The sequence below is a fragment of the Kitasatospora sp. NPDC059795 genome (assembly GCF_042732175.1).
Taxonomy (GTDB): domain Bacteria; phylum Actinomycetota; class Actinomycetes; order Streptomycetales; family Streptomycetaceae; genus Kitasatospora.
In genome coordinates this window covers 115344-165937 of record NZ_JBHWID010000017.1, presented here as the reverse complement: position 1 = coordinate 165937, position 50594 = coordinate 115344, and the positions used below count along the sequence as shown (strand labels likewise).

At 74.3% G+C, this 50594-nt stretch carries 46 protein-coding genes and 1 pseudogene (1 of these 47 only partly in view); 25 read left to right on the top strand and 22 right to left on the bottom strand.

Features of this window, described 5'->3' with window-relative positions; translation table 11 throughout:
• Nucleotides 1-107: pseudogene (locus ACFV4P_RS29660) on the top strand (electron transfer flavoprotein subunit alpha/FixB family protein); the annotation flags it as partial.
• An 82-nt stretch (nucleotides 108-189) separates the two neighbouring features.
• Here the strand turns inward: ACFV4P_RS29660 and ACFV4P_RS29655 are convergent.
• Nucleotides 190-1563, bottom strand: a complete 1374-nt coding sequence (locus ACFV4P_RS29655; protein ID WP_073815831.1) for a S8 family serine peptidase — start codon at nucleotides 1561-1563, stop codon at nucleotides 190-192.
• A 250-nt stretch (nucleotides 1564-1813) separates the two neighbouring features.
• Here ACFV4P_RS29655 and ACFV4P_RS29650 point away from each other — a divergent pair, with 250 nt between their 5' ends.
• The 4 genes from ACFV4P_RS29650 to ACFV4P_RS29635 all read left to right on the top strand — a co-directional run bounded on the left by ACFV4P_RS29650 (nucleotide 1814) and on the right by ACFV4P_RS29635 (nucleotide 5807).
• A complete protein-coding gene (locus tag ACFV4P_RS29650; RefSeq protein ID WP_380476329.1) occupies nucleotides 1814-3235 on the top strand; it encodes an acyl-CoA synthetase in 1422 nt (473 codons plus the stop codon).
• A 147-nt stretch (nucleotides 3236-3382) separates the two neighbouring features.
• A complete protein-coding gene (locus ACFV4P_RS29645; RefSeq protein WP_380476327.1) occupies nucleotides 3383-4432 on the top strand; it encodes an NUDIX domain-containing protein in 1050 nt (349 codons plus the stop codon).
• 242 nt (nucleotides 4433-4674) lie between these two features.
• The gene (locus tag ACFV4P_RS29640) at nucleotides 4675-5358 is read left to right on the top strand and encodes a DUF4184 family protein (RefSeq protein ID WP_380476325.1); all 684 of its coding nucleotides are present in this window, start codon (nucleotides 4675-4677) and stop codon (nucleotides 5356-5358) included.
• A gap of 35 nt (nucleotides 5359-5393) precedes the next feature.
• A complete protein-coding gene (locus tag ACFV4P_RS29635) occupies nucleotides 5394-5807 on the top strand; it encodes a hypothetical protein (protein WP_380476323.1) in 414 nt (137 codons plus the stop codon).
• A 60-nt stretch (nucleotides 5808-5867) separates the two neighbouring features.
• Here the strand turns inward: ACFV4P_RS29635 and ACFV4P_RS29630 are convergent, their stop codons facing one another.
• A complete protein-coding gene (locus ACFV4P_RS29630) occupies nucleotides 5868-6413 on the bottom strand; it encodes a carboxymuconolactone decarboxylase family protein (RefSeq protein ID WP_380476321.1) in 546 nt (181 codons plus the stop codon).
• 154 nt (nucleotides 6414-6567) lie between these two features.
• Here ACFV4P_RS29630 and ACFV4P_RS29625 point away from each other — a divergent pair, with 154 nt between their 5' ends.
• A complete protein-coding gene (locus tag ACFV4P_RS29625; protein WP_380476319.1) occupies nucleotides 6568-7893 on the top strand; it encodes a geranylgeranyl reductase family protein in 1326 nt (441 codons plus the stop codon).
• Nucleotides 7894-8064: 171 nt separating this feature from the next.
• Here the strand turns inward: ACFV4P_RS29625 and ACFV4P_RS29620 are convergent, their stop codons facing one another.
• Nucleotides 8065-10347: a glycosyl hydrolase family 18 protein gene (locus ACFV4P_RS29620; RefSeq protein ID WP_380476317.1), complete on the bottom strand. Its 2283-nt coding sequence runs from the start codon at nucleotides 10345-10347 to the stop codon at nucleotides 8065-8067.
• 172 nt (nucleotides 10348-10519) lie between these two features.
• Between ACFV4P_RS29620 and ACFV4P_RS29615 the strand changes: the two genes are divergently transcribed.
• Complete coding sequence (locus ACFV4P_RS29615; protein WP_380476315.1) at nucleotides 10520-11158, top strand: hypothetical protein; 639 nt, start codon at nucleotides 10520-10522, stop codon at nucleotides 11156-11158.
• A 7-nt stretch (nucleotides 11159-11165) separates the two neighbouring features.
• Here the strand turns inward: ACFV4P_RS29615 and ACFV4P_RS29610 are convergent, their stop codons facing one another.
• Nucleotides 11166-12152, bottom strand: coding sequence for an ArsR/SmtB family transcription factor (locus tag ACFV4P_RS29610; protein WP_380476313.1), 987 nt, complete (start codon nucleotides 12150-12152; stop codon nucleotides 11166-11168).
• Between the two features lie 83 nt (nucleotides 12153-12235).
• Here ACFV4P_RS29610 and ACFV4P_RS29605 point away from each other — a divergent pair, with 83 nt between their 5' ends.
• The gene (locus tag ACFV4P_RS29605; protein ID WP_380476311.1) at nucleotides 12236-13495 is read left to right on the top strand and encodes an MFS transporter; all 1260 of its coding nucleotides are present in this window, start codon (nucleotides 12236-12238) and stop codon (nucleotides 13493-13495) included.
• 154 nt (nucleotides 13496-13649) lie between these two features.
• On the opposite strand, the gene ACFV4P_RS29600 is transcribed toward ACFV4P_RS29605, so the two are convergent.
• Nucleotides 13650-14807: a glycoside hydrolase family 19 protein gene (locus ACFV4P_RS29600; RefSeq protein WP_380476309.1), complete on the bottom strand. Its 1158-nt coding sequence runs from the start codon at nucleotides 14805-14807 to the stop codon at nucleotides 13650-13652.
• Nucleotides 14808-15004: 197 nt separating this feature from the next.
• On the opposite strand from ACFV4P_RS29600, the gene ACFV4P_RS29595 reads away from it, so the two are divergent.
• Complete coding sequence (locus tag ACFV4P_RS29595; protein ID WP_380476307.1) at nucleotides 15005-15769, top strand: enoyl-CoA hydratase family protein; 765 nt, start codon at nucleotides 15005-15007, stop codon at nucleotides 15767-15769.
• An 86-nt stretch (nucleotides 15770-15855) separates the two neighbouring features.
• Complete coding sequence (locus tag ACFV4P_RS29590; RefSeq protein ID WP_380476306.1) at nucleotides 15856-16623, top strand: acyltransferase; 768 nt, start codon at nucleotides 15856-15858, stop codon at nucleotides 16621-16623.
• Nucleotides 16624-16972: 349 nt separating this feature from the next.
• Here the strand turns inward: ACFV4P_RS29590 and ACFV4P_RS29585 are convergent, their stop codons facing one another.
• Entirely contained in the window at nucleotides 16973-18190 is a 1218-nt protein-coding gene (locus ACFV4P_RS29585) for an MFS transporter (protein WP_380476304.1), read from the bottom strand.
• A gap of 56 nt (nucleotides 18191-18246) precedes the next feature.
• On the opposite strand from ACFV4P_RS29585, the gene ACFV4P_RS29580 reads away from it, so the two are divergent.
• Nucleotides 18247-19455, top strand: a complete 1209-nt coding sequence (locus ACFV4P_RS29580) for an ROK family protein (protein WP_380476302.1) — start codon at nucleotides 18247-18249, stop codon at nucleotides 19453-19455.
• Nucleotides 19456-19521: 66 nt separating this feature from the next.
• Here the strand turns inward: ACFV4P_RS29580 and ACFV4P_RS29575 are convergent, their stop codons facing one another.
• Nucleotides 19522-20250, bottom strand: a complete 729-nt coding sequence (locus tag ACFV4P_RS29575) for a polyprenol monophosphomannose synthase (RefSeq protein WP_380476300.1) — start codon at nucleotides 20248-20250, stop codon at nucleotides 19522-19524.
• 122 nt (nucleotides 20251-20372) lie between these two features.
• On the opposite strand from ACFV4P_RS29575, the gene ACFV4P_RS29570 reads away from it, so the two are divergent.
• Nucleotides 20373-21239 (top strand): PhzF family phenazine biosynthesis protein, encoded by an 867-nt coding sequence (locus ACFV4P_RS29570; RefSeq protein WP_380476298.1) that lies wholly within the window; start codon nucleotides 20373-20375, stop codon nucleotides 21237-21239.
• 78 nt (nucleotides 21240-21317) lie between these two features.
• Here the strand turns inward: ACFV4P_RS29570 and ACFV4P_RS29565 are convergent, their stop codons facing one another.
• Nucleotides 21318-22220, bottom strand: a complete 903-nt coding sequence (locus ACFV4P_RS29565; protein WP_380476296.1) for a UTP--glucose-1-phosphate uridylyltransferase — start codon at nucleotides 22218-22220, stop codon at nucleotides 21318-21320.
• A gap of 156 nt (nucleotides 22221-22376) precedes the next feature.
• On the opposite strand from ACFV4P_RS29565, the gene ACFV4P_RS29560 reads away from it, so the two are divergent.
• The 6 genes from ACFV4P_RS29560 (at nucleotide 22377) to ACFV4P_RS29535 (ending at nucleotide 29167) form a co-directional block, all read left to right on the top strand.
• Nucleotides 22377-23570, top strand: coding sequence for a sensor histidine kinase (locus ACFV4P_RS29560; protein WP_380476294.1), 1194 nt, complete (start codon nucleotides 22377-22379; stop codon nucleotides 23568-23570).
• Nucleotides 23567-24229 carry a response regulator transcription factor gene (locus ACFV4P_RS29555; RefSeq protein WP_073815866.1) on the top strand — a complete coding sequence of 221 codons (663 nt, stop codon included), beginning with the start codon at nucleotides 23567-23569 and terminating at the stop codon, nucleotides 24227-24229. Before ACFV4P_RS29560 ends, ACFV4P_RS29555 begins: the two co-directional genes overlap by 4 nt.
• Before the next feature lie 119 nt (nucleotides 24230-24348).
• Complete coding sequence (locus tag ACFV4P_RS29550; RefSeq protein WP_073815867.1) at nucleotides 24349-24624, top strand: SHOCT domain-containing protein; 276 nt, start codon at nucleotides 24349-24351, stop codon at nucleotides 24622-24624.
• Complete coding sequence (locus ACFV4P_RS29545; protein ID WP_380476292.1) at nucleotides 24621-25370, top strand: ABC transporter ATP-binding protein; 750 nt, start codon at nucleotides 24621-24623, stop codon at nucleotides 25368-25370. Before ACFV4P_RS29550 ends, ACFV4P_RS29545 begins: the two co-directional genes overlap by 4 nt.
• Complete coding sequence (locus ACFV4P_RS29540; protein ID WP_380476290.1) at nucleotides 25367-27934, top strand: FtsX-like permease family protein; 2568 nt, start codon at nucleotides 25367-25369, stop codon at nucleotides 27932-27934. The genes ACFV4P_RS29545 and ACFV4P_RS29540 overlap by 4 nt, the downstream gene beginning before the upstream one ends.
• A gap of 123 nt (nucleotides 27935-28057) precedes the next feature.
• Nucleotides 28058-29167 (top strand): PLP-dependent cysteine synthase family protein, encoded by a 1110-nt coding sequence (locus tag ACFV4P_RS29535; protein ID WP_380476288.1) that lies wholly within the window; start codon nucleotides 28058-28060, stop codon nucleotides 29165-29167.
• 16 nt (nucleotides 29168-29183) lie between these two features.
• Here the strand turns inward: ACFV4P_RS29535 and ACFV4P_RS29530 are convergent, their stop codons facing one another.
• Entirely contained in the window at nucleotides 29184-29678 is a 495-nt protein-coding gene (locus ACFV4P_RS29530) for a DUF4267 domain-containing protein (RefSeq protein ID WP_380476286.1), read from the bottom strand.
• Nucleotides 29679-29796: 118 nt separating this feature from the next.
• On the opposite strand from ACFV4P_RS29530, the gene ACFV4P_RS29525 reads away from it, so the two are divergent.
• The 4 genes from ACFV4P_RS29525 to ACFV4P_RS29510 all read left to right on the top strand — a co-directional run bounded on the left by ACFV4P_RS29525 (nucleotide 29797) and on the right by ACFV4P_RS29510 (nucleotide 33017).
• Nucleotides 29797-30369, top strand: a complete 573-nt coding sequence (locus ACFV4P_RS29525; RefSeq protein ID WP_380476284.1) for a TetR/AcrR family transcriptional regulator — start codon at nucleotides 29797-29799, stop codon at nucleotides 30367-30369.
• Between the two features lie 87 nt (nucleotides 30370-30456).
• On the top strand, nucleotides 30457-30807 hold the full coding sequence (locus ACFV4P_RS29520; protein WP_380476282.1) for a hypothetical protein: 351 nt from the start codon (nucleotides 30457-30459) through the stop codon (nucleotides 30805-30807).
• A gap of 109 nt (nucleotides 30808-30916) precedes the next feature.
• Nucleotides 30917-31186, top strand: coding sequence for a hypothetical protein (locus tag ACFV4P_RS29515; RefSeq protein ID WP_380476280.1), 270 nt, complete (start codon nucleotides 30917-30919; stop codon nucleotides 31184-31186).
• Entirely contained in the window at nucleotides 31179-33017 is a 1839-nt protein-coding gene (locus ACFV4P_RS29510) for a tetratricopeptide repeat protein (RefSeq protein ID WP_380476278.1), read from the top strand. Before ACFV4P_RS29515 ends, ACFV4P_RS29510 begins: the two co-directional genes overlap by 8 nt.
• Nucleotides 33018-33033: 16 nt before the next feature.
• Here ACFV4P_RS29510 and ACFV4P_RS29505 read toward each other — a convergent pair whose 3' ends face one another.
• On the bottom strand, nucleotides 33034-33336 hold the full coding sequence (locus ACFV4P_RS29505) for a hypothetical protein (protein WP_380476276.1): 303 nt from the start codon (nucleotides 33334-33336) through the stop codon (nucleotides 33034-33036).
• 166 nt (nucleotides 33337-33502) lie between these two features.
• Here ACFV4P_RS29505 and ACFV4P_RS29500 point away from each other — a divergent pair, with 166 nt between their 5' ends.
• Nucleotides 33503-34243: an SDR family NAD(P)-dependent oxidoreductase gene (locus tag ACFV4P_RS29500; protein ID WP_380476274.1), complete on the top strand. Its 741-nt coding sequence runs from the start codon at nucleotides 33503-33505 to the stop codon at nucleotides 34241-34243.
• Nucleotides 34244-34251: 8 nt separating this feature from the next.
• Entirely contained in the window at nucleotides 34252-34668 is a 417-nt protein-coding gene (locus ACFV4P_RS29495) for a MerR family transcriptional regulator (RefSeq protein ID WP_380476340.1), read from the top strand.
• Nucleotides 34669-34992: 324 nt separating this feature from the next.
• On the opposite strand, the gene ACFV4P_RS29490 is transcribed toward ACFV4P_RS29495, so the two are convergent.
• From ACFV4P_RS29490 to ACFV4P_RS29435, 12 genes are all read right to left on the bottom strand, one after another.
• Nucleotides 34993-37413, bottom strand: a complete 2421-nt coding sequence (locus ACFV4P_RS29490) for a right-handed parallel beta-helix repeat-containing protein (RefSeq protein WP_380476272.1) — start codon at nucleotides 37411-37413, stop codon at nucleotides 34993-34995.
• A 131-nt stretch (nucleotides 37414-37544) separates the two neighbouring features.
• The gene (locus ACFV4P_RS29485; RefSeq protein WP_380476270.1) at nucleotides 37545-38447 is read right to left on the bottom strand and encodes an MOSC domain-containing protein; all 903 of its coding nucleotides are present in this window, start codon (nucleotides 38445-38447) and stop codon (nucleotides 37545-37547) included.
• Nucleotides 38448-38611: 164 nt separating this feature from the next.
• Nucleotides 38612-39235 carry a DUF6643 family protein gene (locus ACFV4P_RS29480; RefSeq protein WP_380476268.1) on the bottom strand — a complete coding sequence of 208 codons (624 nt, stop codon included), beginning with the start codon at nucleotides 39233-39235 and terminating at the stop codon, nucleotides 38612-38614.
• Nucleotides 39236-39462: 227 nt separating this feature from the next.
• Entirely contained in the window at nucleotides 39463-40245 is a 783-nt protein-coding gene (locus ACFV4P_RS29475) for a hypothetical protein (RefSeq protein ID WP_380476266.1), read from the bottom strand.
• Nucleotides 40246-40465: 220 nt separating this feature from the next.
• Nucleotides 40466-40927 carry a large conductance mechanosensitive channel protein MscL gene (gene mscL / locus ACFV4P_RS29470; protein WP_380476264.1) on the bottom strand — a complete coding sequence of 154 codons (462 nt, stop codon included), beginning with the start codon at nucleotides 40925-40927 and terminating at the stop codon, nucleotides 40466-40468.
• Between the two features lie 86 nt (nucleotides 40928-41013).
• Nucleotides 41014-42216, bottom strand: coding sequence for a DegT/DnrJ/EryC1/StrS family aminotransferase (locus ACFV4P_RS29465; RefSeq protein ID WP_380476262.1), 1203 nt, complete (start codon nucleotides 42214-42216; stop codon nucleotides 41014-41016).
• Entirely contained in the window at nucleotides 42213-43721 is a 1509-nt protein-coding gene (locus tag ACFV4P_RS29460; RefSeq protein WP_380476260.1) for a hypothetical protein, read from the bottom strand. The genes ACFV4P_RS29465 and ACFV4P_RS29460 overlap by 4 nt, the downstream gene beginning before the upstream one ends.
• Nucleotides 43721-44755: a GNAT family N-acetyltransferase gene (locus ACFV4P_RS29455; protein ID WP_380476258.1), complete on the bottom strand. Its 1035-nt coding sequence runs from the start codon at nucleotides 44753-44755 to the stop codon at nucleotides 43721-43723. The genes ACFV4P_RS29460 and ACFV4P_RS29455 overlap by 1 nt, the downstream gene beginning before the upstream one ends.
• Before the next feature lie 22 nt (nucleotides 44756-44777).
• Nucleotides 44778-45869: a glycosyltransferase gene (locus ACFV4P_RS29450; RefSeq protein WP_380476256.1), complete on the bottom strand. Its 1092-nt coding sequence runs from the start codon at nucleotides 45867-45869 to the stop codon at nucleotides 44778-44780.
• Nucleotides 45866-47788 carry an AAA family ATPase gene (locus tag ACFV4P_RS29445; protein WP_380476254.1) on the bottom strand — a complete coding sequence of 641 codons (1923 nt, stop codon included), beginning with the start codon at nucleotides 47786-47788 and terminating at the stop codon, nucleotides 45866-45868. Before ACFV4P_RS29445 ends, ACFV4P_RS29450 begins: the two co-directional genes overlap by 4 nt.
• Before the next feature lie 273 nt (nucleotides 47789-48061).
• Nucleotides 48062-49195 carry a glycosyltransferase family 4 protein gene (locus ACFV4P_RS29440; RefSeq protein WP_380476252.1) on the bottom strand — a complete coding sequence of 378 codons (1134 nt, stop codon included), beginning with the start codon at nucleotides 49193-49195 and terminating at the stop codon, nucleotides 48062-48064.
• Nucleotides 49196-49296: 101 nt separating this feature from the next.
• Nucleotides 49297-49902: a TetR/AcrR family transcriptional regulator gene (locus ACFV4P_RS29435; RefSeq protein ID WP_380476250.1), complete on the bottom strand. Its 606-nt coding sequence runs from the start codon at nucleotides 49900-49902 to the stop codon at nucleotides 49297-49299.
• 110 nt (nucleotides 49903-50012) lie between these two features.
• Between ACFV4P_RS29435 and ACFV4P_RS29430 the strand changes: the two genes are divergently transcribed.
• Nucleotides 50013-50594: the 5' portion of an NAD(P)H-binding protein gene (locus ACFV4P_RS29430; protein WP_380476248.1), read on the top strand. The gene runs 300 nt beyond the window's last position; only the first 582 of its 882 coding nucleotides appear in the window; it begins with the start codon at nucleotides 50013-50015; its stop codon lies off the right edge, out of view.

The window sequence follows — 50594 nt, the reverse complement described above, 5'->3', positions numbered from 1 at the left end:
AGGACCCCGAGGCCCCGATCTTCGAACTCGTCGACTACGGCGTCGTCGGCGACCTGTTCACCGTCCTGCCCCAGCTCACCAACGAGGTCAAGGCCCGCAAGGGCTGACCCGCCTCGGGCCGAACAGCGGCGCGGCCCCCGGGAGTTGTCCCGGGGGCCGCGCCCTTTCCGTGCTCGGCGGCTGCGCGGGTCAGCGGCCGGCGATGGCGTGCACGAAGCGGTTGGCGTCGATGGTGCCGAGGCCGGACGCCAGGTCGTAGCCCTTGACGGCCTTGTAGCCGGTCACGGCGTCCCAGGAGTTGTCGCCCGCGGTGACGTCGACGATGCCGCTCAGCTGCGGGGGAAGCGCGGCCATCGCGTACATGCGCGGGTTGAGCTGGCCGAGGCGGTGCCCGGCGAGCTGGTCGGCGAGCGCCACGATGCCCGAGAAGATCGGGGTGGCCTCGCTGGTGCCGCCGGTCAGGTGCCAGCCGACCCGGGTCGGGTCGTAGGACTCGTACGTCCAGGCGGCGCCGTCCACGGCCGCGCTCATCGAGATGTCCGGGGTGCCGCGGTGGTTGCCGGTCACGTTGGCGACGCCCGTCTGGTACCAGGGGCGCTCGAAGACGCCGGACACGCCGCCGCCGGCCGCGCCGTAGTCGTCGTGCCAGACCTTGTCCGGGGCGGTGCGGTTGCCGTTGTTGTCCAGGGTCAGCTGGGTGCCGCCGACCGAGGTGACCAGCGGGTCCGCGGACGGGAAGGAGTTGACCCGGTACGGGTACAGGTCGGAGCCGTTCTCCATCGCGTCGGTGGCGCCGTTGTCGCCCGAGGCGGCGAGCACGGTGACGTCCTTGGCGGCGGCGAACTTGAACGCGTACCGCAGGCTCTCGATGGACTTGAAGTTGCCCTTGTCGAAGCCCGGGAAGGTGTTCTCGGTGGCGCCGAAGCTCTGCGAGATCACGTCCACGTCGCGGTGCTGCATGAGCGACTTCTCGGCGTCCATCATCTCCGGCAGGCCGGTGACGCCCTCGGTCTCCGCGACGCCCGTCTCGACCAGCACGATGTGCGCGTCGGGGGCGACGGCGTGCGCGTACTCCACGTCGAGGGTGGTCTCGCCCGCCCAGCCGGTGTGCTCCTCGTTGGTCGGGTCGAACGGCGGGACGTTGCCCCACTTGACGACCTCGACCTGGGTGTCCGGGATGCCCCACTGCTTGTCGAACATCTCCAGGTCGTGCTGGATGGTCGGCGAGCCGAACGAGTCGACGATCACGATGGTGCGGCCCTTGCCGGTGACGCCCTGCTGGTACAGCGGGTTCAGGTTGTAGGCCTGGCGGTACTGCAGCGGCGAGTAGCAGTGGATGCCGAGCTGGGACACGCAGTCGGACGTCGATATCGGCGCGACCCGGCCGATCGCGTCGATGTGCCCGGCCGAGGCGGGACGCAGGTGGAACGCGGCCGGCAGGTGCAGGTCGGCCGCCGTGCGGGCGGTCGCGGTGGCGCCGGTCAGGGCGGTGGCCCCGACGGCGAGCAGCGCGGCGGCGCGCAGCGCGTGGGAGCGGCGGGGACCCGCGGTGGCGGGGTGCATGCCCAAAGGGACTCCTCGAAAGACGGTTCCCGGCCGGACCGGCCGGGACGACCCCTATCCCACCGGCCCCGGCGGGGCCCGGCCATAGTCCGAATCGGGCGGTGGAAGTGGTTCCGGTAGGCCACGAGATTCGGTAAAGAAACTGGAGGGGTTCGGTAACGTCCCAGCTCAGCACGGTGGATGACGTTCCGCCAGGTGAGCGGCCCGGCGGGTGTACTCCGACGGCCCGCGCCTCGTAGAGTCGGGCGGCATGGGACTGCTGACAGCACTGGACGGCACGTACGGGGACCGCGCGGACGCGGTGGCGGTGGACGGGCGGGCACTGTCGCTCGAAGAACTGCTCGGCGCCGCCGGAGCGGTCGCCGAACGGGCCGCCGGCGCGCCCGCGCTGGCGGTGCTCGCCCGGCCCGAGGCGGAGACCGTCGCGGCCGTGGTCGGCGGACTGCTGGCCGGCGTCCCCGTGGTGCCGCTGCCGTCCGACTCCGGGCCGCTGGAACGCGCCCACATCCTGCGCGACAGCGGCGCCACCCTGCTGGCGGGCACCCGTCTGCCGCAGGACGTCGACGGGCCCGCGCCGCTGCCGGTCCGGCTCGCCGACCGGGCGAGCGCCCAGTGGCGGCCCGCCGCCGAGGACCCCGACCGGACGGCGTTCGTGCTCTACACCTCCGGCACCACCGGCGCCCCCAAGGGCGCGCTGATCCCGCACCGCGCCGTCGCCGCCGGACTCGACGGCCTTGCCGACGCCTGGCAGTGGAACGCCGACGACACCCTCGTCCACGGCCTGCCGCTGTTCCACGTCCACGGCCTGGTCCTCGGCGTGCTCGGCGCGCTGCGCACCGGCAGCCGGCTCGTCCACACCGGACGGCCCACCCCCGCCGGGTACGCCGCCGCCCGCGGCAGCCTGTACTTCGGGGTGCCCACCGTGTGGTCCCGGATCGCCGCCGACACCGACGCCGCCCGCGAGCTGGCCGCCGCCCGGCTGCTGGTGTCCGGCAGCGCCCCGCTGCCCGTCCCCGTCTTCGAACAGCTGCGCCGCCTCACCGGCCAGGCCCCCGCCGAGCGGTACGGCATGACCGAGACCCTGATCACCGTCGCCACCCGCGCCGACGGCGAACGGCGGCCCGGCGCGGTCGGCGTGCCGCTGCCCGGCGTCCGTACCCGGCTGGTCGGCGAGGACGGGCAGGCCGTGCCGCACGACGGGGAGAGCGTCGGCGAGTTGCAGGTGCAGGGGCCGACGCTGTTCGACGGGTACCTCGGGCGGGCGGACGCGACGGCCGCGTCGTGGACCGCCGACGGGTGGTTCCGGACCGGGGACGTGGCCGTGATCGAACCCGACGGGTTCCACCGGATCGTCGGGCGGGCGTCCGTGGACCTGATCAAGAGCGGCGGCTACCGGATCGGCGCCGGCGAGGTCGAGGCCGCCCTGCGCGACCACCCCGGCGTGCTGGACGCCGCCGTGGTCGGCGCGCCCGACCACGACCTCGGGCAGGTGGTGGTGGCCTATGTGGTCGCCGGGGAACGGGAGTTGACCGGGGAGCAGCTGATCGACTTCGTGGCGCGGCGGCTGTCCGTGCACAAGCGGCCGCGGCGGGTCGTGCTGGTGGAGGACCTTCCGCGCAACGCGATGGGCAAGGTGCTGAAGAAGCAGCTGCTGCTCGGACCCGAGGCGTAGGGCCGGACAGGCCCCGGGCGCCTCCCGGGGCCGGAAAGCGGTCCTTTCAGGAGGGCGGGGAGTGGGTACCAGAGGAGATGGCGCCGGGGCCCGGGTCCCGCGCTGCCCGGCGGACCGGCCGGGCCGGCACAGAGGGGCAGGGGTGCTGTGATCGTCTGGGTCAATGGGGCAGTCGGAGCGGGCAAGACGAGCGCCTGCCGGGAACTGGCCGGGCTGCTGCCCGGAAGCGTGCTGTTCGAGCCGGAGACCGTCGGGACGCTGCTGCGCGCCACCCTGCCGCCGGGCCGGGTCGGCCCCGACGACCTGCCGGAACTGCCCGCGTGGCGGTGCCTGGTCGCCGAGACCGCCGCAGCGCTGGCCGACGAGGCGGACGGGCCGGTGCTCGTCCCGATGACGCTGCTGCGGCAGGAGCACCGCGACGAGATCTTCGGCGCGCTGGCCGGGCGCGGGCTGCCCGTGCACCACGTCGTCCTGGACCCGGTCGAAACGATCCTGCGGGCCAGGATCGCCACCCGCTCGGGCGCCTCGATCGGCGGCGGCGCGGCGGCGCGGCAACGCAGCCGCGAGGCGCTGCCGGTCTACCTCGCCGCCCGGGGGTGGCTGGCCGGCGACGCGCGGATGATCGACAACGGGGTGCTGACGCCGCGGCAGACCGCGGAGCGGATCGCCGAGGTGGTGCGCAGCGGGGCCGCGCGCTGTCCGATCGTGCGCACCGAGGGCGGGGACGGGGACACCGTCGCCGCCGCGGTCCTGCTGTTCGACGACCGGGACCGGGTGCTGCTCGTCGACCCCGCGTACAAGCCGCACTGGGAGTTCCCCGGCGGCGTCGTCGAACGCGGCGAATCGCCGACCTCGGCGGCGGTGCGGGAAGCCGCCGAGGAACTCGGCCTGCGACTGCGCCCCGAGGAGCTGCGGCTGCTCGCCGTCGACTGGGAACCGGGCAAGAGCCGCGGCCGCGGCGGCCTCCGCCTCGTCTACGACGGCGGCCGGCTCGGGCCCTCCGAGGTGCTGCGCCTGCGGCTGCCCACCGGCGAACTCCGCGACTGGCACTTCGCGACCCTGCGGGAGGCCGCGGAGATGCTCCCGCCGGCCCGGCTGCGCCGCCTGGTCGCTGCGCTGGAGGCCCGCGCGGAAGGCGAGTTGAGGTACCTGGAGGGCGGGCGGCGGGCGGCGACGGGGGCTGCGCCGGCACGGTGAGGGGCCGCCGCGCTCCGGGGGCGGGGTCGGGTGCGTGCCGTGTCCGTGTGGGCTCGTTGCGGCGCGCGAGGCTCGTGCCGAGGGGGTGGCAGTCGGTCGGCGGGGACCGCTGCGGAGGCTGGTGCCGCGCTGCCCGGGCGGGCGGGCGGGCGAGGCGCGGCGAGGGCCGGGGTGGCGACATGAGTGCCTGCGGGTGACCGTGTCGGCCCAGGGCCGGGGTGGCGGAGTGGGAGGGTGGGGGGATGCCGTTCACGTTGAGTCATGTCGCCGGGGTGCTGGGCGGGCTGCGGGGGGCCCGGCGGCGGGGGGCGGTGGTGGCGGCGGGGCTGGTGGCGGGGGCGATGGCGCCGGATGTGCCGTTCTTCGTGGAGTCGGTGGCGCCCGGGGCGTACCGGTGGGGCGGGGTGACGCATCGGTGGTGGGCGGCCGGGACGGTCGACGTGGTGATCGGGGCCGGGCTGGTGGCGGGGTGGTACGGGGTGTGGCGGCGGCCGCTGGTGGCGGCGGTGCCCGGCGCGTGGGGCGAGGTGGTGCTGCCCGAGGGGCGGCCCGGGACGGGTGAACTCGCCCGGGCAGCCGGGGCGTTGGCGGTCGGGGCGGCGAGCCACCTGGTGTGGGACGCGTTCACCCATCAGGGCCGGGCCGGCGTGCGGGCGTTGCCCGTGCTGGAGCGGCGGGTGGCCGGCGTCCCGCTGTACACCGTTCTGCAGTACGGCACTTCGGCGTTGGGGCTGGCGCTGCTGGCGCGTCATGCCGGGCCGTGGCGGGCGGCCGATCGGCGCACCGCGTCGTTGCTCGCCGCCGCGACGGTGCTAGGTGCGGTCGAGCGGGTGCGGCGCGGGGAGCGGGGGGTCGTGGACGAGGCGTGCTTCGGGGCCGGCGCGGGGCTGGCGGTCGGGGCGGCGCTGCTCGGGGCGGGGCGATAGTCTCTGCCGCTGCACCGAGAGACGGGGGACGCGGGATGAAGACCGAAGTGATGGACCGCAAGCTGGCGTTGGTGTCGGCCGCGCGCCGGGCCGTGCTGCGACTGGACGAGAGCGAGCGGCCGCGACTGGTGGTCCTCGGCGTGGGCGCCACCACCAACTGGCTGCTGGCGGTGGGCGGGCTGATCGGGCTGATGTTCCAGGAGGCCTACTACCTGGCGGTGACGGACCGTTCGGTGTACGTGCTGCGAGGGCCACGGACCGAGATGGGACCGAACCGGCTGATGCACGTGGTGCCGCTCGCGGAGGGGGCCGGCCTGGTGGCGAAGGTGAAGCTCGGCCGGACGTGGAACTCGCTGCGGCTGCGCCTGCCGGGGCGGCGGCGGCCGGTGCGGGTGAAGGTGTCGGTCTTCTCGCGGGCCGAACTCGACCGTTTCCTCGCCAAGTTGTGAGCGTGGGGCCGCCGCCCGGCCGGGGTCGTCCGGGCGGCGGACGGGAGGGGTCGGGCCGGGCTATTCGCCGGGCTGGGGGAGGTAGCCGTGGTCGGAGAGGTGGGCGCCGATCTCGCGGTAGAGGGCGGGGTCTTCCGGGGTGATGGCGCCGAGGCCGTCGACGTAGCGGTTGTACATGCAGAACGCGGCCGCGACCAGCACGGTGTCGTGGATGGACGCGTCGTCCGCGCCGAGGGCGCGGGCCGCGGCGATGTCCTGCTCGGTGACGGACAGTCCGCTCTCGGCGACCTTGCCCGCGATCTGCAGCAGTGCACGCATCAGGTCGGAGACAGGGGCGGTGGACAGGTCGCGCTGGACGGCCTCGACCAGGGCGAAGTCGCCGTCCAGGCGGTGCGCGGCGGTGGCGCCGTGCGCGGCCGAGCAGTAGCGGGTGCAGTTGAGCGACGACACGTACGCGGCTATCAGTTCGCGTTCGCCGACGGACAACGGGGACTCGCCGCGCAGGAGTTGCTCGGCGAGCTCGCTCAGCGCCAGGCCGGAGGCGGGGTTGAAGGACAGCAGGCCCCGGATACCGGGGTAGGGGGTGGGGAGCGCGATATGCGGCATGGCCCTTACTGAACCTGTTCATGACGCCCTTGGCAAGGCCTTGACCTGCGGTTGTGCTGTCACAGCAGGTAGGCGGCGGCGGCCGGGACGCCCGCCCCACGGCCGGGGCGGGTCCTGGCCGGAGACCCGGGCGGGCAGATTAGGATGGGCGACCGTGACTGACACCGGTAGCACCCAGGAACAGGACCCCGTCGAGCCGGTCGCGGCCCCTGCCGCGGACACCGGTGACGAGGTGTCGGACGAGACGGTTGTGGCGCCCGCGAGTACGGACATCGATCCGGCGGCGGCCGCCGAGAAGGCGGCACTGCTGGACGGCGTGTGGGACGTGGTCGTGGTCGGCGCAGGACCGGCCGGCTCGTCGGCGGCGTACGCGGCCGCGACGCGCGGACGGCGGGTGCTGCTGCTCGACAAGGCCGAGCACCCCCGGTACAAGACCTGCGGCGGCGGCATCATCGGCCCGTCCCGCGACTCGCTGCCGGCCGACTTCAAGTTGCCCTTGCAGGACCGGATTTCGGCCGTCACCTTCGCGCTGAACGGCAAGTGGACGCGCACCCGGCGCTCGAAGCGGATGCTGTTCGGCGTGGTCAACCGCGACGAGTTCGACCTGCGTCTGGTGCAGGCCGCCGAGCAGGCCGGCGCGGTGCTGGTCACCGGCGTCACCGCGACCGGCGTCGAGCAGCAGGGCGGCGACAGCCGCACCGTGTTCGTGACGCTGGCGGGCGGCGGGCGCGTCGAGGCGCGGGCGGTGGTCGGCGCGGACGGCTCCGCGAGCCGGATCGGGCGTCATGTCGGCGTCAGCTTCGACCAGATCGACCTGGGCCTGGAGGCGGAGATCCCCGTCCCGGAGTCCGTCTCCCGCGAGTGGGCCGGGCGGATCCACCTGGACTGGGGGCCGCTGCCCGGCTCGTACGGGTGGGTGTTCCCGAAGACCGACTCCGGGACGCTGACGGTCGGCGTGATCTCCGCGCGCGGCGACGGCGAGCGGACCAAGCAGTACCTGGCGGACTACATCCGTCGCCTCGGGCTGTCCGGGTTCACGCCGCTGGTGGAGTCCGGGCACCTGACGCGGTGCCGCGCCGAGGACTCGCCGCTGTCGCGCGGGCGGGTGCTGGTGGCCGGTGACGCGGCCGGGCTGCTGGAGCCGTGGACCCGCGAGGGCATCTCGTACGCGCTGCGGTCCGGGCGGCTGGCCGGCGAGTGGGCCGTGCAGGTCGCGGAGGCGAACGGCGCGGCGGACGTGCGGCGGCAGGCGCTCAACTACTCCTTCGCCATCAAGGCGGGGCTGGGCGTGGAGATGCGGGCCGGGAAGATCATGCTGGCCTCGTTCGAGAAGCGGCCGCAGATGTTCCACGCGGCGGTCTCGCTGATCACGCCGGCGTGGCGGGCGTTCGCGCGGACCACGCAGGGGCACACGACGTTCGCGCAGCTCATGCGGGACCACCGGGCGGCGCGGAAGCTGGCGTCGATCGCGGGGCGGTAAGGGTTGCGGATCCGCCCGAGGAGGGGAGTTCCCTTCTCGGGCGGATCTTTGCGTCCAGGGCCTTCCGCTTCGCGCAGTTCCCCGCGCCCCTGACGGGGCGCTGTTGGGTGGGGCGTGAGGACCTGGCGGGGCAGGGGTGGGGACGTCGCTTCGCCCGTCCCTGGCGGGGGCTTACTTGAGGCCGGTGTCCAGGGCGTTCATCAGGGTGCCGGAGGGGGTGTCGCCGGACATTTCCCAGACCATGGCGCCGAGGAGGTTCTTGGACTTGAGCCAGGCGGTCTTCCGGTCGATGGACCAGGCGTCGTCGAAGGTCCACCACTGGCCGCCGTTGCCGGTGTAGCCGTAGGTGGAGACGGAGACCGGGTCGTGGTAGACGGTGAGGTTGGGGACGGACGTGATGAGGTTGTTGTAGCCGCGGGTGCCGGCCTCCTCGGCGAACTGGCCGGGGGCTGCGCCGCCGGCGGCCTGCCAGGCGCCGTGGACGCCGCCGTCGGTGACGTTCTGCCAGCCGCGCCCGTAGAAGGGGAAGCCGATGGTGAGCTTGCGGGGGTTGACGCCGGCGTCGAGGTAGGTGGTGACGGCGTTCTCGACGGAGAAGTGGAACGGGTAGGGGTCGGTGGGGTCGGTGTGGAGGTTGGCCTGCTGGCCGGTGCGGTTGGGCTCCCAGGAGTTGTCGGAGCCGGAGCCGTGGAAGTCGTAGCCCTGGACGTTGGCGATGTCGAGGGACTGGAAGATCTTCGAGAGGTCCCAGCCCTGGCCGATCTTGGCGGGGTCGGCGGGGGTGAAGGCGGTGAGCAGCTTGTGGGAGCCGCCGAGGGCGTCGAGCTGGCGGCGGAACTCGGCGAGCAGCAGGGTCAGGTTGTCCTTGTCGGCGGTGGAGTAGTGGTTGCCGGGGTGGCCGTCCGCGGAGCCGGGCCACTCCCAGTCGATGTCGATGCCGTCGAAGATGCCCGCCGCGGTGCCGGGGCCGCCCGCGCCGTTGTAGGAGGGCAGGTTGCCCTTGATCCAGATGTCGAGGCAGGAGGAGACGAGCTTCTTGCGGGAGGCGTCGGTGGCGGCGGCGTCGGAGAAGAACTTGGAGTACGTCCAGCCGCCGAGCGAGACCACGACCTTGAGGTTGGGGTACTTGGCCTTGAGCTTCTTCAGCTGGTTGAGGTTGCCGCGCAGCGGTGACCAGCCGTCGTCGGCGACGCCGTCCACGGACTGGGCGGCGCTCATCGGACGGGCGTAGTCGGCGTCGGCGTCGCCCGCGCCGGTGCCCTGCTCGGGGTCCTCGGGGTCGGCGGTGGTGCCCTTGGTGACGCCCGCCAGGCAGGTCAGGTTGACCGGGTCGATGTTCTCGAAGGCGTAGTTGACGACGTCGAGCTTGGCGGCGCTGCCGGAGGTGTCGAGGTTCTTGACGAAGTACTGGCGCCCGTAGATGCCCCACTGGACGAAGTAGCCGACCCGTGAGTACTTTCCGGGGCCGGCGAGGTCGCCGGTGGTGACGGTGAGGGCGTTGGAGGCGGGGGAGTTGTTGTCGGCGGCGTCCCGGGCCCTGACCGTGAAGGTGTACGGGGTGGCGGGGGAGAGCTGTCCGACGGTGGCCGTGGTGGTGGTGACGGTCTGGACGAGGGCCGCGCCCTGGTAGACGTCGTAGGCGGCGACCCGCTTGTTGTCGGTGGCGGCGTCCCAGGCGAGCGAGACGCTGGTGGAGGTGGTGCCGGTGGAGCGCAGGTTGCCCGGGGCGGTCGGCGGCACGGTGTCGGTGGCCGGGTCGACGGTGGAGAAGAACACCGGGGTGCTGAGCGGGCCGGTGTTGCCGCGGGTGTCCTTGGCGCGGACGTTCAGGGTGTACGTGGTGGCCGGGGTCAGGCCGGTGAGCGTGGTGGACAGGCCGGTGGCGGAGCCGAGGACCGTCGAGCCGTTGAGGATGTCGTACGAGGCGACGGGGAAGTCGCCCTTGCTCGCCGCCGTCCAGCCGAGCGAGATGGTGTGGGCGGTGGCGTCGACCGGCGTCGGGGCGCCGGGCGCGGTCGGCGGGACGTCCGGGGTGCCGTCGCACTTGTCGCCGTTGACGCGGCAGTTGAGCGGCGCGGTGATCGGGCCGTTGCCGATGAACCAGAAGCTGTACGGCTCGGTGGAGCCGTTCGCGGGCACCGTCGCGTTGTAGTACGCGTTGGTGGCGACGACGTGGCTGCCGGTGGTGGTGGCCGTGCCGTTGTAGGTGCCGGTCATGGTGACGCCGGAGGGCAGGTCGAACTCGAGCGTCCAGCCGTTGACGGCGGTCGCGTTCGGGTTCTTGACGACGAACGTGCCCTTCCACCAGGAACCGTAGTTGTCGCCGGTGAAGGTGGCGGTGAGCTTGGCCGCGGCGTGCGCGGGGGTGGCGGCGAGCAGGGCGATCGGCAGGGCGAGCGCGGCGAGCAGGGCCAGCAGTCTGGCCCGGAGGCGTTGCCTGGAGCGGACGTGCATCGGTACTCCCTGTCTGGTGTGGGGGATTCCGTACAGGGGTGCCCGGGAGCCGGCAACAGGAGGGTAAGTGGACTGGACCAACTCGTCAACAGGTCTATACCTGAAGGGAGTTGACAACGCCCCCCGGCGCATGATCCACCCGATGTCGGCGCCGGCTGGCAGGATCGCGGGCATGGGACTCGATGTGATGGTGGGGGCGTTGATCGACGCCGAACAGGACACCGCGGACTGGTTCCGCGCCGAGTGCGCGACGATACGCGCGGTGCTGGAGCGCGAAGGCCTGCCGGGCTGGCAGGAGCCGGAGACCGGCGAGCAGTTCTGCGACCGGGTGTGGGGCTACTCGGGGCTGCACACGCTGCGCCGCGTCGCCGTGCACCTGGCCGTCAAGGGGCAGCTGCCCGATCCGCTGGAGGACGGCGAGCGTGCCACCGACGACGAGCTGTTGAGCGACGCGTACTTCGACGTGCCGGACGACCCGCCGGGCCCGTTCGACCACCTGGTGCACCACTCGGACTGCGAGGGCTACTACGTCCCGGTGGACTTCGGGCCGGTACTGGTCGACGAGGAGCTGTCCGGCGGCTCGCTCGGCTCCTCGGTGCGGTTGCTGGCGGAGCTGAAGGTGCTCGCCGAGGCGCTCGGGCTGCCGGAGGACCTGGACCCGGACTCCGAGGAGGTCTCCGACGCCTGCGACGGCCCCGACGCGGACGCCGAGGGCTGGCGGCGCTACGGCACCGAGTCGTTCATCTGCCTGCAGCTGATGCGGGCGGCCCGGCACTCGGTGGCGACCGGCGCGGTGATGGCGTTCTGCTGAGCGGCCGTCAGGGCCCGACCAGCTGCTCGGCGAGCGGGCTGCGCGCGTACAGCACCAGTCGGCCGTGCCGGGCGCGGGTGACCAGGCGGGTGGCGTGCAGCACGGCGAGGTGCTGGCTGACCGCGCCCGGGGTGACGCCCAGGCGGCGGGCCAACTCCGTGGTGGCGGTGGGTTCCTGGAGCAGGGCGAGCAGGCGGGCCTTGGGCGCGCCGAGCAGCTGTTCCAGGGCCTGCGGCGCGGGCGGCGGGTCGACGGGCCCGGTCAGATTGCCCTGGCCGCGCGCCACGTAGCTGATCGACGGGGTCAGGTCGGGGCCGATCGCGGTGATCGCGCCGCGCGCGAAGCAGGTCGGCAGCAGGGCCAGGCCGCGCCGGTCCACCCGGATGTCCTGGTCGCCGTCGCCCCAGTTGCGGTCGATGGTCAGCACGCCGTCCGTCCAGCGCAGCCGGTGGTCGAGGTCGGCGAACAGGCCTGCCGCGCCGCGTTCGGCCAGCACCCGGGAGCGGTGCACGATGTCGGCGTGCAGCACCGAGCGGGCGCGCGGCCACCAGGCGGGCTCCAGGACCCGCGTCCAGTACTGCTCCAAGGCGTCGGCGATGTCCCCGATCAGCTCCGCCGGGCGGTCGGCGAAGGACGCCAGCAGCGGCGGCACCGCGCGGTCGTGCGGCAGGAAGGTGACGGCGAACTCGTGCCGCAGCCGGGCCGGTTCGAAGGCGCGGACGACGGCCAGCTCGGCCCGGAAGTCCGGGAACGGGACGCTCGGGCGGGGCGTCAGGAAGTCCGGCACGTACTTGTTGCTCGCGATCAGGGCGCGCAGCAGCGGCGCGGCCGGCAGCGCCTCGAAGGCGGGGCGCATCGCCTCGAACGCCGCGCCGTGCGGGTACTGGCCGGGGTGGGTCCACATCCGCAGGCTGAGCACCGTCTCCTGGAGCGGCGAGCAGGCGAAGTACGTGGCGGCCAGATCGGCCAGGCCCAGCCGGAACCGCAGCACCATGGTGTTCCCCCTGTTCGGGCCGGTGGATTCAGGCCCGGGCTAAATCAATACCACGGCCGCTCCGTACCCGGTCTGATCAGGTCATGACCGCCACTGAACTCGCGGCCGACGAGGCCGCGTTGCCCAGCCATGCCCGAAAGAGCCGGTTCGCCCGGCTGCTGCCCCAGGACCCGGTGCTGCGCCGGCTGTCCGTGATCACCCTGATCAACACGGCCGGCAACGGCCTCTCGATGACCCTGTCCGTGCTGTTCTTCACCCGCATCCTGGGCTTCGGGGTCGCGCAGGTCGGCGTGGTGCTGACGGTCGCCGGGGCGTTCGGGCTGGCGGCGGGCGTGCCGGCGGGCCGGCTGTCCGACCGGTTCGGGCCCAAGCCGGTGCTGGTGGTGCTGCTGGTGGTCCAGGGGGTGTGCGCGGTCGGGTACGTGCTGGTGCACGACCTGGCGGTGTTCGCGGCGCTGGCCTGCCTGCTGGCCGCGGCCGACCGGGGAGGCTCGGCGGTGCGCGGCGCGCTGTTCGCCGAGGTGCTGCCGGTGGACGGCCGGGTCGCGGGGCGGGCCTACCTGCGCTCGGTCACCAACGTCGGCATCTCGCTGGGCACCGTCGGGGCCGCTCTGGTGCTCCAACTCGACACCCGGGGCGCATACTTGACGGCGCTTCTGGTCGACGGCGCGACGTACGGCGTGATCGCGGCGATGTATCTGCTGGTGGTGCACGTTCCGCCGCGCACCGCCGAACAGGCCGCGAGGACCAAGGCCGAGGGCGGCGTCATGGCGGTGCTGCGGGACGGCCGCTACCTGGCGATGACCGGCCTGAACGCGGTGATCACGCTGCAGTTCGTGATGATCGAGGTCGGGGTGCCGCTGTGGGTGGTGCGGGAGACCGACGCGCCGCGCTGGATGGTGGCCGGCGCCCTGCTGGTGAACACCGCGCTGGTGATCGTCCTCCAGGTCCGGGCCACCCGGGGCGCCGAGGAGGTCGGTGCGGCCGCCCGGATCTTCCGCCGGGGCGCGCTGCTGGTGGCCGGCTCCTGCGCGGTGCTGGCGCTGGCCGCCGGCCTGCCCGGCTGGGCGGCGGCGCTGGTCATCGCCGCCGGCGTCGGACTCCAGGCGCTCGGCGAGGTGTACAGCCAGGCCGGCGCGTGGGCGCTCGGATACGACCTGGCGAAGGAGCACGCGCACGGCACCTACCAGGGCGTCTTCAACACCGGCATGTCGGCCGCGATGATGGTCGGCCCGGTGCTGATCACCTCGGTGGTGATCGCCCACGGCCCGGCCGGCTGGCTGCTGCTGGGCGCGCTGTTCGCGGCCGCGGGCGTCGGCATGACGATGCTGGTGCGCCGCTGAGCGGTGCGGTCGCAACGGCGCGGGGACGACGTACGGCGCGAGCGGCGCGGGCGGCGAGCGGTGCGCGGGCGACGGACGGCGCGGGGGTGACGGACGGCGCGGGGGCGACGGACGGCGCGGGTGACGAGGGTCCGTCACCCGCGCCGCCGGCGGGTCAGCAGCTCAGGTTCGAGCCGGTCGGGACGCCGAGGACGGAGGTGAAGTTGGTGTACGCGTTGATCCGGCTCTGGACCTGGGCGGGGTTGCCGCCGTTGCACTCCAGGGAGCCGTTGATGGAGCGGATGGTCTCGCCGAAGCCCTTGCCGTTGACCATGGCGTTGTGCGCGGTCATGGTGCCCGGGCCGTTCTGCGTCATCCAGTACCAGATGCCGGTCTTCCAGGCGACGGCCGCGTCGGTCTGCACCAGGTTCGGGTTGTTCAGCAGGTCGATGCCGAGCGCGTCGCCCGCCGCCTTGTAGTTGAAGTTCCAGCTCAGCTGGATCGGGCCGCGCCCGTAGTAGGCGGCCTGGCCGGCCGGGCAGCCGTAGGGCTGGGAAGTGTCGCAGTAGTGCGGGTAGTTGGCGGTGTTCTGCTCGACGACGTACACCAGCCCGCCGGTCTCGTGGTTGATGTTGGCGAGGAACGCCGCCGCTTCCTGCTTCTTCACGGTGTCGGAGCCGGTGCCCGCGAACGCCGGGTAGGCGTTCAGCGCCGCGACCAGGCCGCTGTACGTGTAGAACGGGTTCCGGCTCGGGAACATCTGGTTGAACTGGGCCTCGGAGACCACGAATCCGCCCGGGTTGGGGCTGGTGCTCGTGCTGGTGCTCGGGCTCGGCGAGGGCTGGTCGGTGCCGCAGGTGTTGTACGGGCTCCAGTACCAGGTGGAGATCGTCGGGTCGTAGCCCGGGTTGTCGTGGGTCGCGATGTAGAACTGGCCGTTGGGCGCGTACCGGACCACCGTGCCGGTGGTGTACTGGGTGCCCGCGATCCAGGTCTGGAAGGCGCAGACCGTGCCGGTGGGGGTCGGGCTCGGGCTCGGCGTGGTGCCGCCGCAGGCACCCTGGTCGGCCCAGACGCCGGTGCCGGCGGTGCTCGGCGTCTCGCCCTGGGTCCACCACTTGGCGTTCCAGTTGTGGCCGTTGTAGGAGGCGGCCATGCCGCCGGTGTACACCTGCGAGGCCGAGTAGGGGCTCGCGCAGGCGGTGGCGGCGGTGGAGGAGGTCGGCAGCATGACCGCCAGGCCGGTGGCGGCCAGCGCACCGGTCAGCAGGGCGGCGATCCGGCCGCGGGCGGTGCCGGTGCGGCGGTGGGAGACGGTTCGGGTGGGGGGCATCGGCCACTCCTTGTGGGGGGAACGAGCGGTGTGCCATGCACTCAAGCCAGGGTGACCGTTAAGTGTCAATAGGTCTAGACCTTAAGGGAATTGAGACCGTGTACGACATATCGGGTACTGGTCAGTGGACCCGGTGTCGTGCCAGGGTGCAGGCGAAGACCGTCCGACCCACCCTCAGCCGGAAGGCAGACCGCCCGATGACCAGCGAAGCCCCCCTCCTGCGTCGCAGCACCGCCGACGCCGTCGCCACCCTCGAACTCGACTCCCCGCACAACCGCAACGCCCTCTCCACCCGGCTGATGGCCGAACTCACCCGGGGCCTCGCCGACGCCGCCGCCGACCCCGACGTCCGCGCCGTCGTCCTCGGCCACACCGGCCGGGTGTTCTGCGCCGGCGCCGACCTCTCCGAGGCCACCGGCGACGACCCCACCGTCGGACCGCGCGGCCTGGTCGCCCTGCAGCGCGCCATCGTCGACTGCCCCAAGCCCGTCATCGCCCGCCTCGACGGCCACGTCCGGGCCGGCGGACTCGGCCTGGTCGGCGCCTGCGACCTCGCCGTCGCCGGACCCGCCTGCACCTTCGCCTTCACCGAGGCCCGCCTCGGCCTCGCCCCCGCCGTCATCTCGCTGCCGCTGCGCCCCAAGCTGGAACCGCGCGCCGCCGCCCGCTACTACCTGACCGGCGAGACCTTCGACTCCGCCGAGGCCGCCCGGATCGGCCTGGTCACCGAGGCCGCCGACGACACCGGCGCCGCGCTGAAGACGATCCTGGACGCGCTGCGGCTGTGCTCGCCGCAGGGCCTCGCCGAGTCCAAGCAGCTCGCCAACGCCGCCGTCCGGGAGTCCTTCGAGCGGCACACCGAGGAGCTGGTCGCGCAGTCCGCGCGGCTGTTCGGCTCCGAGGAGGCGCAGGAGGGCATGCGCGCGTTCCTGGAGAAGCGGCCGGCGCGCTGGGTGCGCTGAGCTGGCGGTACGTCGGAAGTTACCGGCCGGTGTGAGCTTGGTCCCGTTGCCCGTCGCGGGTCGTCGGCGGCCGATACGGTGAGCGCATGTCGATCGTCCGCGCGCTGCTGGGATCCGTCCGCGAGAGGTCGCGCCGGGCGGCCGGGCGCGTGGTGCACCGGGGTTGGCGCTGGGTGCAGGACACCGGCGCCGTCAGCAACCGCAACCCCGGGCCGTACCGGTTCGGGGAACTCGGCGACGGCACCAAGCTGGCGTTCCCGCTCGGCGCGGTCTTCAACGAACAGTGGATCACCATCGGCCCGTTCTCCATCATCGGAGAACGCGTCACCATCTCGGCCGGCTTCCTGCCCGGACTCGACCTCGGCCCCGAGCCGATCGTCCGGATCGGCGGCGGCTGCGTGATCGGCCGCGGCAGCCACATCGTCGGACACCAGCAGATCGTGCTCGGCGACGACGTGTGGACCGGCCCGAACGTCTACATCACCGACCAGGCCCACGAGTACCGCGACACCGAACTGCCCATCGGCAAGCAGTGGCCGCGCAACGAACCCGTCTCGATCGGCGCGGGCTCCTGGATCGGCACCGGCGCGGTGATCCTCCCCGGCGCGCGGATCGGCCGCAACGTGGTGGTCGCCGCCAACTCCGTGGTCGCGGGCGAAGTCCCCGACTACGCCGTGGTGGCCGGCGCCCCCGCCCGCCAGGTCCGCACCTGGAACCCCGAGGACGGCTGGCAGCCCCCCATCCGCCACGAGGCCCCCCGCCCCGTCCCCGACGGCGTCACCGCCGAACAACTCCGCGCCCTGGTCGGCTGGGACCTCCGCCTCCCCGGCGAGGACGCCGCCCCGGAGGCGTAGCGCGGGGGAGGGGTGGATCGGCGTGGTGAGGGCTGTCGAGCGGGGCAGGATGCTCCCGCGTGGATCTTGGGAGTGACCGGGTCGGCCCGCGAGGTGTGGAGCAACAGCTCGAAGCCGGCCGCGAGTTCGGGAAAGCCCGGCGAGGGCAGCGCGAAGCCGTCCAAGCCGGCCGGTGACTGCAGTCTTCCGCGCCGTACCGCCGCTACGGCAGCCAGTGGTGAAGCTCGACTCCCCGAGGGTGCGCTGCTGAGCGGGACGCGGCTGCACAAGCCCTGACGGGGCGACAGGGACGGAGCGGCGGTCCGGACGCGTGGGGGCGTGCGGGCCGCCGCTCGCTTTCGAGGGCGCGTCAGGTGGTGCGGGGGCGGCGGACGGTGAGGGAGAGCAGGCCGGCCAGGGCGGAGGAGGCGGCGACGGTGAGCAGGGCCGTCGGGAGGGACAGTGCGTCGGCGAGGAAGCCGATGACCGGGGGGCCGATGAGCATGCCGGCGTAGCCGAGGGTGGAGGCGGTGGCCACGCCCTGCGGGCCGGCGGTCTCGCCGGCGCGGGCGATGGCGAGCGGGAAGACGTTGGCCAGGCCGAGGCCGACCAGGACGAAGCCGGCGAGGGCGGCGGGGACGGACGGGGCGAGGGCGGCGGTCGCCATGCCCGCGCAGGCGGCCAGGCCGCCGAGCAGCAGCACCCGGGTGTGGCCGAGCCGTTCGGTCAGCCAGGTGCCGGAGAGGCGGCCCACCGTCATCGCGAACGCGAAGGCCGCGTACCCGGCGGCGGCCAGCGCCGCGCTCGCGTGGACGTCGTCGGTGAGGTGCAGGGTCGCCCAGTCGGCGAGCGCGCCCTCGCCGTACGCGGTGCACAGTGCGATCAGGCCGAGCAGCAGCACCAGCAGCCGGGCGTGCCCGGTCGGGCGTGAACGCCCGGGCGCGGCAGCGCTGTTGACGGTGCGGGGGCGGGCGGCCGGGGCGCGCAGCAGGGCGGCGCCGGCGACGGCGGTGACGACGGCCCCGAGGGCGGCGGCCAGCGTCAGCGCCCAGGCGGCGGAGAGGTGTCCGGCGAGGAGTCCGCCGATCGCCGCGCCGAGCAGGCCGCCGAGGCTGTACCCGGCGTGGAAGCTCGGCATGACGGGCCGGCGGAGTTCGGCGACCAGGTCGACGGCGGCGCTGTTCATCGCGACGTTGGCCGCGCCGTACCCGGCGCCGAACAGCAGCAGGACGGTGCCGAGGGCGAGCACGGAGTGGGTGTGCGCGGGCAGGGCGACGGAGAGGGAGAACACGGCGAGGGCGGCGACCGTGACGGGGCGGGAGCCGAAGCGCAGGCAGAGCCGGCCGACCAGGGCCATGGTGGCGACCGCGCCGGCCGAGATGCACAGCAGGGCCAGGCCCAGCGCGCTGTGCGAGGCGGCGACCTGGGCGCGGACGTCCGGGATGCGGACCACCCAGGAGGCGAACAGGAAGCCGTCGACGGCGAAGAAGGCGGTGAGGGCGAGGCGTGCCGCCGACCAGGAGGAGCGTCGGCCGGACGGGGAGGCGAGGGAGGAGGAACGGGCTTCTGTTTTGTTCAGTAGCGGCACAAAGTCAGAATAGGGGAGTGCCGCACACACCTTCAAGCCCGAATCGGAGCCCCGCCGTGAGCACCCCGCACCGCACCGCCCCCGATCGCGGCCGCGCCCTGCTCGGACCGGCGCTGCGCCTGATCCACACCGGACAGGCCCCCACCCGCTCCGCGCTCACCGGCGCCCTCGACGTCACCCGCGCCACCGCCGGCGCCGTCACCGGCGAACTGGAGGCACTCGGCCTGATCAGCGTCGACTCCCGCCCCGCCGGCGGCGGCCGCGGCCGCCCCTCGCACCGCCTCGCGCTCGCCGACCCCGGCCCCGCCGTGCTCGCCGCCCAACTGCACGCCGACGGCGTCTCCGTCGCCCTCGCCGCGCTCGGCGGCCGGCTGCTGGAGACCGCCCACCTGCCGCTGCCCGCCGACACCGCGCCCGAACGCCTGCTCGGCGCCGTCGCCGAGGCCGGCGCGACGCTCGCCCGGGGCAGCCGCCGCCGGGTGCTCGGCTTCGCCCTCGCGCTGCCCAACCCCGTCACCGAACCCGACGGCACCGCGCTCGCCGCGCTGCACTTCGACTGGCCGGCCGGTGCGCCCGTCGCCGAGCTGTTCGCCGACCGGGTGGCCGGCGCGGACCTCGGCCCGCGCGCCCGTACCGTGCTCCCGACCGCCGTCGCCAACGACGCCAACCTGGCCGCGCTCGCCGAACACCGCCACGGCGCCGGACGCGAGGCCCGGCACCTGCTGCTGGTCACCTCCGGACACCGCGGCGTCGGCGGCGCCCTGGTCGTCGACGGCCGCCTGCACACCGGCAGTTCGGGCCTCGCCCTGGAGGTCGGCCACCTCACCGTGGACCCGCTCGGCCGGCCCTGCCCGTGCGGCAACCGCGGCTGCCTGAACGCCGAGACCGACCCCGACGCGCTGTTCGCCGCCGCCAAGCGCCGCCCCGACCCCGACCGGCCGCTGCTCCCGCAGGCCCGCGAACTCGCCCGCGACCCGGAGTCCGCCGACGCCGTCGAACACGTCGTGGACCGCCTCGGCCTGGGCCTGGCCGGGCTGGTCAACATCCTCAACCCCGACCGGATCGTGCTCAGCGGCCTGCACCTCGACCTGCTGGCCGCCGCCCCCGACCGGCTCGCCGCCCAGGTCGCCGAACGCTGCCTGTGGGGCCGCAGCGGACGCGTCCCGATCGTCCCCGCGCAGGTCGCCCACGCCGGGCTGGTCGGCGCCGCCGAACTCGCCTGGGAGCCCTACCTGGAGGACCCGCAGGCCGTCGCCGGGAGCTGACCGGAACGCGAACGGCGCGGGTCGACGGATCGTCGAACCCGCGCCGTTCGGCGCACTACCGGAAGGTCACTTGCCGAAGCGGAGCTTCCACGGCGCGACGGCCGACTCCAGCTGCACGCCCAGGCTCATCTTCGACATGCCCTCGACGCGCTCCTCGAAGCGGATCGGCACCTCGGAGATGCGCATGCCGTGCTTGACCACGCGGTAGTTCATCTCGACCTGGAACGAGTAGCCGTTGGAACGCACCGACGGCAGGTCGACCTTGCGCAGCGCCTGCGCCTCCCAGGCCTTGAAGCCCGCGGTGGCGTCCTTGACCTTCAGCTGCAGGATCGCGTTGACGTAGAAGTTCGCCCACGCCGACAGCGCCTTGCGGTGCCACGGCCACTCCGACGCGGTCGAGCCGCCCGGCACGTAGCGCGAGCCGAGGACGACCGAGGAGTCGGTGGTGGTGAGCTTCTCCACCATGGCCGGGACCGCGGTGTGCGGGTGCGACAGGTCGGCGTCCATCTGGATCACGATGTCCGCGCCGTCGTCCAGCGCCTTGGTCATGCCCGCGATGTAGGCCCGGCCCAGGCCGTCCTTCTCGGTACGGTGCAGCACGGTGAGGGTGCCGCCCGACTCCGCGCCCAGCTTGTCCGCGACGTCGCCCGTGCCGTCGGGGGAGTTGTCGTCCACTACCAGAACGTGCAGGTTCGGCATGCCGAGCTCGCCCAACCGACCTACCAGGATCGGGAGGTTCTCCCGCTCGTTGTACGTCGGAACAACCACAACAACCTTCGGGTGGGCCTCAGCCATGTTTCTTCTATCCTCGATACGGTTATGAGAGCCGGATGCGGCAGTCTAGCGTTGATCCCCGCACGTACGTTCCGGGGGGCCGCCGCGGGAATGGCCGTGACCTGCCGTCCGTTCAGCCGGGCATGACCGACAACACACCGGCCGATCCGGCCGAGCCGCTGCGCTACGCCGCCTTCACCGCCGACCCCGCCGGCGGCAACCCGGCGGGCGTGGTCCTGGACGCCACCGCGCTCGACGACCGGCAGCAGTTGGCCCTGGCCGCCGAACTCGGCCACTCCGAGACCGCGTTCCTCACGCCCGTGCCCGACCAGCCGCGCAGCCGCACCGTCCGCTACTTCAGCCCCCGGCTGGAGGTGCCGTTCTGCGGGCACGCCACCATCGCCGCCGCCGTCGCGCTCGGCGAGCTGATCGGCCCCGGCGAGCTGCTGTTCGAGACCAAGGCGGGCCCGGTGCCGGTCGCGGTGGAGCGCACCGCCCGCGGAGAGTTCACGGCGACGTTGACGAGTGTTCCGCCGTATGTCGAGGAGGCCGACGCCGCGGACCTCGCCGAGGCCCTCGACGCGCTCGGCTGGAAGGCCGGGGAACTCGACCCGCAGCTGCCGCCGATGATCGCCTACGCGGGCGCCCGGCACCTGGTGATCGGCGCCGCCACCCGGGCCCGACTCGCCGACCTCGACTACGACTTCGAGGCGCTGGCCGCGCTGATGCGCCGCCTCGACCTGGTCACCCTCCAGCTGGTCTGGGAGCAGGACGCCGCCACCTTCCACGTCCGCGACCCGTTCCCGGTCGGCGGCATCGTCGAGGACCCGGCGACCGGCGCGGCCGCCGCCGCGTTCGGCGCCTACCTGCGCCACCTGCGGCACCTGGAGACCGCCCGGCTGACACTGCACCAGGGCGAGGACCTCGGCCGGCCCGGCCTGCTGACCGTGGACCTCACCGAGGGCGAGGTCCGGGTCCGGGTCACCGGCCGGGCGGTGCGCATCCCCTGACGGCCCGTCGGCCCCGGCCGGCTACTCGCCCCCGGCCGCCCGCTCGGCCCCGGCCGCCCGCTCGGCCCCGGCTGCCCGTCAGGCTCCGGGGCCGAGCCGGGTGCGGGCCAGGTCGAGCAGCGGCGGCCCGTACTCGGGGTGCGCGAGGGCGTGCGCGAACTGCGCGAGCAGGTACGCCTGCGGGTTGCCGGTGTCGTACCAGCGGCCCTCGATGACCTGGCCGTACACGGCGCGCCGGGCCGCGTACGCGTTCAGCGCGTCGGTCAGGTACAGCTCGCCGACCGGGTTGGCCCGGAACTGCCGGTACTGCTCGCGGAGTTCGTCCACCACGCCGGGCGTCAGCACGTAGCCGCCGATCGCCGCGTAGTGCGACGGGGCGACCGACGGGTCGGGCTTCTCCACCAGGCCGGTGATGCGCAGCGCGCCCTCGCCGAGATCCTCCTTGACCATCGGGACGCCGTAGCGGTGCGACTCGGTCGGGTCCATCGGCATCAGCGCCAGCACCGGAGCGCCGGTCTTCTCGTGCGCGGTGATCAACTGGCGGGCGCGCGGCACCTGCGCGACGAACACGTCGTCGGGCCACAGCACCAGGAACGGCTCGTCGCCGAAGTCGCGGGCCGCGTTCAGCACCGGCGTGCCGTTGCCGTACGGGCCGTGCTGGAACAGGTAGGTGATGTGGCCGCGCCGGGACAGGTCCGCGACGTCCTCCACCGCGTCCGCGTACGCGTCCTTGCCGGCCGCGCGCAGCTGCGCGACCAGCGCCGGGTTGGGCCGGAAGTGGTCCTGGATCAGCGACTTGTCGCCGGACACCACGACGGTGATGTCGGTGATGCCGGAGTCGATCAACTCCCGCACGGTGTGCTCGATCACCGGCCGGTCGCCGACCGGCAGCATCTCCTTCGGGATGGCCCTGGTGAGCGGGAGCAGCCGGGAGCCGAGTCCGGCCGCGGGGATGACGGCTCGGCGCAGGGTGGTGGGCATGGGGCCTCCTCCGGGTGGGCGGTCGCGGTGCCGGACCGACCGTACCAGGGGTGACGGATCGATCACGGCGCGTGGCCGGGCGTACTGCGGCGGGAGTACGCGGGTCTGCTCCGCGCGGCCGATGGTGCGGGCCCGGGGCGCGGTTAGCCTTCCGGTATGGGAGACGTTCGGCAGCCGTGGGTGCCCGTGTGGGTGCGGGCCGGCAAGGCGGGGTGGCCGGTCTCGGCCGCCGTCGTGGTGACGGTCGTCCAGGTGGTCGGGACGACCGCGGCCGGCCGGCACCAGGGCGAACGCGTCCCGCTGGACGCCTGGGGGTACCTGCTGCTGGTGCTCGGCCCCGCGCTGCTGGTGCTGCGCGCCCGGTACCCGGCGGTCACCGTCGCCGCGAACACCGCCGTGACGGCGCTCTACCTGTGGGCCGGGTACCCGTACGGGCCGGCGTTCGTGGCGATGGTGGTGGCGTTCTTCTCGGCCGTGCAGCGCGGCCACCGGCGGGCCGCCTGGATCAGCGCCGGCAGCTTCTACCTGCTGCACCTGCTGGTGAGCTACGCCGTGCCCGCGTCCTGGCTGGGCGCGCCCGCCGGCTCGGTCGCGGGCTGGCAGGAGCTCGGCGTCACCGCCTGGCTGCTGCTGGTCTTCGTCGGCGCCGAACTGGCCCGGTTCCGGCGCGAGCAGATGGCCGCCGTGCGGGCCGCCGAGGAGGAGGCCCGGGCACGCCGCTCCGACGAGGAACGGCTGCGGATGGCACGGGAGTTGCACGACATCCTGGCGCACTCGATCTCGCTGATCCACCTCCAGGCGGGCGTCGCCCTGGAACTGCTCGACGCCCGGCCCGAACAGGCCCGGGACGCGCTCACCACCATCAAGGCGACCAGCAAGGAGGCGCTCGGCGAGGTCCGCCAGGTGCTCGGCACGCTGCGCACCCCCGGGGCCGCCGCGCCGCGCACCCCCGCCCCCGGCCTGGAACGCCTCGACGAACTGGTCGCGCAGGCCGGCCACGCGGGCCTGGCCGTCACCGTCCGCACCGAGGGCCGCGCCGGGCAGCTCGGCGCGGGCCTCGGACTCGCCGCGTTCCGGATCGTCCAGGAGGCGCTGACCAACGTCCTGCGGCACTCCACCGCCCGTACCGCCACCGTCGAACTGGCGTGGCTCCCCGGTTGGTTGGAGGTGTCGGTGGCCGACCCCGGGCCGCCCGGCGGCGGGGACGCGGGCGGCAGCGGCACCGGACTGGTCGGCATGCGCGAGCGGGCCGCCGCGTTCGGCGGCGCCGTGGACGCCGGGCCCGACGGCGCGGACGGCTGGCAGGTCCGGGCCCGGCTGCCGCTCACCGCGAAGGAGATCGACGCATGATCAGGGTGCTGCTCGCCGACGACCAGCGGCTGGTCCGGGCCGGATTCCGGGCGCTGCTGGACGCGCAGGACGACCTGGAGGTCGTCGGCGAGGCCGACGACGGCGAACAGGCCGTCGCCCGGGCCGCCGAACTGCGCCCCGACGTGGTCCTGATGGACATCCGGATGCCCCGCCTGGACGGCCTCGCCGCGACCCGCCGGATCTGCGCCGACCCCGCACTCGCCGCCGTCCGGGTGGTCGTGCTGACCACCTTCGAACTCGACGAGTACGTCTTCGAGGCGCTGCGGGCCGGCGCCGCCGGGTTCCTGGTCAAGGACACCGAACCCGGCGACCTGCTGCGCGCCGTGCGGGTCGCCGCCGACGGCGACGCGCTGCTCTCCCCGGGCGTCACCCGCCGCCTGATCGGCGAGTTCGCCGCCCGCTCCAAGGAACCGTCCACCGCCCGCCTGGACGTCCTCACCGACCGCGAACGCGAAGTCCTCGCGCTGGTCGGCCTCGGCCTCACCAACGAGGACATCGCCCGCCGCCTGGTGGTCAGCCCGCTCACCGCCAAGACCCACGTCAGCCGCACCATGGTCAAACTCGGCGTCCGCGACCGCGCCCAACTCGTCGTCGCCGCCTACGAATCCGGCCTGGTCCGGCCCGGCTGGCTCGGGTAGTACACCGGGAGTACCCGCGGTGCCGCCCGGTGGGGGACGCGGCGGGGGCGGGGCCGGCGGGACGGTGGAGGGGCGGGCAGGGGACGATCCCCGGCCCCCTTCCGAGGAGATGACTTCCGATGGTCGAACTGCTGGCCGACGGCTACGGGCACTGGCCCGGCCCCTGGGTGCTGGTGTTCCCGTTCTTCTGGCTGCTGGTCGTGGTGTTCGCCGTGCTGGTGCTGCGCCGGACGGTGTGGCGCCGCCGCGGCTGGTGCGGCGCCGGCACGGCCGAGCACGCGCCGCTGGCGGTGCTCGGACGCCGCTACGCGCAGGGCGAGATCGACGCCGACGAGTACCGCGAGCGCCGCGCCGTCCTCACCGAGGGCCAGGACACGCCCGGGGTGAAGCGATGAGCGCCGCCGCCCGGGTCGAGGACGCCGTCAAGGAGTACGGCGCGGGGGAGACCCGGGTGCGGGCCCTGGACGGGGTGAGCGTCGAGTTCGCCGCCGCCCGGTTCACCGCCGTGATGGGGCCCTCCGGCTCCGGAAAGTCCACCCTCATGCACTGCGCCGCCGGGCTCGACACCCTGAGCGGCGGCCGGGCCTGGCTCGGCGACACCGAGCTCTCGACGCTCGGCGACCGGGAGTTGACGCTGCTGCGCCGCGAACGGATCGGCTTCGTCTTCCAGGCGTTCAACCTGGTGCCGACGCTGACCGTCCGGGAGAACATCACCCTGCCGCTCGACCTCGGCGGCGCCGCCCCCGACCCCGACTGGCTGGACGCCCTGATCGACGTCGTCGGCCTCGCCGACCGCCTGCACCACCGTCCGAGCCAGCTCTCCGGCGGCCAGCAGCAGCGCGTCGCCGTCGCCCGGGCGCTCGCCGGACGCCCCCAGGTGGTGTTCGCCGACGAACCCACCGGCAACCTCGACTCCCGCAGCGGCGGCGAAGTCCTCGGCCTGCTGCGCTCCGCCGTCGACACCATGCACCAGTCCGTGGTGATGGTCACCCACGACCCGGCCGCCGCCGCATACGCCGACACCGTGCTGTTCCTGGCCGACGGCCGCCTCGTCGACACCATGCAACGGCCCACCGCCGAACGGGTGTTGGACCGCATGAAGGCCTTCGACGGACGCCGCTCCCCGGCGGCCGCCCGGTGAACGCATCCGTCCGGATCGGGACGCGCTCGCTGCTCGCCCACCGCCGCCGCCTGGTCGGCACTGTGCTGTCGATCGTCCTCGGCGTCGCCTTCCTGACCGGCACCATGGTGCTCGGCGACACCCTGCGCGCCAACTTCGACACCCTGTTCGCCGACGCCAACGCCGGCACCGACGCCGTGGTCCGCAGCGCCGACGCCCTCGCCGACCCCGCCGTCCCCGGCGGCGTCCGCGCCCCGCTCGACGCCGCGATCGTCGACCGGCTGCGCGCCGTGCCCGGCGTCGCCGCCGCCGAAGGGGCCGTCCAGGGCGCGGGCCAGCTCATCGGCGCCGACGGCAAGCCGGTCGGCGGCCAGGGCCCGCCCACCTGGGCCGGCAACTGGATCGCCGACCCGACCCTCAACCCCTACCGGCTCGCCGAAGGCCGCGCGCCCGCCGCCCCCGGCGAGGCCGTCATCAACCGCGGCGCCGCCAAGGCCGGCAAGCTGCACGTCGGCGACACCACCGTGGTGCGCACCCCCGACCCGGTGCGGATCACCGTCGTCGGCATCGCCACCTTCGGCGCGGACGCCGACGGCATGGGCCCCAGCACCTTCACCGCGCTCACCCTCGCCGACGCCCAGGCCCACCTGACACCGAACGGCAGCGGCCAGGTCTCCACCGTCCGGCTGCGCGCCGCCGACGGCCTCGGCCAACGCCAACTGGTCGAACGCGTACGGCCGGTGCTGCCCGCCGGAGTGGAGGCGCTGACCGGCGCGGACGCCACCGCGCAGTCCACCGCCGACGTCTCCGGGCGCTTCCTCGGACTGTTCACCACCCTGCTGCTGGTGTTCGCCGGCATCGCGCTGCTGGTCGCCACCTTCACCATCCACAACACCTTCGCCATCGTCACCGCCCAACGGACCCGCGAGAACGCCCTGCTGCGCGCCCTCGGCGCGAGCCGCCGGCAGGTCCTCGGCACCACCCTCGGCGAGGCACTCACCCTCGGGCTGCTGGCCTCCGCGCTCGGCCTGCTCGGCGGCTTCGGCGTCGCCGCCGGACTCAAGGCGCTGTTCGCCGCGATCGGCTTCACGCTGCCCACCGGCGGCACCGTCGTCAAACCCGCCACCGTCCTGCTGCCGCTGCTGGTCGGCACCCTGGTCGCGGCCGGCTCCGCGCTCGCCCCCGCGCTGCGCGCCGCCCGCACCGCCCCGCTCGCCGCACTGCGGGAGACCGCCGTGGACGAGGCCGCGACCGGGCGAAGTGCCCTGGTGCGGACGGGCATCGGCGTGCTGATGGTGCTCGGCGGGCTGCCGGCGCTGATCCTCGGCGCCACCCGCGGGCCGTCGCTGGCGCTGACCGTCGGCGGGGCGCTCGCCCTGCTGCTGGGCACCGTGGTGCTCGGGCCGGTCGCCGCCGCGTCCGCCGTCCGGCTGCTCGGCGCGCCGCTGCCCCGGCTGCGCGGCGTCACCGGCGCGCTGGCCCGGCGCAACGCCGCCCGCAACCCGAAGCGGACCGCCGCCACCGCCAGCGCGCTGATGGTGGGCGTCGCCGTGGTCACCCTGTTCACCGTGTTCGGCGCGTCCGTGCGGGCCACCCTGGACGACACCGTCGCCCGGTCCTTCGCCGGCGACCTCGCCGTCAGCGCCCCCGCCGCCGGGGCCGGCGGCAGCGGGGTCTCGCCGAAGCTCGCCCCCGCCCTGGCCGCCCTGCCGGAGGTCCGCGCCGCCGCGGGCCTCGGCCGGGGAGTGGCCCAGGTGGACGGCCACGGCAAGCAGTTGGACGTCGCCGACCCGGAGCAGCTGGCCCAGGTCACCGACCTCGGGCGGATCGACGGCTCGCTGGCCGACCTGGGCGCTGACGGCCTCGCCGTCTCCCGCACCGAGGCGGCCGCCCGGGGCTGGCGGGTGGGCAGCGTCGTCCCCGTGCGCTTCACCGACGGGACGGTCACGTTCACCGTCCGCGCGCTGTACCGGGGCGGCGGCGTCACCGGCGACTACCTGATCAGCCGCCAGGCCTGGCAGCCGCACCGCGTCCAGGACTCCGACACGCTGGTCGCCGTCGCCCTGAAGGCCGGGGTGAGCCTGGACGCCGGGAAGGCCGCGATCGCGCGGGTGGCCGACGGCTACGGCAACCCGCAGGTGCAGACCCGCGACGAGTACGCCGAGAGCGCCGCGTCCGGCGTCGACATGATGCTCTCGGTGGTCTACGCGCTGCTGGCGCTCGCCGTGCTGATCGCGCTGCTCGGCATCGCCAACACGCTCACCCTGGCCGTCCACGAACGCCTGCGCGAGCTCGGCCTGCTGCGGGCCGTCGGGCAGACCCGGGCGCAGCTGCGGGCCATGGTGCGCTGGGAGTCGGTGCTGGTCGCCGCGTTCGGCACGGCCGGCGGGCTGGCGCTCGGCGCGCTGCTCGGCTGGGCGCTCACCCGGGCCGCGGACAGTGCCGGGACCGGCTCGTTCGCGCTGCCCGTCGGGCGGCTGGCGATCGTCGCGCTGGTCGGCCTGGTGGCGGGCGCGCTGGCCGGGCTGCGGCCCGCGGCGAGGGCCGCCCGGCTGGACATCCTGCAAGCGGTGGCGGCGATCTGACGCTCCGTCGCGTCGTGCGGCCCCGGCTTCCCATAAGGGGAAGCTGGGGCCGCCGTAACCGTCACTTATCGTAGTCGCCTGTTACAGTGGGTGGGTGTCCGGCGGGTGCGAGGAGAGTGTGCGATGACCGTTCCGACCCTTTCGACTTCGGACGTGGACCGTTCCGATCCGGAGTACCGGGCCTGGCTCAAGGAGGCCGTCCGGCGCGTCCAGGCCGACGCGAACCGCTCCGCCGACACCCACCTGCTGCGCTTCCCGCTGCCCGCCGAGTGGGGCATCGACCTGTACCTGAAGGACGAGTCCACCCACCCCACCGGCAGCCTCAAGCACCGACTGGCCCGCTCGCTGTTCCTGTACGGCCTGTGCAACGGCTGGATCCGGCCCGGCAAGCCCGTCATCGAGGCGTCCAGCGGCTCCACCGCCGTCTCCGAGGCGTACTTCGCGCAGCTGATCGGCGTCCCGTTCGTCGCGGTGATGGCCCGCTCCACCAGCCGCGCCAAGATCGAACTGATCGAGTTCCACGGCGGCACCTGTCACCTGGTCGACAACGCCTGCGAGGTGTACGAGGCCTCCACCCGGCTCGCCGCCGAGACCGGGGGCCACTACATGGACCAGTTCACCTACGCCGAGCGGGCCACCGACTGGCGCGGCAACAACAACATCGCCGAGTCGATCTTCGCCCAGCTGCGGATGGAACCGCACCCCGAACCCGCCTGGATCGTCGCCACCGCCGGCACCGGCGGCACCTCCGCGACCATCGCCCGGTACGTGCACTACATGCAGCACGACACCATGATCTGCGTCGCCGACCCGGAGAACTCCTGCTTCTTCGACGGCTGGGTGCGCCGCGACCCCGAGGCCACCGTCCCCACCTCCTCCCGGATCGAGGGCATCGGCCGCCCCCGGATGGAGCCCTCCTTCGTGCCCGGCGCGATCGACCGGATGATGCGCGTCCCCGACGCCGCGTCCATCGCCGCCGTGCACCTGCTGGAGGCCGTCCTCGGCAAGAAGGCCGGCGCCTCCACCGGCACCGGCCTGTACAGCGCGCTCAAGCTGGTCGCCGAGATGCGGGCCGCCGGCCGCACCGGCAGCATCGTCACGCTGATCTGCGACCCCGGCGACCGCTACCTCGACAAGTACTACTCGGACGAGTGGCTCGCCGCCGAGCACATCGACCCGGGGCCGCACCGCGCCGCCCTGGAGGCGTTCCTCGCGGGCGGCGAGTGGGCGTAGCGGCCGGCGACTTGACCTAGCGGCCGGCGGTGGCGCGCTTCTCGGCGGTGCTGCGCTTCTCGGCGGTGCCGCGCTTCTCGGCGGTGCTGCGCTTCTCGGTGAGGACCAGGGCGGCGGTGGCGAGCATGAACGCGGCCGTCGCCCAGTGGACGCCGAACGCCATGGCGGTGCTGCCGTGGTGGGTCAGGATCGTGGTGCCGTCGCCGATCGGGATGAGCGCCGTGACCAGCAGCGCCCAGGCGGAGGCGCGGCGGTGGCCGAGCAGCAGCAGGGAGAGCGGGACGAGGCCGGAGACCACGTCGCGGATGCCCTTGGTGATCAGGAACATCGCGGCGTCGCCGTGCGGCCACGCCGGGAGGCCGAAACCGGGCGCGGTGGACTCCGGGGCGACGATGTAGCTGATGCCGAACCAGAGCGGGAACAGGCCGATCAGCACGGTGCCGACGGTGGCGAGGTGGAACCGGACGCGGCCGGTGGCGGGTGCGTTCGCGAGGGTGGCGGCGATGGACATGGTGGTTCCCCCAGGGTCGTGAAGTGGGCTGCGCCGCCTGTTGGTTAGCGGCGCTAGCGATGTGAACAACGCTAGACCGACGGACCGTCAGTTGTCTAGCGGTGCTAGGGTTTCGGGCATGGCTATCAAGGAGCGCAGGGCGCGCGAACGCGCCGAACGGGAACAGCTGATCGTCCGGGCCGCCCGCGAACTCGCCGAGACCGAGGGCTGGGACGCCGTCACCACCCGCCGCCTCGCCGAACGCATCGAGTACAGCCAGCCCGTCCTGTACAGCCACTTTGCCGGCAAGGACGCCATCGTGGCCGCCGTCGCCGTCCAGGGGTGCGCCGAGCTGGCCGTCCGACTGCGGGCCGCCGCAGCCGAGTTCGACGAGCCGCGGGCCGCGTTCGGGGCCGTCGCCCGGGCGTACCTGGCGTTCGCCGTCGCCAACCCCGCGCTCTACGACGCGATCTTCACCATGGCCAACCCGCTGCCGTTCGGCACCCCCGAGGCGCCCGCCGCCCTGCACGAGGCGTTCGCCGCCATCGCCGAGCCCGCCACCACGAGCGCCACCGCCGCCGGCCTCGACCCCGCCGGCTACACCGAACTCGCCTGGTCCGCCCTCCACGGCATGGCCACCCTCACCCGCGGCGGACGCCTCCGCCCCGACCTCGACCACAGCCGAATGGCCGCCTTCACCGCCGTGTTCTGACCCCCCGTCGACGCAACCATCCGGGCGCGCCGCACGTCCGGGAGGGGGATGGGCGCGCAGCGGGCGCGGCCCCGAGGAGGAGGCGCCGTGAACCTGCTGGGACGACCGGCCACCGCGAGCATCGGAGCGGTGCTCGCCGCAGGTGCCACCCTGGCCACGATCAAGATCGTCGCCAGCAGTTGGACGGGGTGCGACAGCCACCTCGAACCCGGCAGCCCGTCCGCCCTGAACGCCCTGCTCCCGGTCTGCTTCACCCTCGTCGCCGCCGGCGGCGCCCTCGCCGGACGCCTCACCCGCTGGACCGGCCTGCGCACCCGGATCCCCGAGGACCCCGAATTCGTCCGCCTCCTCGCCGTCGTCGCCGGCATCGCCACCACCGCCGTCGCCCTGACCGTCCTCCTCGCCGCCCCGGCCCAGACCTGCCCGCTCGGACCGTAGCCCGCGCCCGTACCGGCACTCTCGGGGAAACCACCGCTGGGCACTGCTCGGTGACGGTGCGTCAGCGATAGGATTGCCCACCACTGTTTCGCCGATGGAGGGGGAACCCATGGACAGGGCGTGGGAGGCTGATGTCTCCGCACCGTTCGCCAGGCGACTGGGGAAGTCGGCCGCCGAGCTGGGAACCTCCGACGGTCGCGACGAGTGCCCCGACATCTGGCAACTCGCCAACGGAGACATCGCCGTCATCGGCACGGACGCGACCGACGCCTACCGGGACCACCTGCCCGACGGCGTCCTGATCGGCGACGACGAACGCCTGGTCGTCATCCCCGGCGCGATGCTCGCCGCCGCAAAGCCGGACATCCCGGATGCCTGAGCGCCGCGCCCCGGCGCTGGTCACGAGCCGGAGCCGGTTGTCGCCGCTCGCCGTGCGGGACGGGGCGCGCCGTCTCACGGTGGGCACCCTGCCCGAGCCGGAGGCCGTCGGGCTGCTGCGGGCCGTCACCGCCGGGCACCGGCCGCCGGACGACCCCGCGAAGCTCGCCGAGCTCGCCCGGCTGTGCGCCCGACTCCCGCTCGCCCTGCGGATCGCCGCCGAGCGCGCCGCCAGCCTGCCGCACCTCGGGCTGGACGACCTGATCGCCGACCTGCGGGACGAATCCGCCCTCTGGGACGTGCTGAGCGTCGGGGACGAGGAGGAGGCGGACGCCGTCCGCACCGTGTTCGCCTGGTCCTACCGGGCGCTGCCCGAACCCGCCGCCCGGCTGTTCCGGCAGCTGGGCCTGCACCCCGGGCCCGAGTTCGGGCTGCCCGCCGCCGCCGCGCTCGCCGAACTGACGGCCGGCCGGGCCCGACAGCTGCTCGACACCCTGGTCGGCGCGCACCTCGTCGAGCAGACCGCGCCCGACCGCTACCAGTTCCACGACCTGCTGCGCGCCTACGCCGCCGACCAGGCCCAGCAGGAGGAGTCGCCGGCCCGGCGGGAGGCCGCACTCCGGCGGGTGCTCGACTGGTACCTGCACACCGCCGACGCCGCCCAGCAGTGGCTGAGCCCGGCCGAGGACCGCCTCCCGCTCGGAACGCCGGACGACGGCGTGCAGCCCCTGACCTTCGCCGACCACGACGCCGCCGTGGACTGGGCCGAACGCGACCGGACCAACCTCCTGCACGCCGTACGCGCCGCCGAAGCGGCGGGACTCGACCGGCACACCTGGCAGTTGGCCGCCGCGTCCTGGAACGCGCCCGCCCCCTCCCCGCCCGGCGCGGACTGGATCCCGGTCGGCAGCCTCGGCCTGGCGGCGGCCGAGCGGCAGGGAGACCGGGCCGCGCGGGCCCTGTTGCTCACCGACCTCGGAATGGCCTGCACCCGGGTCAACCTGCTCGACGCCGCCGAACACCACCACCGGGACGCCCTCGCGCTCTGGCGCGAGCTGGGCGACCGGGTCAACGAGGCCCACGCGCTCAACCTGCTCGGCCTGGGCCACCTGCGACGCCGCCAACTCGACGAGGCCGCCGCCCACTTCGAGCAGGCCCTCGCCGCGTTCCGGCACCTCGGCGAGGCCCAGTGGGCCACCACCGCGCTCGCCAACCTGGCCGGCGTCCACCACCACGCGGGCCGCCCCGAACCGGCCCGGTCCGCCGCCGAACAGGCCCTCGCCGCGTACCGTGCGACGGGCGACCGGCGCGGCGAGGGGAACGTTCTGCGCCTGCTCAGCGACATCCTGCGCGAACAGGGCGAGAACGGGGAGGCCTTGACGTTCGCCCAGGAAGCCGTGGAGATCGCACTGAGCCTGCGCAACCACCGGCTGGAGGCGTTCTGGCTGCTCGCCCTCGGCGACGCCCAGCAGGCCACCGGCCAGTACACGGAGGCGCTCGACGCCTACCACCGCTCCGCCGCCCTGAACCGCCGCCTCGGCGACCGCACCCGGGAAGCCCTCGCCTGGCACGGCGCCGGACAGACCCACCTCCGCCTCGACCGCCCCGACGAGGCCGCCGCCTTCTTCCACCTCGCCGCCGCCACCCACCACGACCTCGCCGACCCCTGGCACGAAGCCCTCAGCCTCGCCGGTCTGGCCCAGACCCTGCGCACTCGGGACCCGGACGCCGCCCGCACCCACTGGACGGCCGCGCTCGCGCTGCTCGCCGAGTACGGCGACCCGCGTGCGGTCCGACAGCGGGGACGGATCGAGTGTGGCCTTGCGGAGTGAGGGGCGGGCCGGTGCGTCAGTGGTCCTGCTGCCCGGAGGAGTGAGGTGAGTCGGGCTCCCGGCCCTGCTCGGCCATGGTGCGCAGCTGTTCCTTGGCCTGCTGGGCCTGACGGGTCTTTCGACGGTCCCAGGCGCGCTTGGTGACGGCTCCGCCGGCGATCAGGGCGGCCACCGCCATGGTGCCGACAGCGCCATTCCTGACGCCTCGTGTGTGGCCCTTGCTCGCAGCGGTCTTCTCGATGATCTCAATCAACTTGTCGACGCCGCCCGCGAGTTTCGCCTCTGTCACGATGTCCTGATATCTGCCCAGGTTGCTCATTCCGCATCCTCCCGAAGTCGCGTTCGTCCCCTGCCCGTTGCGCCGGTGCGCCCGGGCGGCGGCAGCAATCCTTGCACGTGGACGGCGGCGGCCGGCTCGCCCGAACGTCCGTGCTCGGCCCTGGCCTTGACCTTGACGTTGGCGGCAGGGTCGGACGATCTGTGGCATGACGAGCGAGCAGCGGATCGTCCTGGTCACCGGGGCGGGCAGTGGGATCGGACGGGCGACGGCGCGGGCCTTTGCCGAGCAGGGCGCCCGGGTGGTGGCCGTCGGCAGGGGAAGGGCGCGGCTGGAGGCAACGGCCGATCAGCGCAAGGGAATCGACGTGCTTGTCGGGGACGTGGCGGTGGACGGCGGCCCGGAGCGGATCGTCGCTGCGGTGGCGGAGCGGTACGGGCGGCTGGACGTGCTGGTCAACAATGCGGCGGTGGTGCGCAGTTCGCCGCTCGGGCAGCTGCGGCGGGAGGCGGTCGCGGAGCAGTTGGCGACCAACCTGGTCGGGCCCGCGATGCTCACGTGCGCTGCGCTGCCGCTGCTGGCGGCCGCCCGCGGGGTGGTGGTGAACGTCAGCACGTCGATCGGTCAGCGCGGCTGGCCGGGCAGTTCGGTGTACGCGGCGACCAAGGCGGGCCTGGACACGCTGACCCGCAGCTGGGCGGTCGAACTCGCCCCGCAGGGGGTGCGGGTGGTGGCCGTCGCGCCGGGGGCGATCGAGACGCCGATCGTCCGGGACCTGGGCCCGGAGCAGCTGGCCGCGCTGCGGGCCTGGCAGCTGGCGCACACCCCGGCAGGGCGGATCGGCCGGCCCCGGGAGGTGGCCTGGGCGATCACTCAACTCGCCGACTCCGCAGCGGAGTTCGTGACGGGCGTGGTGCTGCCGGTGGACGGCGGGGCGGTGGTGGCATGATCGTCCGGGTGCGGATCGGTGAACTGGCCGCCGCGACCGGGGCGACCACCCGGGCGCTGCGGCACTACGAGCAGGCGGGGCTGATCGGATCGGCCCGGGAGGCCAACGGCTACCGGGTGTACGGGGACGGCGCGGCCGTCCGGGTGCGGAACATCCGGGCGCTGCTGGCGGCGGGCCTCACCCTCGACGACGTGCAGGTGTTCCTGCCGTGTCTGGACGGCGACGTGACCAGCGGCCCGCCGTCGGGGCGGGCGCTGGCCGTCGCCCGGGAGCGGCTCGCCGTGCTGGAGCGCCGGATCGAGGCCCAGACCGCGCTGCGCGACCGCCTCGCCGCCACCCTCGCCCGGCACACCGACACCGCTCAATGCGCCCACGGGCCCCACCACTTGGGGGGAAGCGGGTCGGCCGGCCCGGAGGTCGGCTGATCGGGGTGCAGTCCGAGCCGGCGCAGCGCGTCCGCCCGGACGCGGAGGTAGTGCGTGCCGTGCCAGTGCCCGTCGTCGCGGACCCCGCACATCAGGCCGGCCTCGACCTCGCCCTCGGCGAACGGGAACCAGTCGATGCCCCGGTCACGCAGTCAAACGACGAGCTGCCGGCCGAGCCGCCGGCGCTCGCCGGTGTTCGGGTGGCGGAAGAGCGTGACCCAGCCGTCGGGGGTGTGTCCGTCCATGGCCGCCATCCTGCCCGCACGGCCGGATGGCCGCCATCCTGCCCGCACGGCCGGCAACTGCCGCGCGGAAAAAGGCGGGTCAGGACGGCAGGTCGGCGGGCATCAGGAGTTGCAGGTCCTCGGTGGTCGGGTCGGTGAGGTGCGCGACGCGGGAGGCGTGGCGTTCGATCATGCTCTCGAAGACCTGCCGGGCGGTGCGGCCGTTGCCGAAGCCGACGCCCCGGTCGAGGGCCGCGAAGTGGGCGTGCAGGGCGGACGCGGTGGCCTCGTCGAGGTGGTACTCGTGCTCGGTGGCCTGGGAACGGGCGATGTCGAGGAGCTCGTCGGCGGTGTAGTCGGGGAAGGTGACGGTCCGCGAGAAACGCGAGGACAGGCCGGGGTTGGCGGCGAGGAAGCGCTCCATCTCGGCGGTGTAGCCCGCCACGATGATCACCACCTCGTCGCGGTGGTCCTCCATCAGCTTCACCAGGGTGTCGATCGCCTCCCGGCCGAAGTCCCGCCCGCCGTCCTCCGGGGCCAGCGCGTACGCCTCGTCGATGAACAGCACCCCGCCGCGCGCCTTGTCGAACGCGGCGGCGGTGCGGATCGCGGTGGACCCGATGTGCTCGCCGACCAGGTCCATGCGGGCGACCTCCACCAGGTGGCCGCGCTGAAGGACGCCCAGCGAGGTCAGGATCTCCCCGTACAGGCGGGCGACGGTGGTCTTGCCGGTGCCGGGGGAGCCCGTGAAGACCAGGTGCCGGCGCGGCGACGGGGCCTTCAGGCCCGCGCGCTGGCGGGCCCGGCCGACCGAGATCAGGTCGATCAGCGTCCGCACCTCCTGCTTGACCGTCGCCAGGCCCACCAGGGCGTCCAGTTCGGCGAGCGCCACCTCCGCCGGGCGGCAGTCCGGGATCGGCGCGATCACGGCGGTGGACGGGGACGAGGACGCGGTCTGGACGGCGGTGGCCAGCGTCGCCAGCGGCGGCGGGGCGGGCTCGGTCGGCCGCTGTGCGGGGACCGGCGCGGCCGGCGGCGGCGCCACGTCGTCCGAGGTGCAGCCCTCCGCGACCGGGCCCGGCTCGGAGAACTCGAACCCGGCCCGGGCGTTGCGCTCCGCCCGGCAGCGCACCAGCTTCGTCCGGCAGCCGTCGATCACGTGGAAGCCGAACCCGCCGCCCTGCGACACCCGTACGGTGTCGAACTCGCCGCGGCCCTGCGCCGACACGTACACCCCGGCCTCGCTCGCGCCGCGCACCGTGCACTCGCGCAGCACCGGGTCCGCGCCCTTGGTGACGATCACACCGGTCGCGACGTCCGCGATCTCGCAGTCCGTCAGCATCCCGCCCGAACCGTGGTCGCGGAACCACAGGCCGGTGCCCGCGCCCTGGATCCGGCAGCCCGACAGGTCCGCGCTGGCCCCGCCCGACACGGACACCGCGGAGGAGCGGATCGCGGTGAACGAGCAGTCGCGGGCCGAGGCGGACGAGCCCTGGTCGAGGACGAACAGGGCGTCCGGCAGGTCGTCGAGGGCGCAGTCGACGAGTTCCAGGGCCGCGCCGTCGCTCACCCACAGCGCCGGATAGTCGCCCTGCGCCGAGTGGAACCGGCAGCCCTCCGCCAGCACCTTCGTCCCGCCGTCCCACACCGACAGCGCACCCCGGCCGAACGCGTGCACCGTGACCTGCCGCAGCGTCAGCCGGGAGCCGCCGCGCAGGTCAGCCGCGTTCTCCGGCACCTCGTGCACCCGGCAGTTGGACAGCTCCAGCTCCGCCCCGGTGTCCAGGCTCAGCCCGTTGCCGGACACCCGGTGCACCGCGCAGTCCGTCAACCGGCCCACCGCCTGCGCCTCGGCCTGCACGCCCGAGCCGCGCACCTCGTACACCTCGCAGCCCGTCAGCTCGGCCAGCGACCCCGGGTCCGCCAGCAGCACGCCCGCGCCGCCCGTGTGATGCACCTTCAGCCGCTCCGCGCGCAGCCGCGACCCCGACAGCACCGCCACACCGCTCTGGCCCGCCGCCGACACCTCGCAGTCCACCAGCTCGGCCTGCGCCTGCGCCCGCAGCCGCACGCCCAGACCGGACGGGTTCTCCACCGTGCAGTTCAGCAGCTGCGCCCGGGCGCCGTCGGTGATCTCCACGCCCACCGCGGACGAGGTCTCGATCCGGCAGTCCGCCAGCACCGCGCCGTCCGCGTGGGCCAGCAGCACCGCCGGGGCGCTGCGGTCCGAACTCTCCACCGTCAGGCCGCGGATCGTCGCGCCCGCCATCACCGTCAGCGCCGTGCCGCCGCGCACCGCGCTCTCCGGCGGCGAGATCCGCACCGTGCCCGGCCCCTGCTCGGCGACCAGCGTCACCGGCTTGTCGACCACCACCGCCTCGCGGAACAGCCCGGCCCGCACCGTCAGGGTGTCACCCGGCTCGGCCACCTCCAGGGCCTCGCGGAGCGTCGCGTACTCCCCGCTGCGCCGCCGCCACCGGGAGGCGCTGTCCTGCGTGACCCGGACCCTGAGCTCACCCATGACGATCTGTCATCCCCGCCTTCGTCGAGTGCGTGCGAGACGCTGCGCGATCGCCCCCACCGTAGCGCGAGGGGCGGACCGGACCGTCGCCCGGTTCAACGAATGAGCCGGGGGGTGGTTCCGGGTGCTGCTCAGCGGCGGTCCGGCAGCGGGGCCTCGACCCGCTCCAGGACCTCCACCTCGTCACCGACGGTGAGCGTGCCCAGCACCTCGGCCTCCGGCGTGGGGCGGACCGGGATCAGGTTCTGGCCGAACACCAGCTTCTGGCCGAACTTGTGGTGCCGGGCCAGCGCGCGCAGCGGCTCCGGGCCGCGACGCTCGCCGGTCTCCTGGTCGGTGGTGGTCACCACGCAGCGGCCGCACGGCTTCACCACGCGGAACTCCAGGGCGCCGACCCGGATCCGGCGCCAGCCGTCCTCCTCCCACGGCTCGGTGCCGGCCACCACCAGGTTCGGGCGGAAACGTTCCATCGGCAGGGCCGCGCCCTTCCGCGCGTCGCCCGGGTGGTCCTCGGCGATCCGGGCGTTCAGTTCGGCCAGCGAGGCGGTGGTGGTGACCAGCAGCGGGTAGCCGTCCGCCATCGAGACGGTCTCGTCCGGGCCCGCGTACTTCGGGTCGATCGGACGGCTGGTGCCCGGGCGGTCCAGGTGCACCAGGCGGACCTCGCCGAGCTTCGCGGGCAGGCGCTCGGCCAGCCACGCGCAGGTGTCCTTCGCGGCGGTGGCGGCGGAGAAGCGCGTCCCCCAGACCTCGACCGACGCCTCCTCGGCGCCGCCGGCCAGGGTCGGCACCGGCAGCGTGTGGGCGGCGCCGTCCGGGCCGGTCAGGGTGAGCGAGGCGCCGTCGGCGGACGGCGACGGGCGGAACCGGCCGATCGACGGCTCGTCGCGCTGGGTCAGGGCGACCCCGTCCGCGTCCACCAGCATCCAGCGCCGGTCACCGGCCAGGCCCCAGGGCTGCACCTCGGCGGAGGCCGGGCTCAGGCGGTACATGGACTTGACCGGGTACAGGTGGAGGGAGTCGAGAGTCGGCATGCGGTCCATCCTGCCAGAGGCCGACCGGCGCTCCGGGCCCGGTCGGTGGACCGGTGGCACCCCCGGATGCACAGGTCCCCGCGGCCCTGGGTGGGGGACGCGGGGAACACTGTTTCGCTATGAGACCTTGCCCCTGTGGGGAGGGGAGTTGCCGTTGCTCCGGATCAGCCCGCCTGGGGGTACTGGCGGTACTGGGGGTACTGCTGCGGCGGGTTGGGCTGGGCCGCCGGGCGCAGGCCGTTGCCGCCGAAGGACTGGTCGGCGAAGCCCTGCTGCGGGGCGGCCGGCTGGTTCCCGAACTGCTGGGCGCCGAACTGCTGGCCGCCGCCGAACTGCTGGGGGGCGAAGCTCTGCGGCGCGGTGGCGAAGGAGTTCGCCGGGTACGCCTGGGCGGGCTGCGGGTACGCCGGGGCGGCCGGGCGCTGGCCGGGCATGAACGGCTGCGGCGGCACGGGGGCGGCGGCGTAGCCGGGCTGCACCGGGATGTGCGGGGCGGGCACCGGGGAGCTGCTCGGGCCGGGGCCGAGAGCGAGACGGGCCGGGGGCAGGGCGGGCAGGTTCGACCCGGGGGAGTCGAAGCCGCCGCCGAGGCCGCCGGTGCCGAACCCGTCGGTGAGGGAGCTTCCGTAGGCGGAGGACCAGGTGGTGGCCGCGTTGGCCGGGGGCACGTTGATGGGTGCGATCTGCGGGATGCCACGCTCTGCGACAAGGCTGTCGTAGATGGGCGTGCCGGAGCCGAAGGACGGAGAGGGGTAGCCGACTCCGTCGTAGGAGCGGGGCGAGGTCATGGGGCATACCGTAAGCCCACAACATGCCTGCTGAGGAGAGCGGGACGGCCCGGACTTCACTTGTTTACAGACTCTTCGCGGGCCCAAACCGGACAATACATGCGGTAGTCGGTCGAATGGGTTGCGTCATTTCGGCCATCCCCGACGTATGGTCGGTGCGCGATCCTCCGGTCGGAAGGGGACAAAAGGATCATCTCGGCCGGGGATGAGGATCCCGCAGGATTCCCTTAAGCCGGCTCGGGCGACTGATGCGCGGCGCGCGGCCGGCGCGGCCGGACGCCGGTGAGTTTCTGCCAGCGGTCGCAGGCGGCCTCCCAGCCCTCCTCGGCCCCGGCGACCTTCGGGTTGGCGTCCTCCTCGGCCCGGACCTCCGCCAGCCGCTCCCGGGCCTGCTCCATCGCGGCGGTGTCGGCGCGGGCCTCCGCGAGGGCGGCCTCGGCGGCGGGGAGCTGCGCCTCGCGCCTCGGACGGTCGCGCTTCGCGAACGCCACGCCGTTGCGCACGGCCACCACGAAGGCCTGCACCTGCTCCTCGGTGAACTCCCCGGGGGGAAGCGGAAGTTCGAGCGGATCGCCGTCGGGCAGCACCAGGTGGACGTGGCCCGCGTCGGCGGTGTCCAGCCAGATCAGGTCGAGCGGATGGTCGGTGGTGCGGCCGTCGACGGTCAGCACCAGCCGGTACGTGAACAGGCGCAGCGGGCCGAGCGTCTCGCCCGCGGGGCCGCGCCCGGGGTCGCGCAGTCGCTCGATCGTGCGCTCGGCCGCGCCGACCCGGCCGCGGTACGCGGCGGCGGCCCCGTCGGCGTGGACGCGGGCGGTGTCGACGGCGCGGCGGGAGACGTCCAGGGCGGTGCACAGCCGGCGGCGGTGGGTGTCGAGATCGCGCCGTCGGTCGGCGTGCCGCGGCTCGAAGGCGAAACGCCAGTGGCCCGGGTACCGGAGCCAGTGCCACGCCGCGACGGCGGCCCCGGCCGCCACGATTGCCACGAGCCAGCCGATCACTGCGCCCATCGAGCCCTCCCCGCACGGTGGTTGACGCATCCCGCCTGCCCCGGGAGCGTCGGGGACGAGTATCGACATCGGCGCGGGAAGGTCAAGCGCGGGCGATCAGGGGCGTCGGGTTCCGGACAGGCGTCGGCCCGGGCGGCGGGCGCCGTCCGGGCCGGGGTGGAGCGGGATGGTGCGGGTGCGGGATGGTGCGGGGCGGAGCGGGACGGTGCGGGGCGGTGGCTCAGCGGGTGGCTGCGCCGGCGGTGGCGGCGGTCGCCTGGGTGGGGAAGCCCGGGCGACCGGCCAGTTCGCTGGTGCAGTGCGCGCAGCGGGTGGCCGCAGCGGGCACGGTGCTGAGGCACTCGGGGCACTCGGCCTTGGCCACCGGGGTGTCCTTGACCGGGTTGAACCGGTTCTGCAGCCTGCTCACGGGCAGCACGACGGCGAAGTAGATCACGGCGGCGACCAGCACGAAGCTGATCATCGCCTGGAGGAAGGCGCCGTACGGGAAGGTGACGTCGGCGACGGTGAACGCCTCCTTGCTGAAGTCGCCGACCGCGCCGGACGCGACGCCGACCAGCGGGGTCAGGAAGGCTGCGACGAAACCGGTGACGACGGCGGTGAACGCGGCGCCGATGACGATGCCGACCGCGAGGTCGACCACGTTGCCGCGCAGCAGGAAGCTGCGGAATCCCTTGAACATGCCGCTCATCCTGACGTCCCAACCTCCTGGCGGTCCAACCGAGTTCACCCGATCCGACTAATCCCGGACCGCCGTGCGAGGCTCGGTCAGGCGTCGCCCAGGGCGGCCCGCACCTCCGGGGCGAAGGACCGGATGCGCACCACCGCGTCGGCGACCCGGCGGACGGTCACGGCGTTCATGTGCGACCACAGCGGGACGGTCAGCACGGAGTCGGCGAGCCGGTCGGTGCGCGGCAGTTCGGCGGCCTGCCCGAGGTGGGCGTACGCGCGCTGCCGGTGGACGGGCGGGTGGAAGTAGCGGCGGGTGTCGACGCCCTCGGCCTTCAGCGCGGCGGCCAGCTGTCGGCTGCTCAGCCCGAAGGCGTCGGCGTCGAGGATCAGCGTCAGGTCCTTGAAGGTGGACGTGTCGCCGTCCTCCGGCAGCGCCAGGCGTAGGCCGGGCAGGCCGGCGGTGGCGCGGGCGAACTCGGCGACCAGCGTGCCGCGGTGGGCGACGCGTTCGGCGAGGCCGGCCAGCCAGGTCAGGCCGACGGCGGCGTGCAGCTCGCTCATCCGGGCGTTCAGACCGGGGAACAGCGTGTCGTAGTCGCCCGGGTTGCCGTAGTCGCGGGCGGTGCGCAGGGTGGCGGCGAGCGCCGCGTCGCGGGTGGCGACCAGGCCGCCCTCGCCGGCCACCGCGACCTTGGTCGGGCTCATCGAGAACACCTCGGCCAGGCCGAAGTTGCCGATCGGCACGCCGCGCCGGGCCGAGCCGAGGCCGTGCGCCGCGTCGTACACCAGCGGCACCCCGGCGGCGTCCGCGATCCGCCCCAACTCCTCGACCTGGCACGGCGTTCCGTACACGTGGGTGGCCATCAGCGCGGCCGGGGAGTCGGCGGCCTTCAGCCGGGCCTCGGCGTCCGCCGGGTCGAGCGTGATGTCCTGCTCGCGGGCCTCGGTGAACAGCGGCGTGCCGCCCGCCCAGTGCGCGGCGTGCGCGGTCGCCGAGAACGTGAAGCCCGGCATCAGCACCGGGCGGCGGCCGTCCACCCCGGCGGCCTGCAGGACGAGCATCAGGCCCGCCGTGCAGTTCGACACCGCCACCACGTGCGGCACGCCCATGAACTCGGCGGCCTGCTCCTCCAGTTGGCGGACGGTGGGGCCGTTGGTGAGCATCCCCGAGTCGAGCACCTCGGCGAGCCGGCCGAGCAGCCGCTCGCGGTCGGGCACCCGGACCCGGGTGAGCGGCAGGCCGTCGGGGAAGGCGGGCGCGCCGTCGAGGACGGCTGGGCGCAGCTGGTCGGTGGTCATGTGGTCGATCCCCCCTGGGTTCGTGACACGGTGTCCGGTACGCCGACGGCGACCGGAGGTTCGGGCCCTGGGCCGCCGCCCCACTGGCCGGGCTGCACCCGCCACACCGGCGGGCGCCGGCGCCCGGTCACCGGCCGGCCGGAGCCGGCCGGCCGGGGGATCGCGAGGAGCACCAGGACCAGCGGCAGCACCTGCACCCGTTCGCGGGACAGGATGCCCATGTTGTTGATGGTGGAGAACGCCCAGCAGAACAGCAGGGTGTACACCACCGTGAAGGCGACGTAACTGCGCTGGACGAACAGCTTGGGAATGCGGGCCAGTTGGGGCCACGCCCGGACGAACATCACCAGCAGCGCGAAGCACTCCACCGACTGGATCAGGTTCTGGATGTTCGACGCCTCGAACGGGAACGGCCGGAACAGCACGCTGATCACCGACACCGGCAGCCGCGCCGGATTCAGGCTGAACGCGGGCGCCGGGTCCTCCGCCGTCGCCGCGTTGATCACCGAGGAGCCCTGCGAGGTGCGCCGCGAGGTCTCCGACAGCACCTGGTTGACGGCGTCCCCGCCGGTGCCGCTGGTGCCGAAGAACGTCGACACCTGCTGAAGCATCAGCATCACGCCGACGCCCAGCACCGCCACCGTCAGCACCGTGCGCAGCGGCCCCAGCGCCGACACCTGCCGCGGCCGCTTGCGCAGCACGTACGCGACGGTCAGCCCCGCGCCCGCCAGCACCGTGACGTGCGGGCGGACCATCGCCGTGCCCAGCGAGCCCAGCGCGATGCACGCGAACGCCCCGAAGCGGCGGTCCAGCAGCCGGGCCACGCCGTACGTGGTCAGGCCCAGGCAGAACATCATCCAGGCGTCCTTGCCGATGCTGGACGGCCAGAACAGCAGCGACGGCAGGAAGAACACCAGCTTCGCGTAGCGCCGCGAATCGGCCTCCGGGAAGGCGATCTGCAGCGCCCGCCAGAAGAACAGCAGCCCCCAGAAACCCAGCCAGGAGAAGACCAGGAACCCGCCGACCAGGGTCGGGCCGGTGATCGCGTAGACCACGCCGGTGACGATGATGACGAAACCGGTGCCGGCCACCTTCATGCCCAGGTCGTAGTGCAGCCCCGCGAACAGGTCGGTGGTGGTCAGGTACCGGGCCAGCTCCGAGCCCTTCTGGTCGTACATCTTGGCGTCCGCCGCGCCGCCGTACAGCACGAACGCCATCAGGTAGCGCGGGAACGCGCAGAACAGCTTCGCGCCCATCGCCACGATCAGCAGCTTGAACACGCCCCGCTCCGGGTTGTTCGCCGCCACCCGGGCCAGGATCGGCGTGCCGACCGCCATCAGCGCCGGCGCGACCAGCAACGCCCCCCAGGTGTCGTACGAGGTGTGCACCATCGCCAGCACGAACACCGTCACGTAGCCCATCACCAGCGCCCAGGCCAGCGCGGTCAGCCGGCCGCGCCGCACCGCCTCGCGCAGCCGCAGGGCGGCCGGCCGCGCCGTCGTCATCAGAAGACCTCCAGGTCGCCGAGGCTGAACCGCCAGTCGGCGAGGGTGCGTTCGGCGGGCAGCGGGCCGGTCGGGGTGCGGGCGGCCAGCACCATGCCGGTGCGCGGCGCCGTCACACAGCCGGCCCGCAGGCCCGCTGCCGCCGCCTCGGTGCCCGCCGCGAGATGCGTCGCCGCGTGGTCGCAGCCGGATGCGGCGGCCGCGCTCAGCAGCCGGGCCGCCGCCGCCCGGTCGCCGGGGCGGACGATCAGCTCGGCGAGGGTGAACTCGGCCAGCGGGCCGCGCCGCCGCGGCCGGCCGAACGCCAGCCCGACCAGCTCGCCGCCGCGCTCCACCGTCACCACCCGGTAGTCCAGGCCCGGCGCGGCCCCGTACCGCCACGCCAGGTACTCGACGGTGCGCACCGTGTGCAGCCGCGTCTCGGCGGCGTCCGCCAGCGCCCGCTCCGCCAGCAGCTCCGGCAGCCGCGGATCCGGTAACGCGAACCAGTCGGCGGCGGTGGGCAGTTCGCAGCGCGGCGGCCGAGACGGGCCCGGGCGACGGGTCAGCGCGGCCCGCGCGCCCCGGGCGAACGACAGCGGCCGGGCCACCCGCAGCGCCACCGGCACCCGGCCCAGCTCCCGCCAGCCCATCCCCAGGTAGCCCGGCAGGCTGTTGCCGTTCGGCGTGTTGAACACCAACTCGGCGTCACCGGCGACCTGTTCGAGCAGATCGAGGGTCAGTCGGCGGAAGATCCCGCGCCCCCGGAAGTCCGGATGCGTCGCGGTGTCCACCGGCCGCACCGCCCGCACCTCCCGGCCGCCCTCGCCCCGCCACGACCAGCGCAGGAACAGCCGCACCCCCGCGGGCCGGCCGTCCGGCGTCACCGCCACCAGGCCCGGGCTCGTCCCGAACGGGTTCGCCCGGTGCTTCCAGTCGAAGAACTCGGCGCTGCGCCGCCCCGTCGGGCCGCCCGCCAGCGAAGCCGTCAGCAGCTCCAGGACCGCCGGTACGTCCGCCGACTCCAGGCCGCGGTACGTCAGTTCACCGCTCACGTCGTGCTCGTCCCCTCCGGACTCAGCGTGCCAGCACGCGTGCGTACACCCGCTCGACCGCCCGCTGCGCGCCCGCCACGTCGAAGGACTTCGACCGCTCCCGGGCGGCCGCGCCCATCCGCCCCCGAAGGCCGATATCGGACGCCAACTCCTCCAGCGCCGCGGCCAGTTGTGCGGGATCGCCGGGCGACACCAGGCGGCCCTCGACGCCGTCGTCCAGCACCTCCGGCATGCCGCCGACCCTGGTCACCACCGACGGCAGGCCGCTGGTCATCGCCTCCATCAGCGCCACCGGCAGGCCCTCCTGGCGGGAACTCAGGCAGAACACGTCCCAACCCGGCAGCAGTGCCGGCACGTCCCCGCGCGAACCCGCGAACAGCACGCCCTCGCCCGCCAGTTGACGCAGCCGCGCCTCCAGCGGGCCCGAACCGACCAGCACCAGGCGGGCGTTCGGGTGCGCGCGGCGCAGCAGCGCGAACGCCGTCAGCAGCGTGGCCTGGTCCTTCTTCGCCGTCAGGTTGCCGACCGTGCCGATCACCAACGCGTCGTCCGGCAGGCCGAGTTCGGCGCGGGCGGCGCGACGGGCGGCCGGGCCGGACGGGGCGTCGCCCAGGTCCGGGCCGTGGTGCACCACCGTCAGCCGGTCGCCCGGGCGGCGGCGGCCGATGCCCGCCGCCACCGCGTGCGAGACCGCGACCACCGCGTCGTTGCGGCCGTACGTCAGCGCGTTGGCCCAGCGGGTCGGCAGGCGGTAGCGCTCCCACAGGTTGTGCTCCGTGTGCACCAGGCGGGTGCCACGGCCCACCGTCAGCAGGCGGGCCGCGACGGCCGGCACCGGCATGTGGGTGTGCACCAGGTCGTAGCGGCGCTCCGCGAGCAGCGCCCGCAGCCGCAGCGGCCAGCGCCGGGCGGGCGCGCCGCCCAGGCAGTGCACCGGGACGCCGGCCGCCTCCAGGGCGGGCGCCAGCGCGTCCTTGTGCGGCAGCACGTACGCCACCTCGACGGCGAAACGCGAACGGTCCACGTGGCGGGCGCAGTTGAGCAGCAGCTGCTCCGCGCCGCCGCGGCCCAGGCCCTTGGCCAGCCAGAGCACCCGGGCCGGACCGCCCGTCACCGCTCCTCGCCGAGGCGCAGCTGCAGGGTGGTCTCGTTCTGCTCCTCCGGCGGCTGCTCGGCCGGGCGGCGGCCCCAACTCGTCGTCCCACCGCGGCGGTTCTGCTCCTCGCCGTAGCCGGGCGCGGCCGGGCGGGGATCGACCGGACGCTGATGCTCGCCCGGGCGGCGCTGCGGCTCCACCCGGTGCGGCGGATCGGCGCGGCGCTGCGGTTCGCTGCCGCGCTGCTGCTCGGGGCGCTGCTGCTCGGGACGGCGCTGCGGTTCGCTGCGGCGCTGCTGCTCGGGACGGCGCGGTTCGGCCTTCGCGGGGGCGGGCGGCGCGGCCGGGGCGCCCTTCGCGCCGGCCCGGCCCGGGCGCGGGATGCGCTTGCGGCGGCCCGTGGTGCCCTCCGCGCCCAGCAGCGCCACGCCCGCCACCGGGACGCCGGTGCGGGCCAGCAGTTCGGAGACCCGGTCGGCCTCCTCCGGGCGGACGTTGCCCGCCATCACCGTCACCAGCACGGTGTCCGCGTGCTGCACCAGGTCGTAGGCGTCGTTGGCGTGCAGCAGCGGCGAGGAGTCGATCAGCACCACGTCCGCGTGCCGGCGGGCCAGCGTCAGCACCTCGCCGGCGCGCAGCACCAGCGCCGCCGGGTACGCGGTGGTGTTGCCGCCGGTGATCAGCGCGACGCCCGCCACGTTGGTGCGGCGGATCAGGTCCACCGGGTCGGGCAGCTGCTCGCCCGACAGCAGCTCCGCCATGCCCGGGCCGTCGCCGACGCCGAACTGGCTGCGCAGGTCGGGCTGGCGGAAGTCGCAGTCCAGGACCAGGACCTGGCGTCCGGTCTCGGCGAGCGTCGCCGCCAGGTTCGCCACCGTGGTGGTCCGCCCGTCGCCGGAGCGGCCCGACATCACCAGCACCACCGGCGCCGGTTCGGCGGCCCGCCGGGCCCGGCGGTCGTCCGGGTCCAGGCCGCCCTGGCCGAGCTGCGCGGACAGCGCGTGCGGGCCGGTCAGCAGCAGGGTCGAGCGCAGCGAACGGTAGGCCTCGGTGGCCGGGTCCTCCGGACGGGCCGTCACCAGCGGCTCGCGCAGCCGGCGCAGCCGCCGCGACAGCCGGGGGATCTCGCCGATCACCGGCAGGTTGAACGCCTCCTCGGCGCCGTCGCGGGTGCGCAGCCGGGTGTCCATCCGGGACAGCATCAGCGCGGCGACCACGCCCAGCGCCAGGCCCAGCACCACCGCCAGCGCGAGGCGCACGCCCCGGCTGGGCGAGGTCAGCAGGTTGCCGCCGAGCTCCTTGGCGTCGATCGACCCCCACTGCTGGATGGCGTCGGTCTGGCTGTAGTTCTGCAGGTCGGCGATGGCGCCGAGGGTCTTGGTCAGCGCCGCCGTCGCGGTCGACAGCTGCGGCTGGAGCTTGGCCTGATCGGTCGCGCCGGCCCGGCTGAACTGCTTCTGGAGGTCGTCGAGTTGCTGCTGCTGGGCGTCGGCCTGGGCGCGCAGCCGCTTGATCGACTCGTCGGCGCTCTTCTTCGACTCCTGGCTGTAGCCGGTGATGGTGGCCTCCGACAGCGCCGCCGCCAGGTCCGCGCAGGACTGCTGGGTCGGGCCGGTGGTGGTGAACACCAGCATCTGGGTGGACGCGGCCGCCACCGTGCGGCGCGCCGAGAGGCCCGCGACGTCCGTGATGTGCAGCTTCTGCGCCGCCGCCGTGGTCACCGCCGAGCCCTGCGCGTACGACAGCACCTGGTCGGCCCGGACGGTGTCCGCCGCGCCCGCGACGGGAGTGATCGCCACCTTGCACTGCCACTTGCCGTTGTCCACCGCGTCACCGGCGGGCGTCAGCACGAAACCCACGATCAGTGCGGCGGCCGTACAGCCGGCCAGCAGCCGCCAGTACCGCCGCAGAACGGTGAACAGATTTGCCGGTTCCACCGGTTGGTTCCCCTCGCCTCGTCCCGACGCCCGCGCCCGCCCGCCCTCCGGGCGGGCTGCGACCACGACAGTTGGACGGTCCCCCCAGACCATTGCCCCTGCGATCGATGCTTCCCGGCCCGGACCTGCGGCGCAAGCACTTTGGCGATTCCGGTACCAAGCTGTGGACGTATTCCGGTCGCCCGCACACAATCTGACGAAACATCATCAAACGTCCACATCGGCCGGGGGAGGGCCCCGGAAGCTCTCCGGGGGCGAACCGACCGTGCGGCGTCAGGTCAGTGCGCGCTCGTAGAACTCCACCATCCGCGCGGACACCTGCTGGAGGGTGAACCTGGTCAGGAAACGCGCCCGCGCTGCCTTCGCCCGCACCAGCGCCTCGCCCCGGTCGTCCAGCGCCCGCAGCAGCGCGGCCGCCAGCTCGCGGGGCCGCTGCGGGGGCACCAGCAGCGCGTAGTCCTCCGAGCCGACGGTCTCGCGCAGCGCCGGGACGTCCGCGCACACCAGCGGCACGCCGACGCCCATCGCCTCCATCGCCGCGCTGCCCAGGCCCTCCCAGCGGGACGGCACCGCGCACACCTCGGCCGCCGCCATCAGGTCGAACACGTCGTCCCGCGGCCCCAGGAAGCGCACCCCCTCGGTGCGGGCGGCCAGTTGCTCCAGCCGGGCCGTCTCCGCGCCGCGGCTGCCGGCCAGCAGCAGCACCGCATCGGGGCGGGCCGCGCGCACCTGGGGCCAGGCGGAGAGCAGCACGTCCAGGCCCTTCTGGTACTGCTGGCGGGCCGCCGCCAGCACCACCGGAACCTCCTCGGCGAGCCCGAGCTCCGCCCGCACCGCCGCCCGGCGCTGCGGGGTCACCGAGCCGAGCAGCTGCGGGTCGCGGCCGCGCGGCACCACGTCGATCCGGCGGCGCGGCACCAGCAGGCGGGCCGCCATCGCATCCGCGACGTGCTCGGTCAGCGCGTGGAAGCGGCGCACGCCCTGCGCGGTCAGCGCGTCCACGCCCTGCGCGGCCCGCACCTTCCACGGGCTCAGGCCGCGGGCCCGCAGGTGCTCCGGCCCGTACGCCGAGTTGACCAGGCTGGAGACCACCGGCACCCGCGCCGCGAGCGCCGCCGGGCGGCCCAGCACGTCCGACTCGTACAGGGTGGTGTGCACCAGGTCCGGCCGGCGGCGGCGGAACTCGGCGCGCAGCGCGGCCAGCCGGGCCGGACGCGAACCGCGCAGCACCGGCACCGGCTCGGCGCCCGCCGCCCGCAGCTCGGCCTGGAAACCGCCCGGCGACTCCTTCAGGAACGCCACCTGCAACTCGACGCCCGCCCGCACCAGCAGCGGGGCCATCGCCGCCAGGCCCTGCTCGGCCCCGCCCACCCGGCTCACACTGTCGATCACGTACACCACGCGCACCGCAGCAACCCCCTTGCCCAGGCGACCGCCCGACCGCCGCTCAGCATCCCAGCCGGACGGGGCCCGCGTCCGCGAAACCGGAGTAAACCCGACCGGTGCCGCTACGCGAGGGTCTGCGGGGGAGCGGTGGTCAGCATGCCGGTCAGGGCGAGGTCGAGCAGCCGGTCGGCCTGCTCCGGGGTGTCGTGCTCGCGGCTCCACGCGGCGGCGTTCATCAGGGTGAACAGGTCGGCGCCGGTGGTGTCGCCGCGCAGCACGCCGGCCGCACGGGCCCGCTCGGTGAACCCGTCGCACAGGGCGGTCAGTTCGGCGCACGACTCGCTCAACTCGGCGGCTCCGGCCGCGAGCTGCTCGGTCAGGCCCTGGTAGGCGGCGGCGTGCCGGACCACTGCGCGGACCCACTCGGCGAGCGCCCGGCCCGGGTCGCCGCCCTCCGCCAACTCCTCGCCGTGTGCGAACAGTTCGGCCGTGCGCTGCTCCAGCAGGGCGGCGATCAGCGCGGCGCGGGTCGGGAAGTGCCCGTACAGGGTGCCGATCGCGACGCCCGCCCGGCGGGCGATCCCCTCCAGTGAAGCCCCCGTGCCCTCCTCCCGGAACACCGCGTCGGCCTCGGCGAGCAGGCGCCCCCGGTTCCGCAGCGCGTCCGCGCGCGGGCGGCGACGGGCGGGCGCGGTCGGTCGTTCGGGTGGGGAGGGTCGTTCGGGCATGGCAACTCCCTTGGGGTGCTTGCGTTCCGAGTTAAGTCGAGGCATCCTCGGGTTATTGCGAAATCGAGGATGCCTCAGTTTAGCGGGGCGTCCGGGGGAAGGGGCATGCCATGATCCTGGTGACCGGAGCCACCGGCTCCATCGGACGCCACCTGGTCCGCCGACTCGCCGACCGGGGCGTCGAGTTCCGGGCACTGGTCCGGGACGCGGCGAAGGGGCGCGCGCTGGGCTGCGACCACGTGGTCGGCGACTTCGACGACCCGGGTTCGCTCACCGCCGCGTTCGACGGGGTGGACCGGCTGTTCCTCAACGGGCCCGGCGCGCAGGCCGTGGACGGCGAACAGCCGATGGTGCGGCAGATCGGCGCCGCGATCGACGCGGCCGTCGCCGCCGGAGTCGAACGCGTCGTCAAGATCTCGGTGTGGCACGCGGCCCCGGGCGGGCGACTCTCCGAAGGCGCGCACGGGGAACTCGACCGCCGCCTCGCCGCGACCGACCTGCACTGGACGGTGCTCCAACCGTCCGGCTTCCTGCAGAACCTGCTCGGGCCCGCCGCGTTCACCTCCGACGGGCGGCTGATCAGCCGCTACGGCGACGGGCCGATCTCGCACATCGACTGCCACGACATCGCCGCCTGCGCCGACGTCCTCCTCACCGGACCCGCCCGCCCCGGCGAGACCTTCGTCCTCACC

Excerpts from the sequence above, each read along its gene's own strand:
- ACFV4P_RS29655 (WP_073815831.1), bottom strand. The coding sequence starts at position 1,563 with ATGCACCCCGCCACCGCGGGTCCCCGCCGCTCCCACGCGCTGCGCGCC.
- ACFV4P_RS29650 (WP_380476329.1), top strand. The coding sequence starts at position 1,814 with ATGGGACTGCTGACAGCACTGGACGGCACGTACGGGGACCGCGCGGAC.
- ACFV4P_RS29640 (WP_380476325.1), top strand. The coding sequence starts at position 4,675 with ATGCCGTTCACGTTGAGTCATGTCGCCGGGGTGCTGGGCGGGCTGCGG.
- ACFV4P_RS29635 (WP_380476323.1), top strand. The coding sequence starts at position 5,394 with ATGAAGACCGAAGTGATGGACCGCAAGCTGGCGTTGGTGTCGGCCGCG.
- ACFV4P_RS29630 (WP_380476321.1), bottom strand. The coding sequence starts at position 6,413 with ATGCCGCATATCGCGCTCCCCACCCCCTACCCCGGTATCCGGGGCCTG.
- ACFV4P_RS29620 (WP_380476317.1), bottom strand. The coding sequence starts at position 10,347 with ATGCACGTCCGCTCCAGGCAACGCCTCCGGGCCAGACTGCTGGCCCTG.
- ACFV4P_RS29615 (WP_380476315.1), top strand. The coding sequence starts at position 10,520 with ATGGGACTCGATGTGATGGTGGGGGCGTTGATCGACGCCGAACAGGAC.
- ACFV4P_RS29610 (WP_380476313.1), bottom strand. The coding sequence starts at position 12,152 with ATGGTGCTGCGGTTCCGGCTGGGCCTGGCCGATCTGGCCGCCACGTAC.
- ACFV4P_RS29605 (WP_380476311.1), top strand. The coding sequence starts at position 12,236 with ATGACCGCCACTGAACTCGCGGCCGACGAGGCCGCGTTGCCCAGCCAT.
- ACFV4P_RS29600 (WP_380476309.1), bottom strand. The coding sequence starts at position 14,807 with ATGCCCCCCACCCGAACCGTCTCCCACCGCCGCACCGGCACCGCCCGC.
- ACFV4P_RS29595 (WP_380476307.1), top strand. The coding sequence starts at position 15,005 with ATGACCAGCGAAGCCCCCCTCCTGCGTCGCAGCACCGCCGACGCCGTC.
- ACFV4P_RS29590 (WP_380476306.1), top strand. The coding sequence starts at position 15,856 with ATGTCGATCGTCCGCGCGCTGCTGGGATCCGTCCGCGAGAGGTCGCGC.
- ACFV4P_RS29575 (WP_380476300.1), bottom strand. The coding sequence starts at position 20,250 with ATGGCTGAGGCCCACCCGAAGGTTGTTGTGGTTGTTCCGACGTACAAC.
- ACFV4P_RS29570 (WP_380476298.1), top strand. The coding sequence starts at position 20,373 with ATGACCGACAACACACCGGCCGATCCGGCCGAGCCGCTGCGCTACGCC.
- ACFV4P_RS29565 (WP_380476296.1), bottom strand. The coding sequence starts at position 22,220 with ATGCCCACCACCCTGCGCCGAGCCGTCATCCCCGCGGCCGGACTCGGC.
- ACFV4P_RS29560 (WP_380476294.1), top strand. The coding sequence starts at position 22,377 with ATGGGAGACGTTCGGCAGCCGTGGGTGCCCGTGTGGGTGCGGGCCGGC.
- ACFV4P_RS29555 (WP_073815866.1), top strand. The coding sequence starts at position 23,567 with ATGATCAGGGTGCTGCTCGCCGACGACCAGCGGCTGGTCCGGGCCGGA.
- ACFV4P_RS29550 (WP_073815867.1), top strand. The coding sequence starts at position 24,349 with ATGGTCGAACTGCTGGCCGACGGCTACGGGCACTGGCCCGGCCCCTGG.
- ACFV4P_RS29545 (WP_380476292.1), top strand. The coding sequence starts at position 24,621 with ATGAGCGCCGCCGCCCGGGTCGAGGACGCCGTCAAGGAGTACGGCGCG.
- ACFV4P_RS29535 (WP_380476288.1), top strand. The coding sequence starts at position 28,058 with ATGACCGTTCCGACCCTTTCGACTTCGGACGTGGACCGTTCCGATCCG.
- ACFV4P_RS29530 (WP_380476286.1), bottom strand. The coding sequence starts at position 29,678 with ATGTCCATCGCCGCCACCCTCGCGAACGCACCCGCCACCGGCCGCGTC.
- ACFV4P_RS29525 (WP_380476284.1), top strand. The coding sequence starts at position 29,797 with ATGGCTATCAAGGAGCGCAGGGCGCGCGAACGCGCCGAACGGGAACAG.
- ACFV4P_RS29515 (WP_380476280.1), top strand. The coding sequence starts at position 30,917 with ATGGACAGGGCGTGGGAGGCTGATGTCTCCGCACCGTTCGCCAGGCGA.
- ACFV4P_RS29510 (WP_380476278.1), top strand. The coding sequence starts at position 31,179 with ATGCCTGAGCGCCGCGCCCCGGCGCTGGTCACGAGCCGGAGCCGGTTG.
- ACFV4P_RS29505 (WP_380476276.1), bottom strand. The coding sequence starts at position 33,336 with ATGAGCAACCTGGGCAGATATCAGGACATCGTGACAGAGGCGAAACTC.
- ACFV4P_RS29500 (WP_380476274.1), top strand. The coding sequence starts at position 33,503 with ATGACGAGCGAGCAGCGGATCGTCCTGGTCACCGGGGCGGGCAGTGGG.
- ACFV4P_RS29490 (WP_380476272.1), bottom strand. The coding sequence starts at position 37,413 with ATGGGTGAGCTCAGGGTCCGGGTCACGCAGGACAGCGCCTCCCGGTGG.
- ACFV4P_RS29485 (WP_380476270.1), bottom strand. The coding sequence starts at position 38,447 with ATGCCGACTCTCGACTCCCTCCACCTGTACCCGGTCAAGTCCATGTAC.
- ACFV4P_RS29480 (WP_380476268.1), bottom strand. The coding sequence starts at position 39,235 with ATGACCTCGCCCCGCTCCTACGACGGAGTCGGCTACCCCTCTCCGTCC.
- ACFV4P_RS29475 (WP_380476266.1), bottom strand. The coding sequence starts at position 40,245 with ATGGGCGCAGTGATCGGCTGGCTCGTGGCAATCGTGGCGGCCGGGGCC.
- mscL (WP_380476264.1), bottom strand. The coding sequence starts at position 40,927 with ATGTTCAAGGGATTCCGCAGCTTCCTGCTGCGCGGCAACGTGGTCGAC.
- ACFV4P_RS29465 (WP_380476262.1), bottom strand. The coding sequence starts at position 42,216 with ATGACCACCGACCAGCTGCGCCCAGCCGTCCTCGACGGCGCGCCCGCC.
- ACFV4P_RS29460 (WP_380476260.1), bottom strand. The coding sequence starts at position 43,721 with ATGACGACGGCGCGGCCGGCCGCCCTGCGGCTGCGCGAGGCGGTGCGG.
- ACFV4P_RS29435 (WP_380476250.1), bottom strand. The coding sequence starts at position 49,902 with ATGCCCGAACGACCCTCCCCACCCGAACGACCGACCGCGCCCGCCCGT.